43 protein-coding genes are annotated in these 42178 nt (G+C 52.8%); 30 read left to right on the forward strand and 13 right to left on the reverse strand.

Annotation, left to right across the window (positions count from 1 at the left end):
* Nucleotides 1–295 precede the first annotated feature (295 nt).
* Nucleotides 296–853: a DUF5366 family protein gene (locus KNP02_RS13505; RefSeq protein WP_214709978.1), complete on the forward strand. Its 558-nt coding sequence runs from the start codon at nt 296–298 to the stop codon at nt 851–853.
* Nucleotides 854–910: 57 nt separating this feature from the next.
* On the opposite strand, the gene KNP02_RS13510 is transcribed toward KNP02_RS13505, so the two are convergent.
* Nucleotides 911–2698, reverse strand: a complete 1788-nt coding sequence (locus KNP02_RS13510; RefSeq protein WP_251129337.1) for a transglycosylase domain-containing protein — start codon at nt 2696–2698, stop codon at nt 911–913.
* A gap of 152 nt (nt 2699–2850) precedes the next feature.
* Between KNP02_RS13510 and KNP02_RS13515 the strand changes: the two genes are divergently transcribed.
* The 4 genes from KNP02_RS13515 to KNP02_RS13530 are packed head-to-tail and all read left to right on the forward strand — an operon-like array spanning nt 2851 to nt 9046.
* Nucleotides 2851–4005, forward strand: coding sequence for a glucose-1-phosphate adenylyltransferase (locus tag KNP02_RS13515; RefSeq protein WP_114166439.1), 1155 nt, complete (start codon nt 2851–2853; stop codon nt 4003–4005).
* 34 nt (nt 4006–4039) lie between these two features.
* Complete coding sequence (glgD, locus tag KNP02_RS13520) at nt 4040–5140, forward strand: glucose-1-phosphate adenylyltransferase subunit GlgD (RefSeq protein ID WP_214709974.1); 1101 nt, start codon at nt 4040–4042, stop codon at nt 5138–5140.
* Nucleotides 5141–5151: 11 nt separating this feature from the next.
* On the forward strand, nt 5152–6591 hold the full coding sequence (gene glgA / locus KNP02_RS13525) for a glycogen synthase GlgA (RefSeq protein ID WP_214709972.1): 1440 nt from the start codon (nt 5152–5154) through the stop codon (nt 6589–6591).
* 22 nt (nt 6592–6613) lie between these two features.
* The gene (locus KNP02_RS13530) at nt 6614–9046 is read left to right on the forward strand and encodes a glycogen/starch/alpha-glucan phosphorylase (RefSeq protein WP_214709970.1); all 2433 of its coding nucleotides are present in this window, start codon (nt 6614–6616) and stop codon (nt 9044–9046) included.
* Between the two features lie 17 nt (nt 9047–9063).
* Here KNP02_RS13530 and KNP02_RS13535 read toward each other — a convergent pair whose 3' ends face one another.
* Nucleotides 9064–9882, reverse strand: coding sequence for a sulfurtransferase (locus tag KNP02_RS13535; RefSeq protein WP_240731260.1), 819 nt, complete (start codon nt 9880–9882; stop codon nt 9064–9066).
* Nucleotides 9883–9981: 99 nt separating this feature from the next.
* On the opposite strand from KNP02_RS13535, the gene KNP02_RS13540 reads away from it, so the two are divergent.
* The 3 genes from KNP02_RS13540 to KNP02_RS13550 all read left to right on the forward strand — a co-directional run bounded on the left by KNP02_RS13540 (nt 9982) and on the right by KNP02_RS13550 (nt 13240).
* Nucleotides 9982–11709 (forward strand): phospho-sugar mutase, encoded by a 1728-nt coding sequence (locus KNP02_RS13540; RefSeq protein ID WP_214709968.1) that lies wholly within the window; start codon nt 9982–9984, stop codon nt 11707–11709.
* 125 nt (nt 11710–11834) lie between these two features.
* Nucleotides 11835–12593: a transporter substrate-binding domain-containing protein gene (locus KNP02_RS13545; protein ID WP_214709967.1), complete on the forward strand. Its 759-nt coding sequence runs from the start codon at nt 11835–11837 to the stop codon at nt 12591–12593.
* Entirely contained in the window at nt 12590–13240 is a 651-nt protein-coding gene (locus KNP02_RS13550) for an amino acid ABC transporter permease (protein ID WP_131472220.1), read from the forward strand. The genes KNP02_RS13545 and KNP02_RS13550 overlap by 4 nt, the downstream gene beginning before the upstream one ends.
* A 46-nt stretch (nt 13241–13286) precedes the next feature.
* Here KNP02_RS13550 and KNP02_RS13555 read toward each other — a convergent pair whose 3' ends face one another.
* Together KNP02_RS13555 and KNP02_RS13560 are read right to left on the reverse strand one after the other, a co-directional pair.
* Nucleotides 13287–14387 (reverse strand): ABC transporter ATP-binding protein, encoded by a 1101-nt coding sequence (locus KNP02_RS13555; RefSeq protein ID WP_034776508.1) that lies wholly within the window; start codon nt 14385–14387, stop codon nt 13287–13289.
* Nucleotides 14388–14490: 103 nt separating this feature from the next.
* Nucleotides 14491–15342 (reverse strand): PucR family transcriptional regulator, encoded by an 852-nt coding sequence (locus KNP02_RS13560; protein WP_214709965.1) that lies wholly within the window; start codon nt 15340–15342, stop codon nt 14491–14493.
* 76 nt (nt 15343–15418) lie between these two features.
* Between KNP02_RS13560 and KNP02_RS13565 the strand changes: the two genes are divergently transcribed.
* From KNP02_RS13565 to KNP02_RS13585, 5 genes are all read left to right on the forward strand, one after another.
* Complete coding sequence (locus KNP02_RS13565) at nt 15419–16510, forward strand: DUF445 domain-containing protein (protein WP_214709963.1); 1092 nt, start codon at nt 15419–15421, stop codon at nt 16508–16510.
* Nucleotides 16511–16545: 35 nt separating this feature from the next.
* Nucleotides 16546–16917 (forward strand): YlbF/YmcA family competence regulator, encoded by a 372-nt coding sequence (locus KNP02_RS13570; RefSeq protein ID WP_034776512.1) that lies wholly within the window; start codon nt 16546–16548, stop codon nt 16915–16917.
* 128 nt (nt 16918–17045) lie between these two features.
* Entirely contained in the window at nt 17046–18818 is a 1773-nt protein-coding gene (locus KNP02_RS13575; protein ID WP_251129339.1) for an SLC13 family permease, read from the forward strand.
* Between the two features lie 58 nt (nt 18819–18876).
* Entirely contained in the window at nt 18877–19077 is a 201-nt protein-coding gene (locus KNP02_RS13580; protein WP_214709959.1) for a hypothetical protein, read from the forward strand.
* Entirely contained in the window at nt 19071–19370 is a 300-nt protein-coding gene (locus tag KNP02_RS13585) for a hypothetical protein (RefSeq protein ID WP_214709957.1), read from the forward strand. Before KNP02_RS13580 ends, KNP02_RS13585 begins: the two co-directional genes overlap by 7 nt.
* Nucleotides 19371–19402: 32 nt before the next feature.
* On the opposite strand, the gene KNP02_RS13590 is transcribed toward KNP02_RS13585, so the two are convergent.
* The 3 genes from KNP02_RS13590 to KNP02_RS13600 all read right to left on the reverse strand — a co-directional run bounded on the left by KNP02_RS13590 (nt 19403) and on the right by KNP02_RS13600 (nt 21749).
* Nucleotides 19403–19621 (reverse strand): YhzD family protein, encoded by a 219-nt coding sequence (locus KNP02_RS13590; protein ID WP_034776515.1) that lies wholly within the window; start codon nt 19619–19621, stop codon nt 19403–19405.
* Between the two features lie 39 nt (nt 19622–19660).
* Nucleotides 19661–20752 carry a DNA polymerase IV gene (dinB, locus tag KNP02_RS13595; protein ID WP_251129340.1) on the reverse strand — a complete coding sequence of 364 codons (1092 nt, stop codon included), beginning with the start codon at nt 20750–20752 and terminating at the stop codon, nt 19661–19663.
* A 61-nt stretch (nt 20753–20813) separates the two neighbouring features.
* A complete protein-coding gene (locus KNP02_RS13600; protein WP_214709946.1) occupies nt 20814–21749 on the reverse strand; it encodes a magnesium transporter CorA family protein in 936 nt (311 codons plus the stop codon).
* A gap of 171 nt (nt 21750–21920) precedes the next feature.
* Between KNP02_RS13600 and KNP02_RS13605 the strand changes: the two genes are divergently transcribed.
* Nucleotides 21921–22793 (forward strand): HD domain-containing protein, encoded by an 873-nt coding sequence (locus KNP02_RS13605; RefSeq protein WP_214709982.1) that lies wholly within the window; start codon nt 21921–21923, stop codon nt 22791–22793.
* Nucleotides 22794–22831: 38 nt separating this feature from the next.
* Here the strand turns inward: KNP02_RS13605 and KNP02_RS13610 are convergent, their stop codons facing one another.
* On the reverse strand, nt 22832–23830 hold the full coding sequence (locus tag KNP02_RS13610; protein ID WP_214709944.1) for a peptidylprolyl isomerase: 999 nt from the start codon (nt 23828–23830) through the stop codon (nt 22832–22834).
* A gap of 151 nt (nt 23831–23981) precedes the next feature.
* Here KNP02_RS13610 and KNP02_RS13615 point away from each other — a divergent pair, with 151 nt between their 5' ends.
* Entirely contained in the window at nt 23982–24320 is a 339-nt protein-coding gene (locus KNP02_RS13615) for a DUF1878 family protein (RefSeq protein WP_242679007.1), read from the forward strand.
* Here KNP02_RS13615 and KNP02_RS13620 read toward each other — a convergent pair.
* Complete coding sequence (locus KNP02_RS13620; RefSeq protein ID WP_021066715.1) at nt 24304–24867, reverse strand: HTH-type transcriptional regulator Hpr; 564 nt, start codon at nt 24865–24867, stop codon at nt 24304–24306. The genes KNP02_RS13615 and KNP02_RS13620 overlap by 17 nt on opposite strands.
* 60 nt (nt 24868–24927) lie before the next feature.
* Nucleotides 24928–25284, reverse strand: coding sequence for a hypothetical protein (locus KNP02_RS13625; protein WP_235420126.1), 357 nt, complete (start codon nt 25282–25284; stop codon nt 24928–24930).
* 174 nt (nt 25285–25458) lie between these two features.
* Between KNP02_RS13625 and KNP02_RS13630 the strand changes: the two genes are divergently transcribed.
* Nucleotides 25459–25788, forward strand: coding sequence for a hypothetical protein (locus KNP02_RS13630; RefSeq protein ID WP_251129344.1), 330 nt, complete (start codon nt 25459–25461; stop codon nt 25786–25788).
* Nucleotides 25789–25839: 51 nt separating this feature from the next.
* On the opposite strand, the gene KNP02_RS13635 is transcribed toward KNP02_RS13630, so the two are convergent.
* The gene (locus KNP02_RS13635) at nt 25840–26268 is read right to left on the reverse strand and encodes an HIT family protein (RefSeq protein WP_214709937.1); all 429 of its coding nucleotides are present in this window, start codon (nt 26266–26268) and stop codon (nt 25840–25842) included.
* Nucleotides 26269–26399: 131 nt separating this feature from the next.
* Here KNP02_RS13635 and KNP02_RS13640 point away from each other — a divergent pair, with 131 nt between their 5' ends.
* Nucleotides 26400–27449: a hypothetical protein gene (locus tag KNP02_RS13640; protein ID WP_214709935.1), complete on the forward strand. Its 1050-nt coding sequence runs from the start codon at nt 26400–26402 to the stop codon at nt 27447–27449.
* A gap of 48 nt (nt 27450–27497) precedes the next feature.
* Here KNP02_RS13640 and KNP02_RS13645 read toward each other — a convergent pair whose 3' ends face one another.
* Nucleotides 27498–27752: a GlsB/YeaQ/YmgE family stress response membrane protein gene (locus tag KNP02_RS13645; RefSeq protein WP_114166416.1), complete on the reverse strand. Its 255-nt coding sequence runs from the start codon at nt 27750–27752 to the stop codon at nt 27498–27500.
* 167 nt (nt 27753–27919) lie between these two features.
* Here KNP02_RS13645 and KNP02_RS13650 point away from each other — a divergent pair, with 167 nt between their 5' ends.
* Both KNP02_RS13650 and KNP02_RS13655 read left to right on the forward strand, forming a co-directional pair.
* The gene (locus KNP02_RS13650) at nt 27920–28657 is read left to right on the forward strand and encodes an ABC transporter ATP-binding protein (protein ID WP_214709933.1); all 738 of its coding nucleotides are present in this window, start codon (nt 27920–27922) and stop codon (nt 28655–28657) included.
* The gene (locus KNP02_RS13655; protein WP_214709931.1) at nt 28654–29784 is read left to right on the forward strand and encodes an ABC transporter permease; all 1131 of its coding nucleotides are present in this window, start codon (nt 28654–28656) and stop codon (nt 29782–29784) included. Before KNP02_RS13650 ends, KNP02_RS13655 begins: the two co-directional genes overlap by 4 nt.
* 39 nt (nt 29785–29823) lie before the next feature.
* Here KNP02_RS13655 and KNP02_RS13660 read toward each other — a convergent pair whose 3' ends face one another.
* The gene (locus KNP02_RS13660) at nt 29824–31122 is read right to left on the reverse strand and encodes an ammonium transporter (protein WP_214709929.1); all 1299 of its coding nucleotides are present in this window, start codon (nt 31120–31122) and stop codon (nt 29824–29826) included.
* Nucleotides 31123–31250: 128 nt separating this feature from the next.
* Between KNP02_RS13660 and KNP02_RS13665 the strand changes: the two genes are divergently transcribed.
* The 11 genes from KNP02_RS13665 to copZ all read left to right on the forward strand — a co-directional run bounded on the left by KNP02_RS13665 (nt 31251) and on the right by copZ (nt 42066).
* The gene (locus tag KNP02_RS13665) at nt 31251–31556 is read left to right on the forward strand and encodes a MerR family transcriptional regulator (protein ID WP_214709928.1); all 306 of its coding nucleotides are present in this window, start codon (nt 31251–31253) and stop codon (nt 31554–31556) included.
* A gap of 115 nt (nt 31557–31671) precedes the next feature.
* The gene (gene hemE, locus KNP02_RS13670; protein ID WP_214709926.1) at nt 31672–32721 is read left to right on the forward strand and encodes a uroporphyrinogen decarboxylase; all 1050 of its coding nucleotides are present in this window, start codon (nt 31672–31674) and stop codon (nt 32719–32721) included.
* Nucleotides 32718–33647 (forward strand): ferrochelatase, encoded by a 930-nt coding sequence (hemH, locus tag KNP02_RS13675; protein ID WP_214709924.1) that lies wholly within the window; start codon nt 32718–32720, stop codon nt 33645–33647. Before hemE ends, hemH begins: the two co-directional genes overlap by 4 nt.
* Nucleotides 33640–35025: a protoporphyrinogen oxidase gene (gene hemG, locus KNP02_RS13680; RefSeq protein ID WP_214709922.1), complete on the forward strand. Its 1386-nt coding sequence runs from the start codon at nt 33640–33642 to the stop codon at nt 35023–35025. The genes hemH and hemG overlap by 8 nt, the downstream gene beginning before the upstream one ends.
* 89 nt (nt 35026–35114) lie before the next feature.
* Entirely contained in the window at nt 35115–36002 is an 888-nt protein-coding gene (locus tag KNP02_RS13685) for a Cof-type HAD-IIB family hydrolase (RefSeq protein WP_251129341.1), read from the forward strand.
* 68 nt (nt 36003–36070) lie between these two features.
* Nucleotides 36071–37060: a lipoate--protein ligase gene (lplA, locus tag KNP02_RS13690; protein ID WP_214709918.1), complete on the forward strand. Its 990-nt coding sequence runs from the start codon at nt 36071–36073 to the stop codon at nt 37058–37060.
* Between the two features lie 157 nt (nt 37061–37217).
* Entirely contained in the window at nt 37218–37691 is a 474-nt protein-coding gene (locus KNP02_RS13695) for a PTS sugar transporter subunit IIA (protein WP_034776548.1), read from the forward strand.
* A 103-nt stretch (nt 37692–37794) separates the two neighbouring features.
* On the forward strand, nt 37795–39342 hold the full coding sequence (locus tag KNP02_RS13700) for a fatty acid--CoA ligase family protein (protein WP_034776550.1): 1548 nt from the start codon (nt 37795–37797) through the stop codon (nt 39340–39342).
* A 94-nt stretch (nt 39343–39436) separates the two neighbouring features.
* On the forward strand, nt 39437–39739 hold the full coding sequence (locus KNP02_RS13705) for a metal-sensitive transcriptional regulator (protein ID WP_034776552.1): 303 nt from the start codon (nt 39437–39439) through the stop codon (nt 39737–39739).
* 12 nt (nt 39740–39751) lie between these two features.
* Nucleotides 39752–41863, forward strand: a complete 2112-nt coding sequence (locus KNP02_RS13710; RefSeq protein ID WP_034776553.1) for a heavy metal translocating P-type ATPase — start codon at nt 39752–39754, stop codon at nt 41861–41863.
* Nucleotides 41860–42066 carry a copper chaperone CopZ gene (gene copZ, locus KNP02_RS13715; RefSeq protein ID WP_214709916.1) on the forward strand — a complete coding sequence of 69 codons (207 nt, stop codon included), beginning with the start codon at nt 41860–41862 and terminating at the stop codon, nt 42064–42066. The genes KNP02_RS13710 and copZ overlap by 4 nt, the downstream gene beginning before the upstream one ends.
* The last annotated feature ends 112 nt before the right edge of the window (nt 42067–42178 follow it).

Raw genomic sequence — 42178 nt, forward strand, 5'->3', positions numbered from 1 at the left:
AACGGCTTGAGCCCTGTCGAATACAGGACTCAAGCCGCCTAGGCTGGTTTTCATTATTTGCCCTGTCTACTTGACGGGGAGCAGTTCAAGAATCTCGGCTCTTATTGATTACCTTCAGGTTTTCTGTTGTATCCAGCTGTGAAGATAGCTGCGAGGAAGACGACGCTGATTCCGACCATTAGTAACAAACCCATCTAAAAATCCCCCTTTTGTTCTCCGTGACTACGAATATTATAATATACTTGATAATAGATTTGCACTGAATATGAGAAATTCTTGTGAAATTGGAGCCGATATGAAAACAAACGTGTACTTGTTAAGCTATGCCCCGTTGATTGGGATCACTCTATTCTCGATGTCGCTCGCCATTGCCACGAGTGAGTATGTGATTCAATGGCTGACGCGTGTCGGCGTGTACAGCGAAATCATCGCCTTGTTGTCCGTCCAAGAGTCGAAAGTGCTCGTGCTCGTCGTGTTCTTTACCATTTACTTTATGCTGTTCAGCGCCTTCAAGCTCGTCGCCGATACGTTCAACCAACTCGGATTCGCATTCTTTGCGCGTGAGACGAACGGTAGCTCGTTGCATCGGTTGAAGCCAGGGGCGACGATTTTTCTCGTCGGCTCAGGGATTAGCTTCTTGTTTTTAAATTCGTTGCTTGCCGTCATTGCGGTACTGCTCGGCACGTTCGTTCTCTATTTGTTCTATTACATATGGCAAGTCAGCCAGTTGATGTCGACATTTCGTGCCATCGGTCTACTGTTAATTCAAGCGATGATGTGGGCGATTCTTTTGAGCGGCCTCGCTTGGGCCATGCTCCGCTTGTTTAACTCGGTCGGGGATATCATTTTATGATGATATAAGCTGAATCGACGACCATAAAAAGCCAGGGACAATGCCGTCCCTGGCTTTTTAGCGATGGGCTTCTGTCCAAATGATGGCAGGATAGGCCCGATTGGCGAGTTCCGGGAACGGGCGCGGCGTATCGGCGCCGAGCCAGATGGCCGTGATTGTCTCGTCGGTCAAGCCGACGTACCACATGTCTTTATGTGAGTTCGTCGTGCCGGTCTTGCCGCCGACATAAGGACGTTTGATTTGACCGGCATACCGTCCGGTCCCGTACGTCGTGACGGCGGACAACGCCTCGCGCATCGTCGCGACGGTCGCTTTCGACCAGACAGCCTGTTTTGTCACGCTTGGTGTGAGTGTAGGTTCCCCTGACTCGAAGCGGATTTGCTTGACGGTCTGACCTGACACGTACACACCTTGGTTCAAGAACGGGGTATAGGCGGCGGCGAGTTCTTTCGGTGACACACCTTGGGTCAATCCGCCGAGCGCACTGGCCAGGCTGTTATCCGTTTTAGCATCCCATTGGCTGAACATTAGGTCGGCCGTGGCGAACGCCGTTTCCTGGTCAATCGCGGTGAAGGCAGCGAGCGCCGGCGTGTTGTAAGAATACGCGACCGTATCACGGAACGATACATCGCCGAGGACGCGATTGCCGCTGTTCGTCGGACAATAGGTTCCGTAACAGACCGGCCGGCCGTCAAGGATCGTATCGAGTTTCGCACCGGTCTCTTCGATGAAAGGCGCGAAGACGAGGACCGGCTTGATGGCCGAGCCGGGTTGACGGAACGCTTGCGTGGCCCGGTTGAATTCGCCGCTTCGGGTCATCTCTGAATCCACGAGAGCGATGATTCGGCCTTTCGGCGTCACTTCGGCATAGCCGCCGTTTAGACCGGTCGGCAGCTTCGTCATGACTTGTTTTGCTTGCTTCTGCCGAGCTACGGACAGGTAGGTGTCAATTGTAGCTTGGTTGGTCGCTAAATAGTCTTTGGCAGCTTCTTCATCAAGGTCATAGCGTGAGCGGACGAGTCGGACCGCTTCTTTCATGACCGCATCCATATAATCGGGATAACGGACGACATGCTGGCGATAGGTAGCCTTTAGCTTCACACCGTGGTATGTCTCGTAAGCTTGCTTCGATAGAACGCCGGCATCCCGAAGTTGAGTGAGGATTCGGTCTTTTCGTTCGTAAAACCTAGCCGATGGTTCGAGCGGGTCATATAAAGACGGATTGTTCGGAACGGTCAATAAGTAGGCGATTTGATTCCAGTTCAAATCTTCGAGTGAACGATCGAAGTACGTATCGGCCGCTGCCTGGATGCCATAAACGTTATGGCCAAAGAAAATGACGTTGCTGTAAGCAGTCATAATTTCTTTTTTGCTATATTGTTTTTCGAGCGCCCGAGCAAGCAATAATTCTTTCACTTTTCGCTCATACGTTCGTTCGTGCGTCAAATAGACGTTACGAGCCAGCTGTTGCGTGATTGTGCTCCCGCCCTGTAAGGAAGATTCATTAGCGTTGTGAATGAACGCCCGGGCGATTCCGCCGAGATCGTATCCTGGATGGGCGTTGAACTTACGATCTTCGATGACCATGATCGCCTCCCGGATATGGGCCGGCAAGCGGGCGACGGAGACGTCATCTCGTCGGCCGCTCAAATAGAGCTGTTCTGTCCCGCCTTTATACGTCAATGTGACGGCATGCTTCGAAGCGAGCGGGGCCGCATCGACTGTCTTTTCGCCCCACGTCAAAATCTGCTTCGTCTGTTCAATCTCCTCTTTCAACGCCCCGCTGATTGTCAGACCGGTGGCTAGCAAACCGGCAAAAAATAGTGTCCCAATCCACGCTCGCATCGTCTCACCTCTCTCTATATTCATTATATCGTCAATCTTTAGATAAAATTCAAAATGTAAACGTTATCATATAATAATTTGAGCAGGAATACATTAGGAAATAGAGAAAGAGGGTAATAGATGATTATATTATGAATTTAGGAGGCTGTACTATGAAGCAAGAAATGGTTGCGATGCTCCTCGCAGGAGGAGAAGGGAAACGACTCGGGCCTCTCACACGGAAGACAGCGAAGCCTGCTGTCCATTTCGGAGGGAAGTACCGAATCATCGATTTTCCATTATCGAACTGTACCAATTCGGGAATTACGACGGTGGGAGTGTTGACACAATACGAACCGCTTGAATTGAACCGCTACCTAGGCATCGGGTCGGCCTGGGACTTGGACCGCCGCAATGGAGGCTTGGCCATCTTGCCGCCATACCAAGCGCAATCGGGTAAAAATTGGTACGAAGGTACGGCCAATGCGATTTATCGGAACTTGAGCTACATCGACGATTATGATCCGGAGTATGTGTTGATCCTGTCGGGGGACCACATTTACAAGATGGATTACGAGAAGATGCTCGATTTCCATAAAGAGAAGCAAGCAGACGTCACCATCTCAGTCATGGAAGTCCCTTGGGACGAGGCACCTCGTTTCGGAATCTTGAACACAAGCGATGACCTTCGCATTAAAGAGTTTGAAGAGAAGCCGGAGAAACCGAAGAGCAACTTGGCTTCGATGGGGATTTATATCTTCAACTGGAAAGTGCTACGGGAGCACTTGATCCAAGATGCGGAAGACGAGACATCAAGCTTCGACTTCGGGAAAAATATCATTCCGAACACGCTCCTCGACGGTTTAGACGTGTTTGCGTATAAATTTAAAGGCTACTGGAAAGACGTCGGGACGATTCAATCGCTTTGGGAAGCCAACATGGACTTGCTCGAAGAAGATCCGCCGTTCGACCTCTATGATCCGGACTTTAAAATCTACTCGGTCAACCCGAACCAGACACCTCAGTTCATCGGCAAAGATGCATGCGTTGAACAGTCGGTCATCAATGAAGGATGTCGAATCGAAGGCGAAGTCCAACATTCAGTCTTGTTCTATGACGTGCGCGTCGGTGAAGGGTCGCTCGTCAAAGACTCGGTCATCATGCCGGGAGCACGAATCGGAAAAGATGTAACCATTCACAGAGCCATCGTCGCCAGCTGTGCCGTCATTGAGGACGGGGCGACTGTCGGCGAGCCGGGTGGTGAGATCGTTGTCATTGAACCACACGAAAATATCGAGAGCGGCACAGTCTTCAAACAACGTGCTTGATTTAAAAAAAGACCGACGCAAGGAGGCGTTACTGTTGACGAATGATTTGTTAGGGGTCATCAACTTAGGGACCGAAGAGGGCTTGTTTCCAGAGTTCACGGGGCATCGCAATTTAGCAGCTGTCCCGTTCTCTGGGCGTTATCGCCTGATTGATTTTACATTGACGAACATGATTACCCAAGGCATCAACCAAGTGGGTATTTTCACGCTCGATAAGTATCGCTCGCTCATGGACCACTTGGGTTCAGGGAAAGAATGGGATTTGGACCGTTCGCAAGGGGGGCTACACATCTTCCCGCCGGCGCTCAAGCCCGACGGGGAAGCGTACCTCGGCGACTTGGCCAACTTCTCGATGCACCGCGAACACTTCGTACGCAGCAAACAGCCGTACGTCGTGATTACCGGATCGAACGTGTTGACGACGATCGACTTCCAAGACATGCTCGACCATCATAAATCGATGGGTGCGGACATCACACTCGGTTATGCCGCTCACGAACAAAAATGCGGGTATTGCCGCCCGATTCGTCTCGGCGAAAACGACCGTGTCGTCGGCATCGGTGAGCGCGGATACACCCCGGTCGATGAGTATACGTATACCGAGACAATCATCATGTCGAAAAACTTGTTCCTTCGTCTCGTCGACGAAGCGACGTCAAGAGGCGAGTATGATTTGCTCGACGGTGTCATCCGTCCGCAGCTTCATCGTCTGCACGTACACGGCTATCACTATACTGGGAAAATGCAGGTGATTCATTCTGTCCTTTCATACTATAATGAAAGTATGCGCTTACTTCGTCAGGAAGGGATTATCTATGACTTCCCGCATATCTATACGAAGATTAAACATGAGCCGCCGACCCGTTATTTGAAAGGGTCGAAAGTGAATGAAGCGCTCGTCGCAAACGGCTGTAAAATCAGCGGAGAAGTTCAAAACAGCATTCTCTTCCGCGGTGTCGTCGTCAGTGAGCACGCCCGTGTCAAAAACTCAATCATTTTATCCAAGTCGATCATCGAAGAAGGCGCTGTCGTCGAGAACGCCATTTTAGATAAAGAAGTGGTCGTCAAACGAGGACAAGTCATTCGAGGTACGGTCGACGAACCGATCGTCATCGGAAAACGGACAACGGTGTAAAGGGGGATATTATGAAAATATGGTATGTCGCTTCAGAAGCGGCACCGTTCATGAAAACGGGGGGGCTTGCAGATGTTATCGGCTCGCTCCCTCAAGCGGTGTCTGGCCTCGGTGAAGATGTGAGTGTCGTTATGCCGAAGTATGGCGCGATTGCTCAGGAATATGTGGACGAGATGGAGTATCTATTCGACTTGATCGTACCGGTCGGATGGCGCAAGCAGTTTGGTGCCGTCCTGAAACTTGTGCGCGATGGGGTCACGTTCTACTTTATCGATAACGAGTACTATTTCAAACGGGAAGGCGTGCTCTACGGCCATTACGATGATGCCGAGCGGTTCGCATTCTTCTCTCGGGCCGTCCTTGAGATGATCGGAAAGCTCGAAGCGGAAGAGGTGCCCGACGTGCTCCACTGCCATGATTGGCAGACCGGTGTCGTCCCAGCCTTCTTGCGGATTCATTATCAACACCTCGAGGCGTATCAACGCATCCGTACCGTATTCACCATCCATAACCTGCAATATCAGGGCATCTTCCCAGAAGCGGTCCTCGGCGAGCTGTTACAGTTTGGTCCGGAGCACTTCACGGCGGAAGGGATTCAACATAACGGTCTCGTCAACTACATGAAGGCCGGCATTGTCCACTCCGATCAAATCACGACGGTCAGTCCGTCGTATCGTGACGAGATTATGGAACCGTATTATGGTGAAGGACTTGACGGTGCGCTCCGTCATCGAGCAGTCGACGTCCGGGGTATTTTAAACGGTTTGGATTTGACGATGAACGACCCGAACACGGACAAGCGGATTGCCCAGACGTACAATCTCGACACGTTCCGCGAAGGTAAGCTCGTTAACAAGCGCGTGCTCCAAGAACGATTCGGTCTCGAAGTGCGTGACGATGTCATGTTAATTGGTTTCGTCAGTCGGCTCGTCGAACAAAAGGGCCTCGATTTGATTGAAGCGGTGAGTGAAGAGCTTGGGAACTTGGACTGTCAGTTTGTCTTCCTCGGGTCGGGTCAACCCGAATACGAGGGCATCGTTCACGAGATGACGGCGACGCATCCAGGCAAGGTCGGGTCGTATATCGGCTTCGACATTGAACTCGCACACTTGATTTACGCGGGATCGGATGCATTCCTCATGCCGTCGCGCTTTGAGCCGTGCGGTCTGAGCCAACTTATCTCGATGCGCTATGGGACGCTCCCGATCGTCCGCGAGACGGGGGGGTTACGCGACACGGTCAAGCCGTATAATGAGTACACACAAGAGGGTACGGGATTTGGTTTCTTGAATTACAACGCCCACGAGATGCTCGCGACGATTGAGAAATCGATTCGTGTCTTCTACGACGACAACAATTGGAACGCGCTCGTCCATCAAGCGATGACCGCGGACTTCAGCTGGAAACAATCTGCAAAGCAATACCGTGAGTTGTATCACCTATTCGCATGACTGGAAGGAGTTTTACACACATATGTTTACAGATAAACAGAGCTTCGTCACTTCATTTCAAGAGAGATTCGTCGCATTAAACGGGAAGTCGTTTGATGAAGCGACCGAGCAGGAAGTGTATCAAACGTTGGCAACGATAGTGCGCGAACAGGCGATCCCGAAATGGATCAACACCCGCGACAAGCACGAAGAAAAACAAAGTAAACAAGTCATTTATTTTTCACTTGAATTTTTGCTCGGTCGTTTTCTGTACAACAACTTGCTCAGTATGGACGTCTTAGAAGTCGTGCAAGAGGGACTCGAGGAGCTCGGATTCAACTTCACCGATATCACCGAATATGAGCCGGAACCAGGTCTCGGGAATGGCGGGCTTGGTCGTTTGGCGGCATGTTTCCTCGATTCACTCGCCGCGCTCAGCCTGCCTGGGCACGGGAACGGGATTCGTTACCGTTACGGCTTGTTCAAACAAAAGATCGTCGACGGCTATCAAGTCGAGTTGCCGGACAACTGGCTCCGTGATGGCAACATGTGGGAGACACGCCGGACTGACCGAGCTGTCGACGTCAATTTCGGCGGTTGGATCGAGATGCGACAAATTGGGGACCGGCTTCGCGTCGTCCACCATCCGGATGAAGTCGTCCGAGCCGTGCCTTACGACATGCCGATCATCGGCTACAAAAACGATGTCGTCAATACGCTCCGTCTTTGGAACGCCGAGTCACCGTTTGATGACGAGGAGTACATGGAACGGACGAAAGGTTCGTACAAAGACTTGCTCAAATACAAGCAGTCGATTGCGACCATCTCTGAGTTCCTCTACCCGGACGATACGACATATGAAGGAAAAGTGTTGCGCTTGAAGCAACAGTACTTTTTCGTTTCGGCGGGCGTTCAGTCAATGATTGCGTCTTACTTACGTCATAATAAATCATTGAAGCACTTAGGCGACCATTACGCCGTCCACATCAATGACACGCATCCGGTCGTGGCCATCCCCGAACTCATGCGCATCTTGATGGACGACCACGGTTACGGATGGGATGAGGCTTGGCGTGTGACGAAGAGCGTCATGTCATTCACGAACCACACGCTTCTCGCCGAGGCACTCGAGAAGTGGCCGGTCGAGATGTATGAACGGCTATTGCCGCGCATCTATCAAATTATCACGGAAATCAATCGTCGCTTCTGTAAAGATGTGCTCGTCAACTATCCACATCTCGAGCCGCACATGGGCGAGATTGCGATCGTGTCGAACCAACACATCAATATGGCGAACCTTGCCGTCGTCGGCTCGCACTCGACGAACGGGGTCGCCCGCATCCATACCGATATTTTGAAGCAACGTGAGATGCGTCATTTGTATGAGATGTTCCCGCTTCGCTTCAACAACAAGACGAACGGGATCACGCATCGTCGCTGGCTCCTCAAGTCAAATCCGCGACTCTCGAACTTGATCACCGATGCGATCGGTTCGTCATGGATCGAACACCCGAACGATCTTGAGAAGTTGATGGGCGTGTCAAAAGATGCGAGCTTCCAAGAGCAAGTCATGAACGTGAAGCAACAGAACAAACTTGACCTCGCCGGCTACATTCAAGCAGAGACGGGCATCGCCGTCGACCCGGAGTCGATTTTTGACGTTCAAGTCAAGCGGCTCCACGCTTATAAACGTCAATTGATGGACGCGATGCATATCCACGCGCTCTATCAGAAGATTCAAGCGGACCCGACGTTCACGATGGTGCCACGGACATTCATCTTCGGTGCGAAGGCGGCGCCGGGCTACTATTACGCGAAAGAAGTCATTCGCTATATCAACGCGCTCGCGGCCATGATCAACAACGATAAGCGGGCGAGCCGCTTCATCAAGATTGTCTTCCTCGAGAACTACCGCGTCTCGATGGCGGAGCGAATCTTCCCAGGTTCGGATTTGAGTGAACAGATTTCGACGGCGAGCTACGAGGCGTCAGGTACCGGCAACATGAAGTTCATGATGAACGGGGCGCTCACAATCGGGACGCTCGACGGCGCCAATATCGAGATTCGCGACGCGGTCGGCGACGACCACATCTTCATCTTCGGATTGACGCCGCAAGAAGTCATGAACTACAAGAAGTTCGGTGGCTATCACGCGGCCGACATCTATCATGCGAACACAGAAGTGCGTAACGTCGTCGATGCCCTCGTCAACGGAACGTTCGACAAGGTCGGAGAATACCAATTCCAAGCCATCTTCGACTCGCTTCTCGTCTATAATGACGATTTCCTCGTGTTGAAAGATTTCGCGTCTTACATGCAGGCGCAACGACGCGTCGACGAGGTGTTCTCGGACAAAGCACGCTGGGCCGAGAGTTCAATCGTCAACACGGCCAAATCGGGAATCTTCTCGAGTGACCGGACGATCACGGAATACGCGAACGCCGTCTGGAACATCAAACCGACGAGCGTGAAATAAAAAAAGCGATCCACCCGTTACGGGTGGACCGTGTTTTCTGGATAACTGATCCAATCAGAGTAAGACCCTGGGTACAGCCGGACGTCATCTTTACCGAGGGCGTGTAACGCCAAAATGTTCACGCAGGCGGTGACTCCGCTCCCGCAATAGAAGATGGGGTTGGGGACGTCGAGGACGTTGGCGTACAGCTCTCTCAAATCATGAAAATCTTGAAGTGTGCCGAGGTCGGTGACGGCTTCGGCGTACGGACAAAGGACGGCGTTCGGGATATGGCCCGGTTTGCGATCAATCGGTTCATGGCTGCCGTCGTACCGGTCGGCCGTCCGTGAATCATAGAGCCCGCCCGTGACCGTGGCGGCACGGACGTCTTCGATCGTCGCAATCATCTCGTCTTGGAACGCTGGGACGTAATCTGAGGCGGGGTAGGACGGAACGTCCGTCGTCGTCTCGCCGCAGTAAGTGATTCCGGACTGAATCCCGCCCTCGAGCACGATGACACGCTCATGGCCGGCCCATTTGAATAACCACCAAGCACGGGCGGCATAAGGGAATCCGTCATCGTAAATGATAATCAAGTCATCTTTTTGAATCCCGATTCGGCGAAGCGTCTCGGTCCATGCTTCTTTTGACGGCAGTGGATGGCGCCCACCGTGTTCGGACACGGGACCAGATAAATCTTCCATCAAATCGAGGAAGACGGCGTTCGGGAGATGCCCCTGTCGATACACATATTTTCCGTATGAGGCGTCGTTTAATGAATAACGACAATCAATAAAGCGAATCGAGTCCGTATGGACGATGTGTTTCAATTCTTGGGCACGCATAGTTGGAAACATAGTATCACCTCGAAGTTTCGTTACTCCCATCGTATACAAGATGGAACAAATTGGCGAGTACTTCGATTGAATTTTTGAATGTCGAAAGGGGAACTGACCATGACATGGCAACAGACATATGACCGATGGAAACAACACGAGGCGCTCGAACCGCACTTGCGCGCCGAGCTTGAGGAAATGGAGCAAGACGAGACGTCGCTCGAGGACGCCTTTTATAAGACGCTCGAATTCGGGACGGGCGGTATGCGCGGGGAAATCGGACCAGGTGCGAACCGGATGAACATGTATACGATTCGTAAGGCATCGCAAGGATTCGCGGACTTTATCGCTGCCTCAGGCGAAGAAGCGAAACGTCACGGCGTTGTCATCGCCCACGACTCACGTCACTTCTCGCCGGAGTTCGCGCTCGAAGCGGCGCGTACGCTCGCCTCGAACGGGATTAAGACATACTTGTTCCCAAGCCTGCGGACCACACCAGAGTTGTCGTTCGCCGTCAGACATTTAAACGCATTTGGAGGCATCGTCATCACGGCGAGCCACAACCCGCCAGAATATAACGGTTTTAAAGTATACGGTGCCGATGGCGGACAGTTGCCACCGGCCGAGGCCGATGAGCTCGTCTCGTACGTCAACGCAATCGAAGACGAATTAAAGATCGAAGTCCAAGATGAAGCCCCACTCCGCGCCGACGGCACGCTCGTCACCGTCGATGCGTCGGTCGATGCGGCTTATATGGAGGCCCTTCAATCGATTCGCATTCATACGGATGTGCAAGGAGACCCGCTTAAAATCGTCTACTCGCCACTCCACGGGACGGGACGTCGCCCGGTCATGGAAGGGTTGAAGGCGTATGGATTTGAACATGTCACCATCGTCGAGGAGCAGGCCGAGCCAGACGGGTCGTTCCCGACGGTCAGTTATCCGAACCCGGAAGAACGGGCCGCGTTTGAGCTCGCGATGCAATACGGCGATCGTGTCGGGGCCGACTTGCTCATGGCGACGGATCCGGACGCCGACCGTGTCGGTTTCACGGTCCGTGACCGCAACGGCGAATGGTTCGTCTTGACGGGGAACCAGACCGGGGCGCTCCTCATGGATTACATTCTGTCTCAAAAAGTGGAGACGGGCACGCTTCCGACGAACGGTTTCGTCGCGAAGACGATTGTCACGTCTGAACTTGGGGCGGCCATCGCTAAGGCGTATGGGGTTCACCTCGAGAATACGCTCACCGGCTTCAAGTTCATCGGTGAGAAGATCAAACAATATGAAGAATCTGGTGAATATACGTTCTTGTTCGGCTACGAAGAGAGCTACGGGTATTTGATTGGCGACTTCTGTCGTGACAAGGATGCCGTCCAGGCGTGCTTGCTCGGCGCTGAGATGGCGGCCTTCCATAAACAACAAGGACGCACGTTATACGATGCGCTCCAAGCTGTATATGAGAAGTATGGCTTCTATGAAGAGTCGCTCCAATCGATGACACTGAAAGGGAAAGCCGGTCTCGAACAGATCGGTCGGATGATGGAGGCGTTCCGCGCCAATCCGCCGCAGGAAGTCGGAGGGTACGAAGTCGTCCGCTTTGAAGACTATAAGCAACAAGTCGCGACGAACTTGCGACAAGGAGAGACGGAAACAATCGAGTTGCCGTCGTCGAACGTGCTCAAGTTCATTTTCGAGGATGGCTCATGGTTCTGCCTGCGTCCGTCTGGAACGGAGCCAAAAATCAAGTTCTACTTCAGCGTCCACGCCGATAGCGCCGAGAAGACGACGGTCAAACGAGAGGCGATTGAACGAGATGTCATGAAACAAGCGAAAGCAATCGAGTAAGCGAGGACCACTGCCCTGACGAGGGCAGTGGTTTTTGTTTGACATTGAATGCCCCCGTCAGTATGATGAGGTTATTGTTCAAAACCATGTAATCATATAAGGATTATCAGGAAGGTGGAATTCATATGAAAAAATCGTTAACAGCAGTACTCGCTATCGGCGCATCGTTCGGGGTGCTCGCAGCATGCGGCACAGAGACAGACAGCGGTTCAGAAGAAGCCGTCATCACAGTCGGAACAGAAGCGACATACCCGCCATTCACGTATAAAGATAAAGGTGAAATCACAGGGTATGACATCGATGTGTTGAATGAAGCGGCCGAGCGTGCCGGTTACACGGTCGAATACGAGCCGATGGACTTCAAAGGACTCGTACCGGCACTCGACGCGGAACGCATCGACATGATCGCCAACCAGATGAGCATCACACCAGAGCGTGAAGAGAAGTACGCGTTCTCAGACCCATACGCCGTCTCAGGCGCGCAAGTCATCGTCGCATCAGACAACGAGGACATCCAAGGCATCGACGACCTCGACGGCAAAGTCGTCGGCTCGACACAAGGTTCAGTCTATGCGCAGCTCGCTGAAGAAGCCGGTGCTGAAGTGAAGTTCTACAAAGGCGCGAACCAAGTGCTCCAAGACCTTCAAGTCGGACGTCTCGATGCGGCGCTCAACGACCGTCTCTTCATCTTGACGGAGCTAGAGAAGACAGGTTACGACGTGAAAGCGGTAGGTGACGTCTTCAACAAGAGCGAAGCCGGCTTCATGACACGCCAAGACTCGGACGTGCTCGAAGGCTTGAACGATGCGCTCGCTGAAATGCAAGAAGACGGCACGATGGCTGAGATCGGTGAGAAGTACTTCGGTGAGGACATCAGTCAATGAGTGAACTGATCACGACCGTCATCGAGAACCGTTCGGCCTATATCGAAGCCGTACAATTGACGTTGATCGCCAGTATCCTGTCGATTCTCCTCGCCTTGGTGCTCGGTCTGATCATCGCTGTCTTACACAGCAGCCCTGTCAAAGTCGTTCGTTTGTTCACGCGCACGTATATCTCGTTCTTCCGGGGCACACCGCTCTTGTTGCAACTTCTCATCTTGTACGTCGGTTTGACCGGATTCGTTCAGTTGAGCGGGATGCAGGCGCTCATCTTCGGGTTAGGCCTTCACTTCGCGGCCTATATCTCGGAAGCGTTCCGGGCGGCGATCAATTCGGTCGACCAAGGACAAGTCGAGGCGAGTGTCGCCCTCGGCATCCCGCGTGCGAAGCGCTTCAAGGATATCATCTTCCCCCAGGCGCTATCGCGTGCGATCCCACCGGTGTCCAACTCGGTCATCGATATTATCAAATCGACGTCGCTCGGTTCGGTCATCGCCGTCCAAGAGTTGACGTACGTGTCGGACCAAATTGCCGCGACGACGTATCTCGTCATGCCGCTCCTCTTGTTCTCGGCATCGATCTATTGGATCTTGTCGACGCTCATCCAGGCGGGGCAGCATCGTCTCGAACGTCGGTATGCGATTCGCTGACACAAAGAAATCCCTTCGATTGCAACCAATCGAAGGGATTTTTGTATTAACGGATGACTTGTTCTGTTTCCGTGTCGAAGAAGTGAGCTTTCGTCATATCGAGTGCGAGTGTGACGTCATCACCCATGTGGATGTTCGAACGTCCATCGATGCGAGCCGTGAACTGGTGTCCACCGAGTTCAGCGTACAAGTATGACTCAGCGCCCATGAGCTCGGCGACGTCGATATGTGTGCGGAACGTGTGCGTCGTTGGTGAGTCGATGTAGATCGGCTCATCGTGGATCGATTCTGGACGGATTCCGAGAACGAGCTCTTTACCGACGTAACCGCGGTCACGAAGACCTTTCATTTTGCCTTCAGGGACGTTGATTTCTTCACCACCGACGAGGAACTTCCCATCAGCCAATTTACCGCGGAAGAAGTTCATTGAAGGTGATCCGATGAAGCCGGCTACGAAGATGTTGTCCGGGTTTTCATATACTTCTTTCGGCGAACCGACTTGTTGGATGATTCCGTCTTTCATGATAACGATGCGAGTCGCGAGTGTCATCGCTTCCGTTTGGTCATGGGTAACGTAAATCGTCGTCGTGTCGAGACGGTTGTGCAATTGGATGATTTCTTTACGCATTTGAACGCGAAGCTTGGCATCCAAGTTTGAGAGCGGCTCATCCATCAAGAACACTTTGGCATCACGAACGATGGCACGGCCGATGGCGACACGTTGACGCTGACCACCTGAGAGTGCTTTCGGCTTACGTTGAAGGTATTCTTCAAGTCCGAGGATACGGGCCGCATCTTGGACGCGACGATCGATTTCATCTTTCGGGAACTTGCGAAGTTTCAAACCGAACGCCATGTTGTCATACACACTCATGTGCGGGTAAAGGGCATAGTTTTGGAAGACCATCGCGATGTCGCGGTCTTTCGGTGCGACGTCGTTCATGCGCTTGCCATCGATGATGAAGTCCCCGCTCGAGATTTCTTCGAGTCCGGCGATCATACGGAGTGTCGTCGATTTACCGCAACCTGAAGGTCCGACGAAGACGATGAACTCGCGGTCCTTGATGTGCAAGTTAAAATCGCTGACTGCCTTTGAGTCGCCACCTTCGTATATTTTATCAATGTGGTTCAATTGAATTTCTGCCATGTCGTTAGCCTCCTGAGAATCTGTTCTTGTATAATAGCGCTTACAAGATTGATTATACGGTGAAACCGCTTGCATTGAATATGTACACGTTGCACAAAAACGATTACTCGGATTTGTGCAACGTGACAATCAACTGAAGCAGAGCGGCGTCGTAGAACTGTCTAGCGTCATAACCGGTCGCCTCATAGAGCCGGTCTAGCCGATAGTTGAGCGTGTTCCGGTGCATGAATAACGCCTTTGCCGTGTGCGACACGTTCAACGAGTGGGCGAACAGCGCCTCCAATAAATCAATCGTCGTCTTGTCGAGTGATTCGACGACGGTGGCCGTCAGACGGGGAGGTACATCAAAAGTCTCATGGCGTTGGAGTAAATAATGGTATAATAATTGACTAGCAGGGTAAGCTTTAGTAGAGAGCTTGGCGAGCGGGAGTAGCGCCTGATGCTGATGATAAAGTGGCCCCAGGTCACCGAGCGGGCGGGCGCTATAGACGACGTGCGCCTCGACGTAACAATCGCTAGCAATTGCCCGCAAGACGTCCTCGAACTCGGTCAGCTCGACGAACTGGTCGGTCTCAATGATTTCAACGTGAGACCGGGTCATAAGAACGATCTCTGCTTCAGGCATAAAGTCAGCTAACACGTCTAAAAATTGATCGAGCGCCTCAGGATCCTGATAATGCAGGACGAGCGACATGAGACGAAACGGCTGGTCGAACCGGTACGTGTCGGTGAGGAGACGATTCTGCCATTTGGCTTGTCGCGGGTCGAGTCTTGTCAACAGCGGAGTGGCGGACCATTCGAGCAACTGTTGCTCCCGCTCCGTCAGCTCTATTTTAGGCAACCCGAAGACCGTGCCGTCCTGGGCTTGATACCAGCGAACGTCACCGGAAGTGTCTTCTGACCGATGGACAGCCATCGGAAAAATGGATTTAATGCGTTCAAACGTTGTCAACACAATCACCTCTTCAACAAATGTATCATATTTCAGATCGGAGGCAGACAGTTTGGAGAGTCTACTGAAAATATTCATTATGATCGCCATTGGTGCAGTGATCGGGGGAGTGACCAACTTCCTCGCCATCAAAATGTTATTCCGTCCCCACCATCCTAAATATATCGGGAACATGCGCGTCCCGTTCACGCCAGGCTTGATTCCGAAACGACGCGATGAGTTGGCGACTAGCCTCGGGAAGACGGTCGTCAAGCACTTGTTGACGCCTGAAGGGATGCGTAAGCGACTGCTCGATGAACAAGTCGGGAGTCATATCACGCACTTCGTTCAAGGCGAAGTGCGGACGATGCTCCGCTCGGACAAGACGATCCGGTCGCTCATCGAGCCGCTTTATCCGGATGCCGAGACACGTGTATTGACTGAGGCAGATAAGAAACTCCGTCAAGAGCTCCGACTTGTCCTTGCGGATGTGAAGTCGCGTCAACTATATGAGCTTCTCGGTGAAGACGGGATGGACCGTGTCCGCGGCATCATCCCCGAAATCGTGGACGCCCTGCTCGTCAAGTCAGAAGAATACTTTTATTCGGCTGAAGGCGAGGCGCAACTTCGGCACATGGTCGACTCGTTCGTCCAACGTCGGCTCGGTTTCATCGCCGGGTTCGTTCAAAACTTGAATTTCGTCGAAATGATTCGTCCGGAGATTATCAATATCTTGCGAGGTGGCTCGACTCGGTCTGGCATGGCGACGATGATCACGCGCGAATTCGAGCGGTTCAGTGAACGCTCGGTCGATACACTGCTCGACGACCGATTAGAGGAACGGTTGATTGACGGTGTGACGACGGAAGTCGTCTCGCGTCTCCCGGTTGGGGAACTGCTCGATCGGACCGTCCACTCCTATACGCGGGACGTCGAAGACCGTGTCATCGAAGAACTCGTGCCGAACGGCGTGAGGCTCGTCATCACGCGTTTCACGGATCAAATGGAGACGGTCATGGATCGCCTGAAAATCGATCAAATCGTTCAAGAGCAAGTGAACTCGCTCGATACCTCGTACCTCGAAGAGATCGTCCTTTCGATCTCAAAACGAGAGTTCCGGGCAATAACATGGCTTGGCGCCTTATTAGGTGGTATGATTGGATTGATTCAAGGGTTGATTGCCATCGTTTGATCGGCATGCCCTAATAGTTTTTAGGAGGACGTCACATGTCACAATCAAACTTGTACGATCATGCTTACCAATTGGAAAAAGCACTTCGCGATTCTGAGGAGTTCACAAATCTCTCTTCACTATACGACCGTGTCAATGCGGATGCAGAAGCGAACCAGTTATTCGCTGACTTCCGTGATATCCAAATGACGCTTCAACAGAAGCAAATGCAAGGCGAAGAAATCTCTGAACAAGAGATGATGGATGCGCAGACAAAAATGATGGGCGTTCAACAAAACGAATTGATCATGGAGCTCATGCAAGAAGAGCAACGCATGCATCAACTGGTCACAGAAGTGACGAAAATTATCATGAAGCCACTTGAAGAGCTCTACGCTCCGATGGTGAATGATAACGAAGTTCAATAACAGTGAAGCGGATGGCAATCGAGCATCCGCTTTTTTGTTGCCTAGATTTTCACCCAATTCATGATAGCGCTTACATAAAGCGTGGTATACTCTATTTGTAGGTCATTTCACAAGAAAGGGTGGACGTCATGGTCACCTTGGTGATTTTAGCCGTCATGATCATCGGTTTTATCGGAGGTTGGCTCCGGGCCGACTTGGTCGCGCTGATTGGTCTCCTCTTGCTCGTTTTGACAAATCAACTGACACCGGTCGAAGCGATGGCCGGTTTTTCGAATTCGGTCGTGCTCATGATCGCCGGACTGTTCATTGTCGGTGCCGGGTTGTTTCACACCGGACTCGCCGAACGGTTAGGGGTCGCTCTCATCCCGTACGCGAAAGGGAGTGAAGTACGTCTCTTTCTCGTCCTCATGGTCACCGTGACGTTTCTGTCGAGCCTGATGTCGAACACGGGAACGGTCGCTTTGTTGATTCCGGTCGTGCTCGCCATGTCAAGGCAGATGGGTACGAGCCCGGCGAAATTGCTCATGCCGCTCGCCTTTTTCTCAAGCATCGGTGGGACGATGACACTTATCGGAACGCCACCGAACTTAGTCGCCGCGGAGACGCTCCGAGGGGCGGGGGAAACGCTTGGATTTTTTGCGCTCTTGCCGATCGGTCTCGTCGTGGCTGTGGTCGGACTGTTATATTTCTATGTCGTTGGGAACCGTCTGCTCGGGGCGGGGGATGTCCGTTCGTCGGCGGCTCATCCGTTGATGATACCGCAAGTAGCCGTCTATGCGCTGTCCATCACGAAAGGACACCGCCTCGTCGGTCAGACGCTTAGTGACGTTAAGTGGTCACGAGACGGCCTGGTCGTCGTCGGCGAACACCGAAAAGGAGTGGTCCATCGGTTTATCACGGCCCGAGCCGACACGGTGCTTACGGAAGGGCGTGTCCTCGTCAGTGGTGATGAGACGGATGTCCACCGCATCGCCCGACAAGAAGGATTGGTCGTCGAGCCGGTTAACGTCAAAGATGTGTACGGCAAAGAGTCGGGCGTCGCCGTTTTCACGATTCCGACCGACAGCCCGCTCGTCGGTCGCTGTTTGTCCGAGAGTCGGTTGCGCAATGAGTATCGATTGAACGTGCTTCAAGTCGTACGCCCGAACGAGGAAATCGCCATCACCCGATTGAAAGATGTGCTGCTCGAACGAGGTGATATGCTTGTCGCCCAAGGGGAGTGGACCGACTTAGAGCGGGTCGGGAACGAGACACACCTCTTGCTTGCCAATGAGCATGTGACCGAAGTGGCCAATCGGGCCGTATCCGAACGTCATCAACTAGCAGCGGGATTGATCATGCTCGGAATGGTCACGCTCCTTGTGTTCGAGTGGGTCGACCCGACGGTAGCGGTATGGCTCGCGGCGCTTGCCATGGTGCTCACCGGAGCCGTCCGCCAAATGGACGTCGCGTATCAATCGATTCAATGGTCCTCGCTTCTTTTGATCGCAGCGATGATCCCGGTCGGCCAAGCGCTCGACAATGCTGGGATCATGGCGTGGCTCGTCACATGGATCAGTGAGTCGTTCGGGCAGGCTGGTCCGGTCTGGGTGCTCGTTGCACTCTTCGTCGCGACGATGGTGCTGAGTCAAATCATCTCGAACACGGCGACGACCGTCTTATTCGCTCCGCTCGCACTGTCGCTTGCCTCGGCACTCCAAGTCAGCCCCGTCCCGCTCGTCGTTGCCGTCGCGATCGCGGCCTCGCTCGCGTTCATGACACCATTCGGGTCGCCGACGAACGCGATGGTGTTCGGCATCGGCGGCTACCGTTTCTTCGATTTCGTCAAAGTCGGCTTGCCGCTTCAGGTCGTGACAGCGGTCATCGCCATCTTCACGATTTTGTTCATCTTTCCGTTTTGAAGGAAATGTTGTTTGCTCTGCCGAACGTGTAAAAAAATGCTAAACGGTGAGGTGAGAGATGATGTGGAAACGAGTTGAGATGATTTTGGCTGTGTTCTTGCTTGCGGCCTGCTCGAATGAGAGCGAACAGCCGGCACCGACGCTCGGGGCGGACGCCAAAGTGGCCAAGGCGTACTTAGAGGAGCAAGGCTATGACGTCGTCTCTTATAAAGGGAATAGAACGTCGAGCTTTGAAAAGGCAGATCTGCTTGGTTGCTAACGCAAAGTACGTGGCAAGTCCAGATGACGCCGCCGGATGACTATATTGGACGTGACATTCGACATGAGAACTTCATCGTCCGCAACCATCCGCTCGATGAAGTCGCAGAACTCGGCCAGACGAACGTCTCGGTCATGATGGTGGACGGCGAAATCATCGACGGGACGTCATATCCGGATTCGGCCGAGCCGCTTACCGGAGCGAGCTATTCACTCGATGGGAAGATGGCGGAAGAGCTGCATCCCGATTACATGGAGTGGCGCAGCGAGTGGGAAGCCAAATATAGCGAATGAACAAGCGCCTCGGGCTTCCCGAGGCGCTTCTGTTATGAGGCCGTGCCTTTCAGTTTTCCTGGCAGTTTACAGCGCTCGAAGTAGATAAGTTGGCCGCGACGTGCGATGCGGGCCCCTTTATGGAGATGCCCGGCTTCCTCGAGCATCGCGAGGCCTTTCGTTTTCGCCTCGTCATCGCTTGCCGCGGTAAATGAATCGTTCAAGACGACCGTGCCGTCGTTCTCGAACGCTGTGATCGTATACTGTTCCATCCGTTCGCCCCCTTTGCTTCCATTGTACTGAATGACCATTCATTCTTCAAGCGAAGGTTTCGTCAGCTCCTCGAACGTGAGCTGACGGGCCGTTTCGGTACGCGGAATCAACTCTGAGACCGTCATCCCGATCAAGCGGACTGGTTCGGTAATCGCCATCTCGTCAAACAGACGGCGGGCGAGCCGTTTAATCTCATCATGGTCGTGCGTCGGGTGGTTCAGTTTGATTTGATGGCTCCGGGCTTGGAACTCGCTCGTCTTAATTTTGATCGTCACCGTCTGACAGCTGAGCTCGCGGCGGTCGAGCTGATGGAGTACGTCTTCGATTTCCGGGACGACACGTTCATACACTTCTTCCGGGTCATCGAGGTCAAACGCGAACGTCGTCTCGGAGCCAATCGATTTTCGTTCCCGGGTCGGGACGACGGGGCGGCTGTCCCGGCCGTGGGCAAGGTCATATAACTGATTTCCCCGGTCGTGGCCGAAGATGGCCTTCAACTGCTCGGGGCGGGTGCCCTGCAAATCGGCGATCGTATGGTAGTCGTGCTTGAACAACGTCTGGGCGGTCACTTTGCCGACCCCGTGCATCGTCGTGATCGGGAGCGGGGCGAGGAACGTCTCGACGTCAGCCGCCTCGACGACCGTCAGTCCGTTCGGTTTGTTGAATCCTGAGGCGATCTTGGCGACGAACTTCGACGGGGCGACCCCGGCCGAAGCGGTCAGTCCGGTCCGCCGTTTGATTTCCCCGAGGATGTAGCGCGCGATATAAGGGCCCGACGTGCTCATGAGCGTGTTTTCTGTCACATCCAAGTACGCCTCGTCGAGCGAGAGCGGTTCGACGAGCGGGGTGATCGATTTGAAAATGGCCATCACCTGTTGGCTGACGTGCCGATAGACGTGAAAGCGCGGTTTGACGAACGTCGCCTGCGGACAGAGCGCGAATGCCCGCCGTGACGACATGGCACTGTGCACGCCGTATTTTCGCGCCTCATACGAACAAGTGGCGACCACCCCACGGCTGTGGGGGGCGCCACCCACGATGACCGGTTTATCGCGCAAGTCAGGGCGGTCGCGTTGTTCGACCGAGGCGTAAAACGCGTCCATATCAACATGGATGATCAATCGTTCCATGAACATCACCTTTCTGTATCATCTGCTCCTTTCAGTATACCGAACTTTTGTTCGTTTTTTGCTAGTTTTGCTTATTTCGTTTGCTGCGCTGTTTATCCAACTTCTCTTGGCTGCGGATTTGATTCGGGAATTGCAGAAGCGACCCAATCCAATTCTTTTGCTTCAACCAGAAATAAATCAAAACCGTGAAGCCGATGATCATAAGCCAGGCGAACAAATAACCGAGCGGCCACTCGAGCTCGGGCATTTGTTTAAAGTTCATGCCCCAGACCGCACCGAACGCGACGACGGGCGTCGTCAAGGCCGTGAACACGGTGAGTGCCTTCATGATTTCGTTGCCACGGAAGTTTGACAACGTCGCGGCCAAATCGGTCATTGCGATGACGTCTTCCTGATAGTGCTCGATGAGCGTCAGGAGCCGATTGACGCGATACTTGGCGAGACGATACGCTTTCAATTCGTTTAAGTCCATGTCGAGAAACGCCTCGCGCCCGGCCATGAGCAGTTCGCGATACGGGACGACGGTATCAGACCACCGTTCGATTTCGTTACGGAGCCCAAAAATTTCATCCATAAACTGAGGAGGTACTTGTCCGCTCATTTCGCGCTGAGCGACCATCAATCGTTCTTCATATTCATCAATCCCGTGGAAATAATAGTCCATTTTTTCGGCGAGCAAATCATAAAACGCTTCAATCGGGGTGGCATATTGTTTCGTTGCCACCGACTCGCAATAGCCGTCATCAAAGCCGATGGTCCATAAGAAATCTCGGGTCACGAAGTAGTGCCCGATTTGTTGCGGTTCACGCTCGAGCTGTTCATAGTCGAGCGTGAGCGAGCCATACATATAATCTTCTTCGACAATGATTTTCGTCACTTTGGCCGTCGTCAACTGTTCGAGCCAATACGTATATGCCTCCTTGTAATGCTCGTCGACATGTACGGTTTCTTCCGGTCGTGTATACCATTCCCAACTCATCTTCCATTCCCAACTCATCTTCCATTCCCCCAATTTCCTTCTCCCTCAAGTATTCCCGCTTTCTGAAGAAAGTTGGCATCCCAGGCGAACTTTCGTTAAGATGAAAGTACTGACAAGAAGAGAGGTGCTTTTTTGACGACTACTAAAATCGGTCAGCTCAAAGTGGGCGACACGTTAAACCAATATGTCATGATCAAACAATCTTATCGAGGACTTGCCGGGAACGGCAAACCATATTTGACGCTCATCCTATGTGACGAGAGCGGGGAGATTGAGACGAAAGTATGGGACAGTGCCGATACTGACAAATATGCGACGAAAAAGATTGTCCATGCTTCCGGGGAAGTGATGGACTACCGTGGCCGGACCCAGTTGAAGTTGAAACAAATCTCCATCATCGAAGGCGAGACGGACATCGCGCCATACGTACGCTCGGCCCCAGTGCCGAAGTCAGAACTCGAGACAGGGATTCGCGGCTATATCGAGGCGATCGAGCACGTTGGGATGAAGGAGCTCGTGACCGCGCTCGTCGACCGGAACGCGGAAGCATACTTCACGTATCCGGCAGCGGTCCGTCATCATCACGCAGTCTATTCGGGACTCGCGTTCCACGTCTTGTCGATGCTGAAACTTGCTGAAACGATGTGTGACCTGTACCCGCAATTGAATCGTGATTTGCTCGTCTCAGGTGTCGTGCTCCACGACTTGGCGAAAGTGATCGAGTTGTCGGATGCGATCACGCCGGAGTATACGCTTGAAGGCAAACTGCTCGGCCACTTGTCGCTCATGGCGTCTGAAATCGAGGTCGTGGCGCGAGAACTCGGGACCGAACGCGAAGTCGTGACGTTGCTCCAACATCTCGTCCTCAGTCATCACGGGAAACCGGAGTGGGGATCGGCGAACGCGCCACAGCTCCCGGAAGCTGAGATGTTGTTCTTTATCGACAACATCGATGCCCGGATGAACATGTTCGAGAAGGCGTTCGAGGGGATCGAACCCGGAGCGTTCACTGAGCGGGTCATGGCACTCGATAACCGTGCGTTTTATAAACCGAAGCTATGAAGGCATACAAAAAAGACGTCCCGCGGGACGTCTTTTGCTTATTGCTCGGTCGATTCTTCGGCCGGTGCTTCTTCTGTACCTTCTTCTGACGCTTTGATGGCGTCTTTCACGGCGTCGAACTGCTTCGATGCTTTCGCATCTTTCACATCGACGTTATATTTTTCGATTAACTCGGCATAGATTTTGTTCGCGTCGACAGAAGCGGCTTTTTCAGTCGCTAATTCTTCACGGATACGATCTTTCTCGTCTTCGAGTTTAAGGTCTTTTTCTTTACGGTCCATGACTTTGATGACATGGAAGCCGAACTGTGACTGAACCGGCTCAGAGACTTTGTTGACGACGTCTTCTTGGAACGCGTACTCTTCAAATTCAGGGACCATGGCGCCGGCTGAGAAGTAACCGAGGTCGCCACCTTTTTCACCAGAACCTGTGTCTGTCGATTTTTCCTTCGCGACGTCAGCGAAGTCGGCACCGTCGTTCAATTCTTTAATGATCGCTTGTGCTTCTTCTTCTGTCTCGACGAGGATGTGGCTCGCCTTGACTTCGACGTTCTCTTTCGCGAATTGCGCTTCGATATCTTCGTCTGTTACTTCGACGAGCTCAGATTTCGCTGCATCGACGAGCATTTGACCACGGAGTGCTTCTTTGAACTCGTCCGTGCTGGCCATGCCGGCTTGTTGAATCGCTTGCTCGAACTCTTCTTTCGAGTTGAACTGCTCTTCGGTCTTGCTGAACTCTTCATCGACTTTGTCTTGCTCGACTTTGTCGCCATATTCTTTTTCGAGCAATTCGTTCATCGTTTCTTGGAACGCAAGTTGTGGGACCATGCTATCGTAGCTCTTGTCCACGATTTCGCCACGTGTCACTTCGCCGCCTTCAAAAGAAACAACTGTTGAGTTGTCCGAAGACCCGCCGCTTGTCGCCGCATACGTGCCGCCGACACCGATGAGAAGTGCAATCGCTGACGCGCCGACGAGGGCGCCTGTTGAAAACTTCTTGTTCTGTTTGTTAGGTTCATTCGTCATTCCGTTTGACATATATTCCACCCCTATAAATCTATAAGTTTCTAAATCCGACTATACCACATTTTGTTAATGATAACAGCTGTTCTCTTGCCTGTGTAGTATCATAGCACAGAAACGTGTCGTATAATGATGAAAGAGAATGTGAAATAATGGGGTGGAGAGCGTGTCGTTAGAAGAGAAAATCAATCAATTATCGTTTCAAATGGAACTGTTGCTCGGGGCGGTCGATTGGTCGGAGCGGCCGTTCGAACATGAGGTGCTCAAGGCGAATTTGACAAGGCAAGACGTCGTCGCGTTTTTCGCGTTGTTGGATGATATCCGAGAACGACAAAACGAGCAAATGCGCTACGGGCTGTCGTCCGTGGAGCCTTTGCTCGTTCATTTCGTCGGGATGCTTCATCCGCAGTTAGAGGCCGAGACGATTCTCGCGGCGTGTGTGCGCCAAGGGATGGCGCTAGACGTCACGGAACCGTTGTATCGGCAGGTCAAGCTTCTTTACTGATCTCGTCGTCCTCAGGGCGACGTCCGGCTTCTTCCGTGATCATTTTCGACGTTTCTGCGAAGATGTCCATGAAGTTGTCGCCATACAAGCGGCGAACGATCGCCGTGATGTCCGTCAAGTCCGGGAATTTTCCGTACAGTTCTTGGAGCGGTAGCGAGGCACGGAAGACGCCGTTCTCTTCCGGGTCGAACGCATGAATCGTCTCGAGCAAGAGCGCTTCACCTTCAGGCGTCAATTGGACGTACGTATTGCGTTTGTCCGTCTCCTTTTTCGAGAACGTGAGCAAACCGCGGTCTTCTAACTTCTTCGAGAAGTTGAACGCCGTCGATACGTGCATGACCCCGTATTTGGCGATCTCTGAGATCGAGGCGCCGCCAAGGGCGTGAGCGATCCATAAAATATGGTGTTCGTTAATGTTCAAATCGAACGGCTTGATCCAATTCTGCCAGTCTTTCTCGACCGTCTTCCACAATGCCTTACTAAGTTGAATGATTTTATGACTATAGAGCATGGCCTCAGGGCCAGTGAATTCTTTTTCATGTTCCATGTCGATCCATCCTTTCCGGATACAATGTGACTAAAACGACGGGCGATGACAACAGACCGGTCAGTTGGTCTTTTCCGCTTTCGCTTCGGTCATGTCTGACTGTACGTTCGAAAGCTCGTCTAGGTTTCCTTGGATCCGCTCGATTGAAGGCTGAATGTCTTGTTGATAACGTTCGACTTCGGCTTTCACTTGATCCGTCAATTCTTTCCCTTGCAATTTACCGGCCGCGGCCACTTGCGACGCGTCCTTGGCAACTTTTTGGAATTGTTCTTTCAACGTAGTGATTGTGGACGCCCGGTGTTGATTGGCCGCGGCGTCATTTGCCGTTCCACGGGCGATTTTCTTCACGGTCGCAACCCCTAAAAACGCTACGACGAAGCCAAATGCAACCCACTCTCGACGATTGTGACTCGACAATATATTCCCCTCCTCAAGCACACTGATGCTACAATACATTCTTTTCATATTATTTTACCAAAAAAGAGTGATTAAAAACCTATATCTTAAATAAAAATTTTCAGAACATTCAATTTTGACCGAAAAATCATTTTATTTTAAACTATGGGTAAAGGAAGGTGACCTCCAGTGAACATGCGAAAGCGTTGGGTTGATGACATGCTAGACCTGTATAACGCGGCCAAGCGACTGGGAGATGACCCTTGGGCACAGACAATATTGGAAGCACTCGAGGCGGGATATGAAGCGTCGGAACAGAATGAACAGACGCGTAAACAAACTTTGCTTGAAAAGCGACTCGTTGAAATAGACGCCCGTCTAAATTTGTTAAGAAAAGAATTCGAACAAGCGGAATCTGTCAAATCGCGGCAACAGTTGTACGAGCAAGCGATTAAATTACAAGTCGAACGGGCCCAAATCGAGGAAGAGCGGAAACGTCATCTCGATTCGATCAATTCGTCATAAGGGCACATAAGACAATGGACCGGTCGCTCCAGGAGCGACCGGTCCATTTTTTCATAGCTTCGCTTTGATGCCGGCAGCGATGGCTTGCATGTCTTCAGTGGAGTAATCGTCTTGGTGCGTCTCCCATTTTGCGTCAAATCCATCTGTCTCGCCATAGCGTGGCAACAGATGCATATGGAAATGGTAAACCGTTTGTCCGGCGATTGCTTCGGCGTTCGATAGGATGTTCATGCCGATCGCACCCGTCTCGCGCTGGATGGCGTTTGCGATAGAAGGCACGGCTTGGAAGACGTCCCGGGCGACATCGGCTGGCAGTTCATAAATGTTTCGGGCGTGATGTTTTGGGATGACGAGCGTATGGCCTTTCGTGACCTGCGAGATATCGAGGAACGCGATGACGGCATCGTCCTCGTATACCTTATGAGAAGGAATCTCGTTTTGGACGATTTTACAAAAAATACAGTTGGCTTCAGTGTGCATGTGGGTTCCTCCATTCGTAAATGACTATTCCACTTCATCATAACATGGAAATTCAGGCGGAAGAATGATTGTCCGGGAGGATGAATCGTCTTAGACTAGAAACAACAGCAATCAAGAGAGGAAGTAAACGGATGGCGTATGTACGATCGAAAAAAACGGTACGGCGGAGGCGAATCTATTATGTCTTCCTTGCGACAATCGTGCTCGGGCTGATTGCCGGGGCCGTCTATCGCTGGGGATATCAACCGGCGGCAGCCAATGACAAGATTCATGTCCGGTTCAAAGAGGCGCTGTTGAACGAGGACGTCAGTTTCTTCCAGGAGAACGTCGAGTATGAATCAGAACCGCTGACACGAGCCGAGGCGCTCCGCTTCATGGGTTGGTTGAATGAAGAGAAGACGATTCGGGGCGAGGCCATCTCAGAAGTAGCGCAGGACCGCGCCGACCGGGAGCAAGGTATGGAGACGGATGGGTTGTTCCGGCTCGTCGATACGGGGGCAGGACGGTTTGGTTTCTCGGACTATCGGATTGAATTGTTGCCGAAGACGCTCGTTGTGACATCGGACGTACCGTTGACGAACGTGTGGGTGGACGGTGCACAAGTCGGTCGAATTGATGAAGGGGGCGGTGAGGTGGAGCTCGAGCGTATGCCGGGTCGTTATGACGTGAAAGCCGTCGCCGTCATCGATGGGTCGACGGTGACCGAGACTGAGGTCGTGACGCTGACAGAAGACGATGACTTGGCGTTTGCCTTGTTGCCGGAACAAGCTGAGACCGTCGCCGGGCAGTTCGATCTTGATCGAGCCGAGTTGATTGAAATCGAAGTCGAAGCTCAGACAGGTCACTCGATTGAGACGATCGAAGGGCTGATGAACAAACGTGAACAAACCGTCCTCGACGAGATTGGTGAACCGATGGAGCGAGGGGACGTCTGGCGCTATGACGGGATGGAGCTGCGGTTTGTTGACGGGCGCGTCGGACGCATCGACATCAATTTACAGAAGCGGCCGGATGACCTTATTGCGCTTTTAGGTGAACCGAACGAGCGAGTCGAAACGGACCTCGGTGTCGAATGGCGTTACGATCGGACGTTGCTCGAGTCGATTTTCACGTTTTTGCGCTTGGAGAGCGAGAAACGATTCATCGAGCGGGATGAGGCCCTCTATCTCATGTTGACATGACAAAAAAACGGGACCCTCGCCGAGGGTCCCGTTTTCGTGAGCTATAGATTAACGCTTGCGGTTCATTGACTTCATGATGAACGATACGATGAAGATCAAGATGATTGCACCGAGAAGTGCTGGGATAATCGCGATGTCGCCGATTGATGGTCCGAAGTCTCCAAAGATGAGGCCACCGAGCCAAGCACCGATGATACCGGCAATGATGTTTCCGATGACGCCGCCTGGTACATCCTTACCTAAAATAAGACCTGCTAACCAACCGATGATACCCCCGACAATTAAAGTGATAATCCAACCCATAAAAACATTCTCCTTTCCGTTTTGTCCATTGTTCTCACTAGCAATTTTATGGAACAATGGAAGTATTGAATAAGTTTTAAAATGCCTTACAGTTCAGATTATTCCCATGTGACAGCTTTTAAAACATATATCACAAAAAAAAGTTGAAAATGAGGGGTGGAGTTTTCATGTTGCACGTCGACCATTTGAACGGCGGTTATATAGGTAAACAAGTGTTACACGATGTTTCGTTTGAAGTGAAAATAGGTGAGCTCGTCGGGCTGATAGGGCTAAACGGAGCAGGAAAGTCGACGACAATTAAACATATTCTAGGATTGCTTGAGCCGATATCGGGTTTAGTCGAAATCGATAGTCTCACACTCGACTCGTCAGAAAACAACTATCGCAAGAAAATAAGTTATATACCCGAGACCCCTATCCTTTATGATACGTTGACGTTGCGTGAACATTTGACCTTGATTGGGAAAGCGTATGACATCGATGCGGCCGACCTGAAAATCCGGACCGAAAGACTGGCCCGAGATATGCGGATGGAGAAGCAGTTGGACTGGTTTCCGTCCGTTTTTTCAAAAGGAATGCGTCAAAAAGCGATGATCCTCTGTGCACTCGTGACAAAGACGCCGCTCCTCATCGTCGATGAGCCGTTCGTCGGACTCGATCCACTCGCGATTCGTCAATTATTGAGATTGTTTGATGAGTATAAGGAAGATTGCGCCATCTTGATGTCGACCCACATCTTGGAGACGGCGGAACGTCACTGCGACCGCTTCGTTTTCTTGCACCAGGGGTCGGTCATCGCGACCGGTACGGCGGCGCAGTTGCGCGAGACATATGGTCTTCGTCCGGACGCCACGCTCGATGACATTTATGTCGAGGCGATTGATGCCGAGGAGCGGAAGCAATGAACGCGTTCAAACAACGATTTGGCGTCTGGGTGGAGGACGTCGTGAAATACAGCCGGTACGTGGCGAACGGCGGTTTGTTGTTCACACTTTATTTCACGCTCATTTACGGAGCGTTCGTTTACAACCAGTTCTTGACGGACTTGGACCCGGCATTCCCGAGTGAATGGATTGTGGCGCTCCTCTGGTTGCTTCTGCCGCTCGGGCATCGCCCCCGCACATTGATTCAAGAAGCGGACCAAGTCTTCTTATTGCCGCGACTCGGTGAGATGCAAACATTCATGAACGGCGTTCGACTATTCAACGTCGTCTTCGCTGCCGTCCGTGCCGTCCTCATCACGCTCGTCGTGTTGCCGTTGCTCGTCCGGACGCAAGCGCTCACCTCGGTCGAAGTCGGGGCCATCATCGCGACGAGTGTCCTGATCTCGGTGGCGGGGCGGCTCGCCAAGTTGGAGGGGGTCAAATATGTCGTCTTGCCGAGCGCGCTCGCCAGCGGCTTTCTCATCCTGTTTGGTGTGCCGATGTTGACACCGGTGCCGGCGCTCATCCCATTCGTCTTGCTCCACGTGCGACGAAATCGACGCATCCCGCTGTTCGATTGGCTCTTGCTTGAAGAGAAGAGCAAAGCCCAGTTCAACCGGGTCGTCAGTTGGTTCGTCGATGTCCCGGCGATGCGGGAAGATGTGCGGGAACGATCGCTCATCGTCAGCCTGCTCGAGCGCTCGGTCTTGAAACGGGCCGATGCGGCACGGTACGTCTATGGCCTCCGGGTCATGCGCTCGAACGACTCGCTCGATCTCGTGTTGCGTCTTTCCGCCGTCGCGCTCGTCGTTATGTGGCTCTCGGGCGGGTGGTACGTCGGGTTGGTCGTCCCGCTTTTCGTCGGGTTGACTGCCTTGCAACTCGTCCCATTGTTTAAACGACTCGACACGGTGTCGATGGCGTCGTGGTTGCCGATCACACGTGCCGAGCGGCTCGTCGCCTATAAATGGTGGGCGACACGGCTGTTGTTCGCGCAAATGCTCGCCCTTGGCGCGGCTTCGCTCATGTTCGGGGCGACGTGGGACGCGCTCGTCGGTCTCGTGCTCGCATATATGGTCGTCCGGTACTATTTGAGCCGACTGACATGAAACAGGGACACCCGCTTTGGGTGTCCCTGACTGTTGTCGTTATTTCTTCGGTGACATGACCGATACACTCGACCCGAGAATTTTCGGGAGGCGTGCCGGAGTTTCAGGTTCTGTCTCGACTTCACCGTATGCGGATACACCGTGCTCGGCGATGTCGAGGCCGATATCTTCTTGTTCTTCCGTGACACGAAGACCGATCGTGACGTCGAGCAATTTCAAGAACACGTAGCTACCGCCACCAGCGATGACCATTGCGATCAAGACGCCGAGTGCTTGAACACCGAGTTGACCCAAGCCGCCGCCGTAGAAGAGGCCGGCCGAACCGATGCCCGTGATTTCGACCAAACGAGGCGAGGCGAAGAATCCGAGCGCGAGCGTCCCGATGATTCCGGCGACCCCGTGTACCGAGAAAGCACAGAGCGGGTCATCGACATATTTTGCCATGAGGATGCTCGTGCCGTATGTGGCGATCGAAGCGACGGCACCGATGACGACGGCGGCCCATGGTTCGACGAAGGCACAGGCAGCAGTGATCGCGACGAGCGCCCCGAGCACACCGTTGACGATCGTCGGGATGTCCGCTGTCTTCTTATGCATCATGACGATGGCGAGGGCGCCGAGGGCACCGGCAGCCGTGGCGAGCATCGTCGTAAGAGCGACGTAACCGAAGAAGCCGTCTGCGACCGACATCGTCGACCCGGCATTGAATCCGAACCAGCAGAGCCAGAGCACGAGTCCACCGACGACCGTCAAGACGTGGTTGTGACCGGCGAGTGATTCGGTTTTACGACGTGGTTTCAAGATGATCGTGGCCATGAGGGCGGCCATTCCGCCTTGAAGGTGGACGACGGCCGAACCGGCGAAGTCTTGCATCCCCATCGATCCGAGGAGTCCACCGGCCCATACGGAACGGGCGACGATCGGATAGAGGATGGCGACGAAGAAGATACCGAATAAGACGTACGCGGAAAGTTTGGCCCGCTCTGCGAAACCGCCCCAGGCGATGGCGAGTGCGACAGCGACGAACGACAACTGGAACAAGAATTTGATGTCGATCGAGACGTTGGCCCAATCAAGGCTCGTGAACGATCCGTTCATGAAGAATCCTTCCGTCCCGAACCAGCGGGTCCCGTCCCCGAAGGAGAGGCCGAAGCCGACAGCCCAAAAGGCGAGTGCCGCCACAGAGAGGCTGATGATTTGTTTGACTGCGACGTGCCCGGCGTTTTTAGCCCGGAGCGTCCCCGTCTCGAGCAAGCCAAAACCAAGTTGCATCGTTAAGACGAGCAGTGCAGCGATGAGTACGAACAGCGTGTCCATATAATATAAAATGTCTTCCATGTTGCGATTCCTCCTTTTTGCGATTGATGATTCAAAAGTTGTTTTCAGTGTAAGACGAAAAATTCGACTTGGATTGCAATTTGTCAGATTATCTGACATAGTTTTTTTATGAAGGAGGAGGACGAGGGATGGACTATAAGTCGAAGAAAGTAATCGGGATGGGCGTCATCACTGAGCTGACAGGACTTTCGGAGCGACAAGTCCGTTATTATGAAGCGAAAGGGCTCGTCTTTCCGGATCGGACAAAAGGTGGATCACGTAAATATTCCTTCCATGACGTCGAGCGATTGGTCGATGTAGCGTCGAAACTTGAGGATGGCTGGAGAATTCAAGACATCAAAGAGCGCGAGAAGCGTTTGTCGACGAAACAGCGTGACGATTTGATTCGTGGTCAGCTCAATTCGGCATTCCGCACGTATCCGCCAAAGAAATGACACAAAGAAAACACAATGAAAATGCTTCACATTAGCATTATTCTAATTAATTTCTGTATAATGTTTTTGAGTTCACATACCTATAGAAGAGAGTGTAGGAGAATTATAGAGGGGAATGACGCGACGTATGAACGATACTATTTTGAAGGCGTTTAAAGGAGAGGCGACAGACTATGTGCCCGTCTGGTACATGCGCCAAGCCGGACGCTACCAACCAGAATATCGTGAGATCAAAAAAACGAGGACACTATTCGAAATCACGCATGATGCCGAATTGTGTGCCTACGTGACAGAGCTCCCGGTAAAACAACTAGGGGTCGACGCGGCCATTCTGTATAAAGATATTATGACGCCACTCCCGTCGATGGGCGTGGATGTGGAAATCAAGAGCGGCATCGGTCCGGTCATTGATAACCCGTACCGGACGATGGAAGACGTGGAACGCTTAAAACCGCTCAACACGGACGACATCTCGTACGTGTTCGAGACGATCCGTTTGCTTCGGGAACGTTTGGAAGTCCCGCTCATCGGATTCTCAGGCGCACCGTTCACGCTCGCGAGCTACATGATTGAAGGTGGTCCTTCGAAGAGCTACCACCGAACGAAAGCACTCATGTACGCCGAGCCGGACGTGTGGAACGCGCTCATGGAGAAACTGGGCGACATGGTCATCACATATGCGACGGCACAAGCAGAAGCCGGGATCCAGGCGTTCCAATTGTTCGACTCATGGGTTGGGACGCTCAGCCGTAAGGATTATGTCCGTTATATCAAACCGACGACAGAACGAATCTTCACCGAGTTGCGCAAGCTCGACATCCCGCTCATCATGCACGGTGTCGGAGCGAGCCATCTCGTCGAAGAGTGGCAAGACCAGCCGCTCGACGTCGTCGGACTCGACTGGCGCCTATCGATTCAAGAGGCGCGCGACCGCGGCATCACGAAAGCGGTCCAAGGTAACCTTGACCCGTCATTCTTGTTGGCCCCGTGGCCGGTCATCGAAGCGAAAGTGAAAGAAATCCTCGACGAGGGGATGAAACAACCTGGATACGTCTTCAACTTGGGACATGGGGTGTTCCCGGAAGTCGATCCGTCCGTTCTCGTCAAATTGACAGCATTTATCCATGACTACTCACGTGAAAAAATGGGAGGCAAATCATTATGAAAACCGTCGGATTACTCGTAATGGCTTATGGGACACCATACAAACCTGAAGATATCGAGCGTTACTACACACACATCCGCTATGGCCGTAAACCATCACCGGAAGCACTCCAAGACTTGACGGAGCGCTATGAGGCCATCGGTGGCGTGTCACCGCTCGCGAAAATCACCATCGACCAAGCGGAGACGCTCCGTGACATCTTGAACGAGCGTCACGCCGGTGAGATCGACTTCAAGCTCTACATCGGGCTCAAGCACATCGAACCGTTCGTAGAAGATGCGGTCGCGCAAATGGCGAACGACGGCATCAAAGAAGCGGTTTCGGTCGTATTGGCGCCGCACTACTCGTCATATAGCGTCAAGTCTTACAACGGGCGGGCGCATGAAGAAGCCGCGAAATACGGCATCGAGATCCGTTCGGTCGAATCGTGGTACGATGAGCCGAAATTCATCAACTGGTGGGCAGAAGCGATCAAAGCGACATTCGCGAACTTGCCAGTACCGGCCGAGAAGGCTTGCTTGATCGTCTCGGCGCACAGTCTGCCAGAGAAGATTTTGGCAGGCGGCGACCCGTATCCGGATCAATTGAAAGAAACGGCTGACAAAATCGCCCAAGCGGCGGGCGTACTGAACTACGAGGTCGGTTGGCAGTCGGAAGGCAACACGCCTGACCCGTGGATCGGACCGGACGTCCAAGATTTGACGGCTGAACTTTATGAAAAGCATGGATACGAGGCGTTCGTTTACACGCCGGTCGGATTCGTCGCGGATCATCTCGAAGTGCTCTTCGACAACGACGTGGAATGTAAAGTCGTCTGTGACCGCCTTGGCGTTCACTATGCACGTCCGAACATGCCAAACGCGGAGCGGAGCTTCATTGAAGCCATCGCCGATCGCATGGAAAGCGTGATTGTACATCATGCGTAATGTAACGATTGTCGGTGGTGGGATCACAGGTCTCACCGCCGCTTTTTATGCCGAGCGTTATTTGCCGGAAGACGTCACGATCAAGCTCGTTGAAGCGAGCGGACGGTTAGGCGGGAAAATCGATACGTTCGAGACCGGGGAGTTTGCGGTCGAACGTGGGCCGGACTCCTACGTGTTCCGGAAGACGGCGATGACCGACTTGATTCATGACGTCGGGCTCGGAGATGAACTCGTCCGGAATGGGGTCGGCCAAGCATACGTGCTCCATCATGACGGATTGCATCCAATTCCGAAACAGACGGTCATGGGGATTCCGCTCGATGTCGATGCGTTCAAGGACACGACGCTCCTATCGGAGGAAGAACATGCCGCGCTCCGGACGATGCTCTTATCGCCACCGGACGTCGAAACACCGGAAACGGACGTCTCGCTCGGTCTGTACTTGCGGGAGCGGGTCGGGGACCCGATCGTCGACCGGTTAATCGAACCGCTTCTTTCTGGGATTTACGCGGGAGACATCGATCAGATGAGCGCATTGTCGACGTTTCCTCAGTTCATCGAGGGTGAGAAGAAATACGGGAACTTGTATGAAGGGATGCGTCACTTGCGCCCCGAACAGCGAGTCGCGGAAGTCGGCGCCAAGAAAGTCGGACAGTTCGCTTCACTCAAACGAGGGTTGAAGTCGCTCACCGATCGTCTTGCCGAGCGGTTAGAGCGCACCGAGATCATCTTGAACTGTTCGGTCGAACAAGTCGAGGAGATTGAGGACGGCTATCGCCTGCTGACGAACCGGGGCGATATCGAGTCCGATTACCTCATCTTGACGGTCCCGCCCCGGCTCATCCGTCAGTTCTTACCAAAAGTCGAGAGCGATTTCTTAGCCGAAATGAAACCGCACGCGACGGCGACGTGTTCGCTCGTGTTCAAAGAAGACGATATCGAGTTACCGTTCGTCGGGACAGGTTTCGTCACGAGCCAAGAGGCGGACGTGACAATCACCGCGTGCACGTTCATCGACCAAAAATGGCCGCACGCCGTGCCGGAAGGGTATCACGTCCTGCGCGTCTTTCTCGGTCGTCCGGGCGCCGATGAAATCGTCGATGCGTCCGACGAGGAAATTGTCGCGACGGCGTTACATGACCTCGGTGGCTTGATGACAATTAAAGCGGCGCCGATCGAGACGATTGTCAGCCGGCTCCGGGACGGGTTGCCGCCCTACGCCGTTTTCCATTCCGACCGGGTCCGCGCGCTGCGCGCCGAGATGGGTCGCGTCTATCCAGGCATCCTGCTCGCGGGCATTGCCTATGACGGGATCGGCATGCCGGATTGCATCAAGAGCGTCCATGAACAGATCAAGGCGCTCTCGGAAGAAGATTAAAGATTTATGAAGGGAGGTGTCGGATTATTCCGATTGCCTCTCTTTTTGTTATAGTTATAAGCGAAACAGAAAAAGAGGAGTGGATGTTGATGACAACGTATAAATTGTTCGTATCTGATATGGACGGCACGATCCTGCACAACCACACGAAAATCGCACCCGAGACGGCAGAAATCGTCCGTGCGGCAGAAGCGCAAGGGATTCGCTTTGCGATTGCGACGGGACGCAATTACTTCAATGCGAAAGAAATCCTCGATGAGGTCGGCCTCACGTGCCCGATTGTCTCTTCAAACGGCGGACGAGTGTTGACGGAAACCGGCGACGTGCTACATGAAATCGATTTGACGATGGAAGAAGCGCTCGAGGTCGTATCGGTGTTGCATCAAGACCATAAATACTCGGACGTCTTCTATGAGATGTACTCAGAGGCGGGACTCGTCGCGAGTCGACTCGACTTGATCGATGCGACGATGGAGAACTTGAAACAGAACGGAGACAATCGGTCGCTCGAGATGTATGAGTTTTTCCGCAAACGATATTACGTTAACGAGGACGTTCGTCTCGTCGAAGACATCGAGGACTTCATCAAGAATGAGGCCGGACGCGTCTATAAATTCATCGCTTTCTCGAGCCACTTTGAGAAGATGTCATCTCTATGGGCAGAAATCGATGAGCGCGTAGAAGGGGTATACGTCACGTCTTCAGGCAAAGATAACATCGAAGTCATGGCGAACGGGGCCGATAAAGGTCACGGCGTGAAAAAACTAGCCGAACATTTCGGTGTCGATTTGTCAGAAGTCGTCGTCATCGGGGACAACTTGAATGACGTCCCAATGTTTAAAGTCGCCGGCAAAGCCATCGCGATGGAAAATAGTCATGAAGATTTGATTGCTATCAGCCACCACGTCACAGAGCGTCATGACGAATATGGCGTCGCGAACGCATTGAAACGCGTCATGAACGGGGAATGGAAGTAAACAAGTTGTAGCGCCGGGCCGACGTCTCGTATAATACAATTAATGATTATCCTTAGGAGGAACCTACTGTGAAATTTATTTTCAACCCGGATATCCGGGACCCAAAACTCAACTTGGCGGTCGAAGAGTATATCCTCAAACATTTGAACGTCGAGCACGAGGACTATTTCTTGTTCTATATTAACGGCCCGTCAATCATCATCGGTAAGAACCAAAACACATCAGAAGAAGTCAATTTGAAGTATATCGAAGAGAATGGGATTGACGTCGTCCGTCGTCTCTCAGGCGGTGGTGCCGTCTATCATGATGAAGGGAACTTGAACTTCAGCTTCATCACAAAAGATGACGGCAACTCGTTCAATAACTATAAGAAGTTCACGCAACCGATTGTTGATGCCTTGAAACAACTAGGAGTCGAGGCAGAATTGACGGGACGCAACGACATTCAAGTCGGCGAACGCAAAATCAGCGGTAACGCCCAGTTCACGACGCGCGGCCGCATGTTCAGCCACGGGACGCTCATGTTTAACTCGAACATCGAGGAAGTCGTCAACTCGCTCAACGTCTCGGAAGAGAAGATGCGCTCGAAAGGGATCAAGTCGGTCCGTAGTCGCGTCGCCAACATCACGGAATTCTTAGAAGAAGAGATGGCGATGGAGGACTTCGTCGAGGCGCTACTTCATTCAATTTACGATGGACAGGAACCGGAACGTTACGTCCTTCGTGACGAGGACTGGGAAATCGTCCAAGATATCTCGAAAGAACGCTATGCGAACTGGGACTGGAACTTCGGGAAATCGCCGAAGTTTGATGTCGAGTCGAAACGTCGATTCCCGATCGGCACGATTGATGTCCGCTTGAACGTCAACAAAGGGACGATTACGGAAGCAAAAATCTACGGCGACTTCTTCGGCGTCGGTGATATCCAGGATGTTGAACAAGTGCTCGTCGGGACGCGCTTCGAACGCGGCGCGATTCGGGAACAATTGTCACAGCTTGACGTCAAACATTACTTTGGCAACGTCGAGCTCGAAGAACTCGTCGATCTCATTAGCTGAAGCGGGTTTGAGGGAAGAAGGGGCTCTGAATAGGGTCCCTTCTTTTTGGCGTTTTCGTGACATCTTGTGTGGACCGTTGCGCGTCGTTTCGACGAGGCGTATCATAATCAATGCAAGCGCTTTCGTAAATTGGGTTCAACCAATAGGAGGAAACAATATGTACCGATTTATCACAGAGTGGATGGACGCGAATTGGATGTGGGTGACGGAGCAACCGACGTTTGACCTCGCTGTCCGCGCGATCGGTCTTGAGTTAGAAGGAAGAGGGATTGTCGATGAGTCATTCGCGCGCGTCGTCATCGAACAAGAGCGGACGATCCCGTCGGGCGTGACAGATGTCGCCGTACCGGTCGCTGTCGTCGATGTACCGCTCCACGTCTCGAAACAAGATGGAATCACGTTGTTACATCTTAATCACCCGTTTGCGATGCAGACGATTGCTGCTGAAACCATTCGGGCCGAGGCGATCTTTTTCATCACGGCAACGACCGAAGCGAAGAAGTCGGCGCTCCACAAATTGATGGACGATTTGCTCATGGATGACGAGACACTGCAGGCGCTCGTCCACGTACAGAGCCGGACCGGTTTGTATCATTTGAAGACGATGGACTTGAAAGCGTTTTCTTATTGAGCCGTTTCATGTACAATGAAGATAACTGAAAAAGAGCGCGGATGCCGTGCTCTTTTTTACGGCTCAAAAGTGAATAGTCATTCATTTTCAAAGGGGGATTACCATGGCAAACTTAGTCACGGCACTACAGGGCGTTGTGGCCGCGCATCCGAATAAGGCGGCCTACGTGTTTGGAGAAGACACGGTCAGCTACGGACAGTTTTTCGGTCAAATCGAGGCGATGGCGGCGACACTTGAGCAAAAAGGGATTGGACAAGGCGACCACGTCGCAATCGTCCTCGGGAATAGCCCGGCATTCTTGATTTCCTATTTTGCGGTGCTCGCACGAGGTGGGGTCGTCATTCCGATCAACCCTACATACACGCCAGATGAGATGGCCTATATTTTAGTCGATGGGGATGTGAAGGCAATCGTCGCCTTGTCACCGCTCGTCGCGCAAGCAGAAGCCGCGCTCACGAAGTTACCGCAACTCCGCCTCGTCATCTCGGTCCCGTACGCGGACGTACCGGCGTTGAAACGGGACGGGGACATCGAGTTCTTGCCGTTCGAGGAGGCGTTCGCGACGACGAAAGGGGAACTCGTCACGGTCGATGAGGAAGACGTCGCCGTCATCCTCTATACGAGTGGGACGACCGGGAAACCGAAGGGAGCGTTGTTGACGCATCTCAACTTGTTCTCGAACGCCCATTCGATCGGCGAATATTTGGAGATCACGCCGGAAGATAAAGCGCTCGCGGCGCTGCCGATGTTCCACGTCTTCTGTCTGACCGTCATCGTCAATGCCCCACTCCTTCGCGGGGCGACGATTGTCATCTTGCCGAAATTCTCGCCGCAAGACGTGTTCGACCTCATCCCGAGACACCGCGTCAGCATTTTCGCCGGGGTGCCGACGATGTACAACTTCTTGTTACAGACGGCGATGAAAGTCCCGGCCTACGCCTCGGCACTCAAGCATGTCCGCGTCTTCGTCTCCGGTGGGGCGAGCCTGCCGGTGCAACTGCTCGAATCGTTCGAGCAGAAGTTCGAATGTAAGATCCTTGAAGGGTATGGCCTCTCGGAAGCGTCACCGGTCACCTGCTTCAACCCGCTCCATGGGGAGCGGAAGGCAGGTTCGATTGGTCCGTCGATCGTCCACGTCGAGAACAAAGTCGTCGACGAACTCGGGGAAGAGGTCGGGATCGACGAGGTCGGTGAACTGATCGTCCGGGGGCCGAACGTCATGAAAGGGTATTACAAACTCCCAGAAGAGACATCGATGACACTTCGGGACGGATGGCTCTACACCGGCGACTTGGCGAAGCGGGACAAGGACGGATACTTCTATATCGTCGATCGGAAGAAAGATATGGTCATCGTCGGGGGATATAACGTCTATCCGCGCGAAGTCGAAGAAGTGTTGTATCAGCATCCGGGGATCGTCGAGGCGGCCGTCATCGGGGTGCCAGACGCAGAACAAGGGGAAGCAGTCAAAGCGTTCATCGTCACTCGTGACGAGCATGTGACGCTCGACGAGATTCGGTCGTTCGCGGCGACGAAACTGGCGAAGTATAAACAGCCGACACAGATTGAAATCATTGATGAACTGCCTCGGAACACGACCGGAAAAATTTTACGGACCGTCTTGAAGAGCGAGGCGTTCCAACGCAATTGATTAGGGCAAGAGCGACAAATCAGTCGCTCTTTTTTTGATTAAATGATTTGACACCATTACGGGGTAGGGGTATATTTAAGGTGAGGTGATAACCATGGAAGAATTCATGCATGACGAACCGATTGTTCCGCGCGAAGACGCGGAGCGTGAAGCGCTCAGCAAACGGCTGCGCCGGATTGAAGGACAAGTACGAGGGATTCAAAAGATGGTCGAGAGCGACCGTTATTGTGTCGATATTTTGACTCAGACGTCAGCCATTCAAGCTGCGCTCAAACAAGTTGAGATGCAACTGCTCGAACGCCACATGCGCAAATGTCTAGTCCATGCCAGCGAAACGGAAGACATGGACCCATACATTGACGAATTGATGACAATCGTCAGCCGCATCAAAAAGTAAGGAGGTGGACCGATGAAAACCGTCGAACTGTCGATTCAAGGGATGACATGCGCCGCATGTTCGGCCCGAATCGAAAAAGTGTTGAATAAAATGGACGGCGTCGAAGCGACCGTTAACTTGCCGCTTGAAACGGCGACGATTCGCGTCGAGGAAGGTATAACTGAAGAAGAGTTGATTGCCCGAATCGAGAAGATCGGCTACGGCGCAGAACGGAAAGCGGAATTGACCCCGAAACACGACCTCCGCCCGCTCGAACGAAAAGTGCTCATCTCGGCGCTATTGTCAGCACCGCTTCTGCTCGTCATGATTACGCACATCCCGGGTGTGACGTTCCATGCCGATTGGCTCATGAATCCGTGGTGGCAATTCGCGCTCGCCACACCGGTCCAGTTCTGGATCGGGGCCCAGTTTTATAAAGGGGCGTATAAGAGTCTGAAGAGCGGCGCGGCCAACATGGATGTGCTCGTGGCGACAGGGACATCGGCGGCTTACTTTTATTCCGTCTTCGAGATGCTCGTGCATCCGATGCATCCGTCGCTCTATTTTGAGACGAGTGCCGTTTTGATAACGCTCGTATTGCTCGGGAAATGGTTAGAGGCCCGAGCGAAAGAAAAAACGACGGACGCGCTCAAGTCACTTTTATCGTTACAGGCGAAAGAAGCGATTTTACTTGTTGACGGTGTGGAACGGCCAGTCGCGATCGACTTGGTCAAAGCCGGTGACGTCATCGTCGTCCGCCCTGGCGAAAAAGTGCCGGTCGATGGAAAAATCGTCGAAGGTGAGACGGTCATCGATGAGTCGATGTTGACCGGGGAATCAATCCCATCTGAGAAAAGTGTCGGCGCCGATGTTGTCGGCGGAACGATTAACCGCTCGCACCGGGTCTTGATGGTCGCCGAACGTGTTGGCAGCGAGACGATGCTCGCGCAAATTGTTCGTGTTGTTGAACAGGCGCAGACGGACAAAGCCCCGATTCAACGGCAAGCGGACCGGATTTCCGGTGTGTTCGTTCCAATCGTCGTCGCCATCAGTGCCTTGACGTTCGCCGTATGGACGCTTGGCTTCAATGATTTGGACATGGCGATCCGGGCCTCGATTGCCGTTCTCGTTATCGCTTGTCCGTGTGCGCTCGGTCTCGCGACACCGACATCGATCATGGTCGGGACGGGCCGTGCCGCCGAACGTGGTGTCTTGTTCAAAGGTGGCGGTCAGCTCGAATCGTTGAATGGTGTCGATATCGTCGTCTTCGATAAGACGGGGACGCTCACGAAAGGTACGCCGGAAGTCGTGGCGACGTTCGGAGAGACGTCGTTCTTGAAACAAGCCGTCATGGCCGAACGTCAGTCGACGCACCCGCTCGCCGAGGCAATCGGTCGGGGCGAAGGGGACGGTCAGGTCGAACGCGTTGAAGAGTTGGCCGGTCGAGGATTGAAAGCGGTCGTAGATGGGAAACCTCTTCTTATCGGCTCGGTCCGTATGATGCAAGAAGCCGGATTTGCATTACCGGAGTGGGACATGCAGGCGATGACGCCGGTCTATGTGGCCGACGAGTCTGGGGTCGTTGCGGCGTTCGGTCTGCAAGATCGGTTGAAAGACCAAAGCCGTGCCGTCGTCCAACAACTTGCCAAGACGAGACAAGTCTACGTCTTGACCGGTGATCGGAAAGAAGTCGCATTCGACGTCGCCCGTCAACTCGGGATTCCGGAAACGAATGTCATCGCCGAGGTATTGCCCGTCGAGAAGGCGGATCATGTCGAGGCGCTGAAACGCCAGGGCCGTGTGGCCATGGTCGGGGACGGGATGAATGACGCGCCGGCGCTTGCTGTCGCTGACGTCGGCATCGCCTTCGGAAGCGGGACGGATATCGCCCTTGAGGCGGCCGATGTCACCGTGATGGGGCAAGATATCGATGGGGTGAACCGTGCCATCGAGATGAGTGCGTTGACGATGCGTAACATTCGTCAAAATTTGTTCTGGGCGCTTGCCTATAACAGTCTCGGTATCCCGGTCGCAGCGGCCGGTTTGCTCGCCCCATGGATTGCCGGGGCGGCCATGGCGTTCAGTTCGGTCTCGGTCGTCTTGAACGCGTTACGATTGAAAACACAAGGAGGAACATCAAAATGAATGAAACGACATTAAAAGTAGAAGGTATGACATGTAATCACTGCAAGGCGGCGGTCGAAGGCGCCTTGACAAAACTTGAAGGCGTCGAGTCAGCGATCGTCTCGTTACAGGACCATCGGGTCGATGTCATCCACAACGATAAAATTTCAGTGAAAACGATGATCGAAGCCATCGAAGAACAGGGTTACGACGTCAACGCATAATCGAGAGCTCCCGCCTACCATGGGAGGGCACTGAAAAACTTCAAATGATTTTGAACAGATGAGCGTCGTCCCGTTTGGGATGACGCTCATCTGTTTTCCTTGTCCTTCAGCC

The organism is Exiguobacterium sp. s40 (assembly GCF_018617905.1).
Classification (GTDB): Bacteria; Bacillota; Bacilli; order Exiguobacteriales; family Exiguobacteriaceae; genus Exiguobacterium; species Exiguobacterium mexicanum_A.

What these genes read in the sequence shown, in the direction of transcription:
- KNP02_RS13545 (WP_214709967.1), top strand. Translation starts at nt 11,835, where the DNA reads ATGAAAAAATCGTTAACAGCAGTACTCGCTATCGGCGCATCGTTCGGG.
- KNP02_RS13505 (WP_214709978.1), top strand. Translation starts at nt 296, where the DNA reads ATGAAAACAAACGTGTACTTGTTAAGCTATGCCCCGTTGATTGGGATC.
- KNP02_RS13540 (WP_214709968.1), top strand. Translation starts at nt 9,982, where the DNA reads ATGACATGGCAACAGACATATGACCGATGGAAACAACACGAGGCGCTC.
- KNP02_RS13630 (WP_251129344.1), top strand. Translation starts at nt 25,459, where the DNA reads ATGCGAAAGCGTTGGGTTGATGACATGCTAGACCTGTATAACGCGGCC.
- KNP02_RS13535 (WP_240731260.1), bottom strand. Translation starts at nt 9,882, where the DNA reads ATGTTTCCAACTATGCGTGCCCAAGAATTGAAACACATCGTCCATACG.
- KNP02_RS13550 (WP_131472220.1), top strand. Translation starts at nt 12,590, where the DNA reads ATGAGTGAACTGATCACGACCGTCATCGAGAACCGTTCGGCCTATATC.
- KNP02_RS13710 (WP_034776553.1), top strand. Translation starts at nt 39,752, where the DNA reads ATGAAAACCGTCGAACTGTCGATTCAAGGGATGACATGCGCCGCATGT.
- KNP02_RS13565 (WP_214709963.1), top strand. Translation starts at nt 15,419, where the DNA reads ATGATCGCCATTGGTGCAGTGATCGGGGGAGTGACCAACTTCCTCGCC.
- hemH (WP_214709924.1), top strand. Translation starts at nt 32,718, where the DNA reads ATGAAAACCGTCGGATTACTCGTAATGGCTTATGGGACACCATACAAA.
- KNP02_RS13665 (WP_214709928.1), top strand. Translation starts at nt 31,251, where the DNA reads ATGGACTATAAGTCGAAGAAAGTAATCGGGATGGGCGTCATCACTGAG.
- KNP02_RS13580 (WP_214709959.1), top strand. Translation starts at nt 18,877, where the DNA reads ATGATGTGGAAACGAGTTGAGATGATTTTGGCTGTGTTCTTGCTTGCG.
- KNP02_RS13510 (WP_251129337.1), bottom strand. Translation starts at nt 2,698, where the DNA reads ATGCGAGCGTGGATTGGGACACTATTTTTTGCCGGTTTGCTAGCCACC.
- KNP02_RS13600 (WP_214709946.1), bottom strand. Translation starts at nt 21,749, where the DNA reads ATGAGTTGGGAATGGAAGATGAGTTGGGAATGGTATACACGACCGGAA.
- KNP02_RS13515 (WP_114166439.1), top strand. Translation starts at nt 2,851, where the DNA reads ATGAAGCAAGAAATGGTTGCGATGCTCCTCGCAGGAGGAGAAGGGAAA.
- KNP02_RS13575 (WP_251129339.1), top strand. Translation starts at nt 17,046, where the DNA reads ATGGTCACCTTGGTGATTTTAGCCGTCATGATCATCGGTTTTATCGGA.
- KNP02_RS13635 (WP_214709937.1), bottom strand. Translation starts at nt 26,268, where the DNA reads ATGCACACTGAAGCCAACTGTATTTTTTGTAAAATCGTCCAAAACGAG.
- KNP02_RS13590 (WP_034776515.1), bottom strand. Translation starts at nt 19,621, where the DNA reads ATGGAACAGTATACGATCACAGCGTTCGAGAACGACGGCACGGTCGTC.
- KNP02_RS13640 (WP_214709935.1), top strand. Translation starts at nt 26,400, where the DNA reads ATGGCGTATGTACGATCGAAAAAAACGGTACGGCGGAGGCGAATCTAT.
- KNP02_RS13700 (WP_034776550.1), top strand. Translation starts at nt 37,795, where the DNA reads ATGGCAAACTTAGTCACGGCACTACAGGGCGTTGTGGCCGCGCATCCG.
- KNP02_RS13655 (WP_214709931.1), top strand. Translation starts at nt 28,654, where the DNA reads ATGAACGCGTTCAAACAACGATTTGGCGTCTGGGTGGAGGACGTCGTG.
- hemE (WP_214709926.1), top strand. Translation starts at nt 31,672, where the DNA reads ATGACGCGACGTATGAACGATACTATTTTGAAGGCGTTTAAAGGAGAG.
- KNP02_RS13620 (WP_021066715.1), bottom strand. Translation starts at nt 24,867, where the DNA reads ATGGAACATGAAAAAGAATTCACTGGCCCTGAGGCCATGCTCTATAGT.
- KNP02_RS13705 (WP_034776552.1), top strand. Translation starts at nt 39,437, where the DNA reads ATGGAAGAATTCATGCATGACGAACCGATTGTTCCGCGCGAAGACGCG.
- KNP02_RS13530 (WP_214709970.1), top strand. Translation starts at nt 6,614, where the DNA reads ATGTTTACAGATAAACAGAGCTTCGTCACTTCATTTCAAGAGAGATTC.
- KNP02_RS13605 (WP_214709982.1), top strand. Translation starts at nt 21,921, where the DNA reads ATGATCAAACAATCTTATCGAGGACTTGCCGGGAACGGCAAACCATAT.
- KNP02_RS13555 (WP_034776508.1), bottom strand. Translation starts at nt 14,387, where the DNA reads ATGGCAGAAATTCAATTGAACCACATTGATAAAATATACGAAGGTGGC.
- KNP02_RS13610 (WP_214709944.1), bottom strand. Translation starts at nt 23,830, where the DNA reads ATGTCAAACGGAATGACGAATGAACCTAACAAACAGAACAAGAAGTTT.
- KNP02_RS13660 (WP_214709929.1), bottom strand. Translation starts at nt 31,122, where the DNA reads ATGGAAGACATTTTATATTATATGGACACGCTGTTCGTACTCATCGCT.
- KNP02_RS13685 (WP_251129341.1), top strand. Translation starts at nt 35,115, where the DNA reads ATGACAACGTATAAATTGTTCGTATCTGATATGGACGGCACGATCCTG.
- KNP02_RS13695 (WP_034776548.1), top strand. Translation starts at nt 37,218, where the DNA reads ATGTACCGATTTATCACAGAGTGGATGGACGCGAATTGGATGTGGGTG.
- dinB (WP_251129340.1), bottom strand. Translation starts at nt 20,752, where the DNA reads ATGGAACGATTGATCATCCATGTTGATATGGACGCGTTTTACGCCTCG.
- glgA (WP_214709972.1), top strand. Translation starts at nt 5,152, where the DNA reads ATGAAAATATGGTATGTCGCTTCAGAAGCGGCACCGTTCATGAAAACG.
- KNP02_RS13645 (WP_114166416.1), bottom strand. Translation starts at nt 27,752, where the DNA reads ATGGGTTGGATTATCACTTTAATTGTCGGGGGTATCATCGGTTGGTTA.
- KNP02_RS13570 (WP_034776512.1), top strand. Translation starts at nt 16,546, where the DNA reads ATGTCACAATCAAACTTGTACGATCATGCTTACCAATTGGAAAAAGCA.
- hemG (WP_214709922.1), top strand. Translation starts at nt 33,640, where the DNA reads ATGCGTAATGTAACGATTGTCGGTGGTGGGATCACAGGTCTCACCGCC.
- copZ (WP_214709916.1), top strand. Translation starts at nt 41,860, where the DNA reads ATGAATGAAACGACATTAAAAGTAGAAGGTATGACATGTAATCACTGC.
- KNP02_RS13650 (WP_214709933.1), top strand. Translation starts at nt 27,920, where the DNA reads ATGTTGCACGTCGACCATTTGAACGGCGGTTATATAGGTAAACAAGTG.